The organism is Pontibacter locisalis (assembly GCF_042684605.1).
Lineage (GTDB): Bacteria > Bacteroidota > Bacteroidia > Cytophagales > Hymenobacteraceae > Pontibacter > Pontibacter locisalis.
In genome coordinates this window covers 57,672-115,342 of the sequence record NZ_JBHULU010000037.1, presented here as the reverse complement: position 1 = coordinate 115,342, position 57,671 = coordinate 57,672, and the positions used below count along the sequence as shown (strand labels likewise).

Annotated in this window: 47 protein-coding genes and 1 tRNA gene (2 of these 48 cut by a window edge); 40 read left to right on the top strand and 8 right to left on the bottom strand. The window is 42.2% G+C overall.

The window, feature by feature from the left end; all coding sequences use genetic code 11:
- The 6 genes from ACFSRY_RS19690 to ACFSRY_RS19665 all read left to right on the top strand — a co-directional run.
- Positions 1-1,583 carry the 3' portion of a chemotaxis protein CheA gene (locus ACFSRY_RS19690; protein ID WP_377512263.1) on the top strand. It extends 52 nt beyond the left edge of the window, so only the last 1,583 of its 1,635 coding nucleotides appear in the window; the start codon falls outside the window, past its left edge; the stop codon is at positions 1,581-1,583.
- 34 nt (positions 1,584-1,617) lie between these two features.
- A complete protein-coding gene (locus ACFSRY_RS19685; RefSeq protein ID WP_377512260.1) occupies positions 1,618-2,271 on the top strand; it encodes a chemotaxis protein CheC in 654 nt (217 codons plus the stop codon).
- Positions 2,272-2,319: 48 nt separating this feature from the next.
- The gene (locus tag ACFSRY_RS19680) at positions 2,320-3,135 is read left to right on the top strand and encodes a hypothetical protein (RefSeq protein WP_377512257.1); all 816 of its coding nucleotides are present in this window, start codon (positions 2,320-2,322) and stop codon (positions 3,133-3,135) included.
- A gap of 151 nt (positions 3,136-3,286) precedes the next feature.
- The gene (gene speE, locus ACFSRY_RS19675; RefSeq protein ID WP_377512254.1) at positions 3,287-4,588 is read left to right on the top strand and encodes a polyamine aminopropyltransferase; all 1,302 of its coding nucleotides are present in this window, start codon (positions 3,287-3,289) and stop codon (positions 4,586-4,588) included.
- 21 nt (positions 4,589-4,609) lie between these two features.
- Positions 4,610-5,680 (top strand): agmatinase family protein, encoded by a 1,071-nt coding sequence (locus ACFSRY_RS19670; protein ID WP_377512251.1) that lies wholly within the window; start codon positions 4,610-4,612, stop codon positions 5,678-5,680.
- 219 nt (positions 5,681-5,899) lie between these two features.
- Complete coding sequence (locus ACFSRY_RS19665) at positions 5,900-6,235, top strand: phage holin family protein (protein ID WP_377512248.1); 336 nt, start codon at positions 5,900-5,902, stop codon at positions 6,233-6,235.
- Between the two features lie 60 nt (positions 6,236-6,295).
- Here the strand turns inward: ACFSRY_RS19665 and ACFSRY_RS19660 are convergent, their stop codons facing one another.
- Positions 6,296-6,631, bottom strand: coding sequence for a four-helix bundle copper-binding protein (locus ACFSRY_RS19660; RefSeq protein ID WP_377512244.1), 336 nt, complete (start codon positions 6,629-6,631; stop codon positions 6,296-6,298).
- Positions 6,632-6,860: 229 nt separating this feature from the next.
- On the opposite strand from ACFSRY_RS19660, the gene recQ reads away from it, so the two are divergent.
- A complete protein-coding gene (gene recQ / locus ACFSRY_RS19655; protein WP_377512241.1) occupies positions 6,861-8,996 on the top strand; it encodes a DNA helicase RecQ in 2,136 nt (711 codons plus the stop codon).
- 68 nt (positions 8,997-9,064) lie between these two features.
- On the opposite strand, the gene ACFSRY_RS19650 is transcribed toward recQ, so the two are convergent.
- The gene (locus ACFSRY_RS19650; RefSeq protein WP_377512238.1) at positions 9,065-10,438 is read right to left on the bottom strand and encodes a S8 family serine peptidase; all 1,374 of its coding nucleotides are present in this window, start codon (positions 10,436-10,438) and stop codon (positions 9,065-9,067) included.
- Between the two features lie 536 nt (positions 10,439-10,974).
- Here ACFSRY_RS19650 and ACFSRY_RS19645 point away from each other — a divergent pair.
- Together ACFSRY_RS19645 and ACFSRY_RS19640 are read left to right on the top strand one after the other, a co-directional pair.
- On the top strand, positions 10,975-11,748 hold the full coding sequence (locus tag ACFSRY_RS19645; protein ID WP_377512235.1) for a helix-turn-helix domain-containing protein: 774 nt from the start codon (positions 10,975-10,977) through the stop codon (positions 11,746-11,748).
- A 171-nt stretch (positions 11,749-11,919) separates the two neighbouring features.
- The gene (locus tag ACFSRY_RS19640; RefSeq protein ID WP_377512232.1) at positions 11,920-12,639 is read left to right on the top strand and encodes a pirin family protein; all 720 of its coding nucleotides are present in this window, start codon (positions 11,920-11,922) and stop codon (positions 12,637-12,639) included.
- A gap of 111 nt (positions 12,640-12,750) precedes the next feature.
- Here the strand turns inward: ACFSRY_RS19640 and ACFSRY_RS19635 are convergent.
- Positions 12,751-12,824 (bottom strand) — tRNA-Met (locus tag ACFSRY_RS19635).
- Between the two features lie 135 nt (positions 12,825-12,959).
- Between ACFSRY_RS19635 and ACFSRY_RS19630 the strand changes: the two genes are divergently transcribed.
- From ACFSRY_RS19630 to bshB1, 8 genes are all read left to right on the top strand, one after another.
- Entirely contained in the window at positions 12,960-13,364 is a 405-nt protein-coding gene (locus tag ACFSRY_RS19630) for an START-like domain-containing protein (RefSeq protein ID WP_377512229.1), read from the top strand.
- 104 nt (positions 13,365-13,468) lie between these two features.
- Positions 13,469-14,887: an LptF/LptG family permease gene (locus ACFSRY_RS19625; protein ID WP_377512225.1), complete on the top strand. Its 1,419-nt coding sequence runs from the start codon at positions 13,469-13,471 to the stop codon at positions 14,885-14,887.
- Between the two features lie 116 nt (positions 14,888-15,003).
- Entirely contained in the window at positions 15,004-15,279 is a 276-nt protein-coding gene (gene rpsO / locus ACFSRY_RS19620) for a 30S ribosomal protein S15 (protein ID WP_377512222.1), read from the top strand.
- Positions 15,280-15,408: 129 nt separating this feature from the next.
- The gene (gene pnp, locus ACFSRY_RS19615; protein WP_377512219.1) at positions 15,409-17,547 is read left to right on the top strand and encodes a polyribonucleotide nucleotidyltransferase; all 2,139 of its coding nucleotides are present in this window, start codon (positions 15,409-15,411) and stop codon (positions 17,545-17,547) included.
- A 189-nt stretch (positions 17,548-17,736) separates the two neighbouring features.
- On the top strand, positions 17,737-18,600 hold the full coding sequence (locus tag ACFSRY_RS19610; RefSeq protein ID WP_007656436.1) for a sigma-70 family RNA polymerase sigma factor: 864 nt from the start codon (positions 17,737-17,739) through the stop codon (positions 18,598-18,600).
- 146 nt (positions 18,601-18,746) lie between these two features.
- Positions 18,747-19,685, top strand: a complete 939-nt coding sequence (gene trxB / locus ACFSRY_RS19605) for a thioredoxin-disulfide reductase (RefSeq protein ID WP_377512215.1) — start codon at positions 18,747-18,749, stop codon at positions 19,683-19,685.
- Positions 19,686-19,814: 129 nt separating this feature from the next.
- Positions 19,815-20,864, top strand: a complete 1,050-nt coding sequence (locus ACFSRY_RS19600; RefSeq protein WP_377512212.1) for a peptidoglycan DD-metalloendopeptidase family protein — start codon at positions 19,815-19,817, stop codon at positions 20,862-20,864.
- A gap of 14 nt (positions 20,865-20,878) precedes the next feature.
- On the top strand, positions 20,879-21,598 hold the full coding sequence (gene bshB1, locus ACFSRY_RS19595) for a bacillithiol biosynthesis deacetylase BshB1 (RefSeq protein ID WP_377512209.1): 720 nt from the start codon (positions 20,879-20,881) through the stop codon (positions 21,596-21,598).
- Positions 21,599-21,682: 84 nt separating this feature from the next.
- Here bshB1 and accC read toward each other — a convergent pair whose 3' ends face one another.
- On the bottom strand, positions 21,683-23,182 hold the full coding sequence (accC, locus tag ACFSRY_RS19590; RefSeq protein WP_377512206.1) for an acetyl-CoA carboxylase biotin carboxylase subunit: 1,500 nt from the start codon (positions 23,180-23,182) through the stop codon (positions 21,683-21,685).
- A 209-nt stretch (positions 23,183-23,391) separates the two neighbouring features.
- Here accC and ACFSRY_RS19585 point away from each other — a divergent pair, with 209 nt between their 5' ends.
- Complete coding sequence (locus ACFSRY_RS19585) at positions 23,392-24,630, top strand: aminotransferase class I/II-fold pyridoxal phosphate-dependent enzyme (protein WP_377512203.1); 1,239 nt, start codon at positions 23,392-23,394, stop codon at positions 24,628-24,630.
- 106 nt (positions 24,631-24,736) lie between these two features.
- Positions 24,737-24,928 carry a histone H1 gene (locus ACFSRY_RS19580; protein WP_377512200.1) on the top strand — a complete coding sequence of 64 codons (192 nt, stop codon included), beginning with the start codon at positions 24,737-24,739 and terminating at the stop codon, positions 24,926-24,928.
- Positions 24,929-25,006: 78 nt separating this feature from the next.
- Here ACFSRY_RS19580 and tyrS read toward each other — a convergent pair whose 3' ends face one another.
- Positions 25,007-26,311 carry a tyrosine--tRNA ligase gene (tyrS, locus tag ACFSRY_RS19575; RefSeq protein ID WP_377512197.1) on the bottom strand — a complete coding sequence of 435 codons (1,305 nt, stop codon included), beginning with the start codon at positions 26,309-26,311 and terminating at the stop codon, positions 25,007-25,009.
- A gap of 178 nt (positions 26,312-26,489) precedes the next feature.
- On the opposite strand from tyrS, the gene holA reads away from it, so the two are divergent.
- The 9 genes from holA (at position 26,490) to trmB (ending at position 37,709) form a co-directional block, all read left to right on the top strand.
- Positions 26,490-27,536, top strand: a complete 1,047-nt coding sequence (gene holA, locus ACFSRY_RS19570) for a DNA polymerase III subunit delta (RefSeq protein ID WP_377512194.1) — start codon at positions 26,490-26,492, stop codon at positions 27,534-27,536.
- Positions 27,537-27,773: 237 nt separating this feature from the next.
- Positions 27,774-30,848: a tetratricopeptide repeat protein gene (locus ACFSRY_RS19565; RefSeq protein ID WP_377512191.1), complete on the top strand. Its 3,075-nt coding sequence runs from the start codon at positions 27,774-27,776 to the stop codon at positions 30,846-30,848.
- A 41-nt stretch (positions 30,849-30,889) separates the two neighbouring features.
- Positions 30,890-32,572, top strand: a complete 1,683-nt coding sequence (locus tag ACFSRY_RS19560) for a hypothetical protein (RefSeq protein ID WP_377512188.1) — start codon at positions 30,890-30,892, stop codon at positions 32,570-32,572.
- A 6-nt stretch (positions 32,573-32,578) separates the two neighbouring features.
- Positions 32,579-33,718, top strand: coding sequence for an HU domain-containing protein (locus ACFSRY_RS19555; protein ID WP_377512185.1), 1,140 nt, complete (start codon positions 32,579-32,581; stop codon positions 33,716-33,718).
- Between the two features lies 1 nt (position 33,719).
- Positions 33,720-34,424: a MotA/TolQ/ExbB proton channel family protein gene (locus ACFSRY_RS19550; protein WP_377512182.1), complete on the top strand. Its 705-nt coding sequence runs from the start codon at positions 33,720-33,722 to the stop codon at positions 34,422-34,424.
- A gap of 2 nt (positions 34,425-34,426) precedes the next feature.
- Positions 34,427-34,822, top strand: coding sequence for an ExbD/TolR family protein (locus ACFSRY_RS19545; protein ID WP_377512179.1), 396 nt, complete (start codon positions 34,427-34,429; stop codon positions 34,820-34,822).
- A 12-nt stretch (positions 34,823-34,834) separates the two neighbouring features.
- On the top strand, positions 34,835-35,743 hold the full coding sequence (locus tag ACFSRY_RS19540; protein WP_377512176.1) for a hypothetical protein: 909 nt from the start codon (positions 34,835-34,837) through the stop codon (positions 35,741-35,743).
- Between the two features lie 14 nt (positions 35,744-35,757).
- Positions 35,758-37,050 carry a bifunctional folylpolyglutamate synthase/dihydrofolate synthase gene (locus tag ACFSRY_RS19535; RefSeq protein ID WP_377512172.1) on the top strand — a complete coding sequence of 431 codons (1,293 nt, stop codon included), beginning with the start codon at positions 35,758-35,760 and terminating at the stop codon, positions 37,048-37,050.
- Positions 37,051-37,052: 2 nt separating this feature from the next.
- A complete protein-coding gene (gene trmB, locus ACFSRY_RS19530; RefSeq protein WP_377512168.1) occupies positions 37,053-37,709 on the top strand; it encodes a tRNA (guanosine(46)-N7)-methyltransferase TrmB in 657 nt (218 codons plus the stop codon).
- A gap of 144 nt (positions 37,710-37,853) precedes the next feature.
- Here trmB and trpF read toward each other — a convergent pair whose 3' ends face one another.
- Positions 37,854-38,477, bottom strand: a complete 624-nt coding sequence (gene trpF, locus ACFSRY_RS19525; RefSeq protein ID WP_377512165.1) for a phosphoribosylanthranilate isomerase — start codon at positions 38,475-38,477, stop codon at positions 37,854-37,856.
- A gap of 241 nt (positions 38,478-38,718) precedes the next feature.
- Here trpF and mnmA point away from each other — a divergent pair, with 241 nt between their 5' ends.
- The 5 genes from mnmA to ACFSRY_RS19500 are packed head-to-tail and all read left to right on the top strand — an operon-like array spanning position 38,719 to position 45,393.
- Complete coding sequence (mnmA, locus tag ACFSRY_RS19520; protein ID WP_377512162.1) at positions 38,719-39,846, top strand: tRNA 2-thiouridine(34) synthase MnmA; 1,128 nt, start codon at positions 38,719-38,721, stop codon at positions 39,844-39,846.
- The gene (locus ACFSRY_RS19515) at positions 39,846-40,580 is read left to right on the top strand and encodes a hypothetical protein (RefSeq protein ID WP_377512159.1); all 735 of its coding nucleotides are present in this window, start codon (positions 39,846-39,848) and stop codon (positions 40,578-40,580) included. Before mnmA ends, ACFSRY_RS19515 begins: the two co-directional genes overlap by 1 nt.
- A gap of 6 nt (positions 40,581-40,586) precedes the next feature.
- Positions 40,587-42,251: a S8 family serine peptidase gene (locus ACFSRY_RS19510; RefSeq protein ID WP_377512156.1), complete on the top strand. Its 1,665-nt coding sequence runs from the start codon at positions 40,587-40,589 to the stop codon at positions 42,249-42,251.
- Between the two features lie 40 nt (positions 42,252-42,291).
- Entirely contained in the window at positions 42,292-42,948 is a 657-nt protein-coding gene (gene rpe / locus ACFSRY_RS19505; RefSeq protein ID WP_377512153.1) for a ribulose-phosphate 3-epimerase, read from the top strand.
- A gap of 9 nt (positions 42,949-42,957) precedes the next feature.
- The gene (locus ACFSRY_RS19500; RefSeq protein ID WP_377512407.1) at positions 42,958-45,393 is read left to right on the top strand and encodes a TonB-dependent receptor; all 2,436 of its coding nucleotides are present in this window, start codon (positions 42,958-42,960) and stop codon (positions 45,391-45,393) included.
- A gap of 74 nt (positions 45,394-45,467) precedes the next feature.
- Here ACFSRY_RS19500 and ACFSRY_RS19495 read toward each other — a convergent pair whose 3' ends face one another.
- The gene (locus tag ACFSRY_RS19495) at positions 45,468-46,340 is read right to left on the bottom strand and encodes a DUF2911 domain-containing protein (protein WP_377512149.1); all 873 of its coding nucleotides are present in this window, start codon (positions 46,338-46,340) and stop codon (positions 45,468-45,470) included.
- 415 nt (positions 46,341-46,755) lie between these two features.
- Between ACFSRY_RS19495 and ACFSRY_RS19490 the strand changes: the two genes are divergently transcribed.
- The 5 genes from ACFSRY_RS19490 to hisB all read left to right on the top strand — a co-directional run bounded on the left by ACFSRY_RS19490 (position 46,756) and on the right by hisB (position 54,098).
- Positions 46,756-49,377: an MBG domain-containing protein gene (locus tag ACFSRY_RS19490; RefSeq protein ID WP_377512146.1), complete on the top strand. Its 2,622-nt coding sequence runs from the start codon at positions 46,756-46,758 to the stop codon at positions 49,375-49,377.
- Between the two features lie 352 nt (positions 49,378-49,729).
- Complete coding sequence (hisG, locus tag ACFSRY_RS19485) at positions 49,730-50,581, top strand: ATP phosphoribosyltransferase (RefSeq protein WP_377512143.1); 852 nt, start codon at positions 49,730-49,732, stop codon at positions 50,579-50,581.
- Positions 50,578-51,870, top strand: a complete 1,293-nt coding sequence (gene hisD / locus ACFSRY_RS19480) for a histidinol dehydrogenase (RefSeq protein WP_377512140.1) — start codon at positions 50,578-50,580, stop codon at positions 51,868-51,870. The genes hisG and hisD overlap by 4 nt, the downstream gene beginning before the upstream one ends.
- Complete coding sequence (gene hisC / locus ACFSRY_RS19475) at positions 51,863-52,906, top strand: histidinol-phosphate transaminase (protein WP_377512137.1); 1,044 nt, start codon at positions 51,863-51,865, stop codon at positions 52,904-52,906. The genes hisD and hisC overlap by 8 nt, the downstream gene beginning before the upstream one ends.
- A gap of 88 nt (positions 52,907-52,994) precedes the next feature.
- A complete protein-coding gene (gene hisB / locus ACFSRY_RS19470) occupies positions 52,995-54,098 on the top strand; it encodes a bifunctional histidinol-phosphatase/imidazoleglycerol-phosphate dehydratase HisB (protein ID WP_377512134.1) in 1,104 nt (367 codons plus the stop codon).
- A 55-nt stretch (positions 54,099-54,153) separates the two neighbouring features.
- On the opposite strand, the gene ACFSRY_RS19465 is transcribed toward hisB, so the two are convergent.
- The gene (locus ACFSRY_RS19465) at positions 54,154-54,564 is read right to left on the bottom strand and encodes a hypothetical protein (protein ID WP_377512131.1); all 411 of its coding nucleotides are present in this window, start codon (positions 54,562-54,564) and stop codon (positions 54,154-54,156) included.
- Between the two features lie 290 nt (positions 54,565-54,854).
- On the opposite strand from ACFSRY_RS19465, the gene ACFSRY_RS19460 reads away from it, so the two are divergent.
- Both ACFSRY_RS19460 and ACFSRY_RS19455 read left to right on the top strand, forming a co-directional pair.
- The gene (locus ACFSRY_RS19460; RefSeq protein ID WP_377512128.1) at positions 54,855-56,357 is read left to right on the top strand and encodes a M20/M25/M40 family metallo-hydrolase; all 1,503 of its coding nucleotides are present in this window, start codon (positions 54,855-54,857) and stop codon (positions 56,355-56,357) included.
- A 248-nt stretch (positions 56,358-56,605) separates the two neighbouring features.
- A protein-coding gene (locus ACFSRY_RS19455) for an anthranilate synthase component I family protein (protein ID WP_377512124.1) crosses the window boundary here: on the top strand, positions 56,606-57,671 show its 5' portion. Its footprint extends 344 nt past the window's final position; only the first 1,066 of its 1,410 coding nucleotides appear in the window; the start codon lies at positions 56,606-56,608; its stop codon lies off the right edge, out of view.

Sequence of the window (57,671 nt, the reverse complement as noted above, 5' to 3'; positions counted from 1 at the left end):
AGTATTATGATGCTCTGAACAGGCATATCAGTGATCTGGAAAGGAACCCGCAGGATGAACGTCTGCTTGCGGAGGTTTTTCGTTTATTGCATAACCTTAAAGCTAATGCGAAGGCTATAGGCTATCTGCAAATCTCAGATATATCTCATAAGCTCGAAACTGCTTTCAGCCTGATTAGAAACAAGGAGCTTAGCTTCAGTGATGAAGTGGTAATGGTTCTTTTTGATGGGGTGGATATGCTCGGGGACCTGATCACGAATGTAGATAATCCCTCTGCTTCTGAACCAGATCCTGTACTGCTCCGAAACCTCGACATTATTGTTGACAGCCTTTCTGATAGCGCAATTGAACTTTCAAAAGTTCAGAAGTACAGTTCGTCTAAAAGCCTGACCCTTTCTGATCTGATTTATATACAGATCAAGAAGTTAGATCATTTGCTTAATTTAGTGGGAGAACTCATGATTGACCGGGATCAGATCCTGGCTATCAGCAGGGAAATCAATAATGATGACCTTAAAAATGTAAGCTCTCACCTGTACCGCATTACAGAGGAACTTCAGTATAGTGTAATGGATGCTCGCCTGGTGAACATTGGTACACTATTTAACAAGTTCCCGAGAATTGTGCGCGACATAGCAGTTGCTGAGAAAAAGGAAGTGAACCTGGAGATGGTAGGGCAGAATATTCAGATTGACCGTAACATCCTTCAGATCATTACGGATTCACTGCTCCACCTGGTTCGGAATGCCATTACACATGGAATTGAAACTCCTGCCGTAAGAGAAAAAGCGGGAAAGAGTTCTACAGGCAGCCTTTCTTTGAAAGCCCGTAACGACCGTGATAATGTTGTAATAGAGTTATCCGACGATGGCAAGGGAATAGATTTTAAAAAGGTAAAAAAAGTAGCAGTACAAAAGGAGCTTGTTTCTGCAGATGCGGCAGAGAATCTGCCCGACTCAGAAGTTTTATCTTTCCTTTTTGAACCTGGTTTCTCAATGGCCAAGGAGGTAACGGAGTATTCAGGCAGGGGAGTTGGTTTAGATGTTGTTAAAAATGCCATAGACTCTATTGGAGGGCTATTAAAGATAGACTCTAAAGTAGGGGAGGGCACAACTTTTACAATGCAGCTGCCTACGTCTATTGCGGTTAAGGGAGCATTATTATTTGAAGTAGATCAAATTTTCTATGCCATTCCACTGATTCATACAGAATTGGTTGTGGCCATGAATGTGAATGAACTTCATGAAGTGGGGGACGTGATGGTGGCTGACATCGGTGGTGAAACAACTACTGTCGTTTACCTTAACGAACTTTTGAACGCCCCTGAGGGTGAAATGAAACTCGGTGACAAGACCAAGCTAAAAGGAATTGAACAAAATATCATTGTCGTTTCCTATAACAACAGAAGGCTTGGGTTGATTGTAGATAAGCTTTACAGGCAGCAGGATATTGTTGTTAAGCCTCTTAGCAGGCCACTGGACAAAATTGAACTGTATAGCGGTGTGACTTTACTTGGAACCGGGCGGGTGTGCCTGGTACTGGATGTACCGGCAGTAACCCGGTACTTTATTAATAATAGATGATCGGCTGGCGGCGATGGATATAAAACCCATTAACATGACAAGCAAAATAGAGTCTCAAGTGACGGATCTGGAAAGGGATATCATTAAGGAGATCATTAATATCGGTCTTGCACGTGCAGCCGATTCCTTTGCAGCAATTGCAAGGGACAAGGTTTTTCTTAAGGTTCCTGATATCCAGCTTATTGAGATAAAACAACTGATTGAACTGGTGACAAAGTATGAAAATACCCATAGCATTATTCAATCCGAGATAAAAGGGGACTTTAATGGAGCAACATTAATGCTTTTTTCCGATGATCATATTTCCCGGTTATCTGAAGTTTGCCTTGGTATGCTTGATGTACAGAAGGGGGAGCTTTCCGTGATGCAAGAGTCACTGCTTCTTGAAATTAGTAACATCATTACCGGAGCGCTTGTAACTCAGCTTGCCAATATTCTCAAAACGAACATTTATGGCTCTCCGCCTAAAGCCCCCAAAAACAGTATAGCCGACTCTTTGAAGGATATACTTGTACAACATCCACTCTTTCAACCTCTGGTATTTACAGTAATAACAAGGTTTACCCATGATTCAAGAAGCGTTGAACTGCCATTACTCTTGTTTTTTGACTCTAAAACTCTGCTGAAAATTCTGGAAATTATCAGAACGTTTGAATTAGGTAAAAATAACTTAACAGATACTAATTAATCCTTAAGCAGTAAGAGAAGCTCAATGGTGCAAGATCTTACTATTTAAATGTCGAGACCCGGAAATAAGCTCAGCTTCTACGAGATCACTGGCTATGCACTTATAGTTAGTGGTATAGTAGTGCTTGTTTGGGGTACCGTAAAGTTTGACCTGCTACACGAACTTTACCTTGACCCGGAAGCACGCCGCGGAGGCGTTTTTGGAGAATACGGCGAGTTCATAGGCGGTATAGTCGGTTCTTTATGGGCATTGGCTGGTGTTTTTCTCTTCTTTGCAACCCTTACCTATCAAAAAAGGGAATTCGAGCTGCAGCGTTTTGAGCTACACAAAACACAAAAGATATTTCAGCAGCAGAATTTCTCTACCCTCTACATCAGCTTTGTAAATAAGCACAACGACATAATTGATTCCCTGACAGCTTACGATATAAATCAAAGCACCTGGACGGGCAGCAACTTTTTTGTTTTCTTTCAGGAAAAAGTGCTTACTTCCTTCGTTCAAAAGTCCCGAAACCTAGGGACAGGAGAAAAAACAAAAGAAAATCTACTCAACATCTTCCAGGACTACTTTACTTATCACTTCAGCTTCTATCAGAATAGCTTAGACCCGTACCTGAAGAACCTAAGTGTTTTGTTCCGGCTAATTCAACGCTACCGGGCTGACACGCAGGATCAGGGAGAGTATTACAGCTTTATAACGAAGGCAAGTTTTACCCAATCAGAGCTTTTTCTGATCTATCATGTAGCCCGGTTTAATCTATTAAAGGAATTTAGTGCATTTGATGATGCCTTTGATGTTTTTGAGGACCTGGTGGATGAGTATAAGGTGGATTTTATAGTGCAGCAGGAAGCTGAGATGCTTTAGGTGCTGCTTTATCCTGTCTGGCAAAATTCCTGAATTTTAACTCATTGGAGGCGAACCTAGTATACTTCTATGAGGTAGCTAAACTTTTGATTATAGCTTCATATTTTGTTTTTTTGCCTTGTTATAGATTTTTAACTTTTCATACCCATTGATGAACGCTTTAGGCAGACACATTTTAGTTGAATTTTACGATTGCTCACCAGAGTTGATGAACGATGTTGTTCATATTGAGAACAGCATGGTTGCAGCAGCCGAAACAGCCGGTGCCACTGTAATTAATAGCACGTTTCACCACTTCTCTCCATACGGAGTGTCTGGTGTGGTTGTGATTCAGGAAAGCCACCTGGCTATTCATACCTGGCCTGAATACGGGTATGCTGCAGTAGATCTTTTTACGTGTGGAGATTCTGTTGACCCTTGGGTATCTTACAGTTACCTGAAAGAAGCATTTGAGTCTGGCCATGGTTCCTCAATGGAATTACGCCGGGGGCAATTAAGCCTTTTAAAGCGCAATGACTTTAATCTTGACGCTCTTCGCGATGTAGCACCCAAATCAATAGAGGCGGATGGTACCATTACCCGTGACGTTTGGTTTACCGAAAGAGATGAGAACATTGCCCTTTCCCTAAAGCACTCGGGTAACCAGTTGTATAAAAAGGATTCCCCGTACCAGCGTGTAGAGATTTTTGAAACCCTGGCTTATGGCAATATGCTTACGCTGGATGGTATGGTAATGTGTACCCAAAAAGATGAGTACGTTTACCACGAAATGATTACACATGTGCCAATGTTCAGCCATACCAAGGCAAAGCGTGCTCTTGTGATTGGAGGTGGTGATGGTGGTACTGTTAGAGAACTGCTGCGCCATGAACAATTAGAAGAAGTAACTCTGGTAGAAATTGACGAACTGGTAATAGAAGCCTGTAAACTCCACCTTCCTGAGACAGCTGTTGCCTTCGGTAATCCGCGTCTTAACCTGCTCGTGGAAGATGGTATCAAGTACATCAATGACTGCGAAGACGGAAGGTATGACTTAATTATTATTGATTCAGCAGATCCTGTTGGTCCAGGTGAGGGACTCTTTACTGCAGAGTTCTATAAAGAAGTTTATCGTTGCCTGACACCTGACGGTCTGATGATCACACAATCTGAATCACCTCGTTTCAACACTGGTGTTTTTGTCGAGATATATGAAACATACAAGCAAATTTTTGGTGAAAATAAAGTTCATTGCTATTTAGCTGGTATCCCGACTTATCCAACCGGTACCTGGAGTTTCTCTTACTCTTCTAAAGGTGATGCTCATCCGCTACAGTTTGATAAAGACGCTGCAGCGAAGTTTTCACAGGAGCAGGGCCTGAAGTATTACAATGAAGAAATTCATACTGCAGCCTTTGCCCTTCCTAATTTTGTAAAGGAGCTTTTGGCTAACGGATCAAAGAAAGATATTTAGGCATATTCAGCTGAACCAACCATGGATAGCAAAGAACAAAAAATAGCCAACTTCGACCCAAATGGTGTTGGCGATATAAGTGGTGGCCTCTTTGGTCTGCCGTTCACAATAGAGGAATCTGAGGTAGTTATAATTCCAACTCCCTGGGAAGTCACGGTATCGTACAGTGCAGGTACGGCACAAGGTCCTCTGGCCGTAAAAGATGCCTCTCCTCAACTTGACCTTTTTGAACCAAACATAAAGGATGCGTGGAAGCTAGGTATTGCCATGGAAGAGATTTCAGATGAGTGGTTAGCAACTAGTGACACTCTCCGCCAAAAAGCAGAAGCCTATATAAATTGGCTGGAAGCAGGAAGCCCGGAAGTCGGAAAGGCCGAATATGAAAACCTACCTGCTGAAGTTACTGCAAAAGGAGAAGAGTTCCTGCAGTGGCTTAAGAGTAAATCTCTGGCTTACCTGAAGGAGGGAAAATTAGTGGGGGTGTTAGGTGGTGATCACAGTACGCCACTAGGTTTAATGCATGCTTTAGCTGAGGTACATGATGAGTATGGGATTCTGCAGATTGATGCACATGCAGACTTACGCGAGGCTTATGAGGGCTTTAAGTATTCTCATGCGTCCATCATGTACAATGCCTTAAAGTTACAGCAGGTTAAGAAGCTGGTGCAGGTAGGCATCCGTGACTTGTGCCAGGCGGAGGCAGAGCTTGCGGACCAGTCTAATGGCAGAGTAACTATTTTTTATGATGCTACTCTTAAAGAAAACATGTATGCTGGCGACAGCTGGAAGAAAGAGTGCAAAAAAATTATTGCGCAGCTACCCCAGAAGGTTTATATCAGTTTTGACATTGATGGACTAGATCCTAAGCTTTGCCCTGCAACTGGTACTCCGGTACCTGGTGGTTTGGAGTTTGAGCAGGCAGTATACCTTGTAAAGCAGTTAGTAAAGTCAGGGAGAGAAATAATTGGTTTCGATCTTTGTGAAGTGGCCCCAGGTGAAAGTGAGTGGAATGGTAATGTTGGTGCCCGGGTTTTGCAAAAGCTTTGTAACTGGATGGCCGTTTCACAGAAGCGCCTGGAAGCACAGTTGTAGACCAATAGAAACCTAGTCTCTTTTATTACAGGTTGCTCTAATTCTTTGCATGATTAATAAGTCAAAGTAAAGCCTCTTCGGATAGCATCCGGAGAGGCTTTACTGTTTAAATGTAGTGCCGTTCAAAAAGCAGAAAAAAGATTTTATCTTTAAACCTCTTATACCGTAAGTTTACATTTGATAAATACTTTATTCATAATATCTGATAAAAGAAAACTTATGGGATTTGTTATACGACTACTAATAGTTGGAGCTGCAGCATTATTATCATCTTACATTTTGCCTGGAGTGCATATAGCAGGCTTTCTTGCCGCCATTATTCTAGCATTGGTTCTGGCTATTTTGAATGCAATCGTAAAACCTGTACTGGTTTTTCTGACTATACCGGTTACAATCTTAACACTAGGCCTCTTTTTGCTAGTAATCAATGCCTTGATTATTTTGTTGGCTAGTGCCATAGTACCGGGGTTTACTGTCGATGGTTTTTGGTGGGCTCTTCTCTTCAGCTTAGTTCTTTCTATCATTACTGCTATCATAGACGCAGTAGTAGATTAAGAAATTAAACGGGGACAGCTAATCTTAGCTGTCCCCGTTTAATTATTATAACTTTTTGCCTTATTTTTTGCTCATCCAGTTTTCGCAGGCATCAGCACACTCTTTACAAATATCTGCACAGTGCTGGCAGTGATCTGCCTCATGCTTTCGGCACTCTTCTTCACATAATCTGCAAATCTCAATACATTCCTTCATCACATGCTTGGCATGCTCAGAATTACGCGCAACAAAGCGAGCGGTGGTTATACAAATGTCAGCACAGTCACGGTCTAACATGATACAACGGGCCATCATTTTTACATCATCTTCCTGCAGGCACAGTGTTGCACAGGTTTCGCAGGCAGTCATACATTTTACCAGAACGTGTTCCAGGTTGTTTGTTATTTCGGATTTCATAGCTTTAAATTAAATTTTACTAATCCACTTAGATACGGTCACCTATTGCCATTGTTATTTTTTATCACCTGAATCTGCTGCTTCATGAATTTTTAAGGCACTTTCAATGTCGTTAACTTTTGTAGGCATATTAAGACGGCAGTTCGTTTTTAAGTTGACTAATGGTTAACTTTGAAAGACAGGTTGATGCTGCATAGGCAAATAATGCTTATGAAATGAAGATTAAAGAATGGTAACGATACGTGAGGCCAGGGAGGCTCTTAAATTATATTTCGGTTATGAACAGTTCCGGCCAATGCAGGAGCAAATCATTTCAGATGTACTGCAGCGGAAAGATGTAGTAGTCTTGATGCCTACTGGTGGTGGTAAGTCAGTTTGCTTCCAGGTGCCAGCTGTAGTGATGCCCGGCATTAGCATTGTTGTTTCTCCGCTCATTGCCCTGATGAAAGACCAGGTGGAAGCTTTAATTGTTAATGGTATTCCAGCAGCATATATTAACAGCTCACAGAACGCTGAACAGCAGTATGAAATAGAGAATGAATGTTTAGCAGGGAGGCTAAAGTTATTATATGTATCTCCGGAAAAACTGCTTTCATCAGGATTTATATCCTTTCTGAAGCGATTAAATGTTTCCCTTTTTGCAATTGATGAGGCACATTGTATATCTGCCTGGGGGCATGACTTCCGCCCTGAATACACCCAGCTAAAAGCCCTAAAGCAGCAGTTCCCTTCTGTACCGGTAATAGCACTAACAGCAACTGCCGATAAATTAACTCAGAAAGATATTCAGGAGCAGTTATACCTGAAGAATCCGTCTGTTTTTACTGCTTCCTTCGACAGGCCAAACATCAACCTGATGGTAAAGCCAGGGAAGGACAGGTTTAATAAGATAACAGAATTCCTTGAGCGAAGGCATAAACAACCCGGCATCATTTACTGCCTTAGCCGCAAAGCAACAGAATCACTGGCTAATAAGTTAAAATCAAGCGGATATAGCGCCACCTACTATCATGCGGGAATGTCAGCGAACCAACGGGCAAAGTCGCAGGATGATTTCCTGAAAGACAACGTGCAGATAGTATGCGCTACCATTGCCTTCGGGATGGGTATTGATAAGTCGAATGTGCGTTGGGTGATCCATTACAACCTACCTAAAAACATCGAAGGATATTACCAGGAAATTGGTCGTGCTGGCCGGGATGGAGCTAAATCTGATGCACTGCTTTTTTATAGCTTTGCTGATGTAATGAACATGCGAAACATGCTTCAGGAAAATCAGAGTAGGGAAGAGCAGACGGAACTGCAGCTCGTGAAGCTTGAGCGAATGCAACAGTTCGCGGAGGCAGCAGCTTGCCGCCGCCGGATTCTGCTACAGTATTTTGGTGAAACCATGAGGAAAGACTGTGGCAACTGTGATATTTGCCGCAATCCTCCCACCAGGTTCGATGGAACATTACTAGCACAAAAAGCCTTGTCTGCCATTGCCCGTACAAATGAGAGAGTAAACCTTAGTTTACTTGTGGATGTGCTACGTGGAGCGCGCACAAGTCAGGTAATGCAGGCAGGATATGACAGAGTGAAAACATACGGGGCAGGTCGTGACGTAAGCACTTTGGACTGGAACCGGTACCTCCATCAGCTGCTGAATGAAGGTTTTGTAGAAATGGCCTATGACCAGGGCTATACACTAAAGCTTACGGAGCATAGCAGGCAGGTATTGTTTGAAGGGCGAAAGGTGCAGTTAGTTAAATTTGAAGAAACAAAGCAGGAAGAACCTACTGTTAAAGCCCGTCCTAAGAAAGAATTAATAAAAGATGCATTATTTGAGACCCTCCGCACGCTTCGTAAAAGCTTGGCAGATGAAAATGGTGTACCTCCTTACGTGATCTTCACGGATACAACATTGCAGGAAATGGCTGCTGAACGCCCTACGAATAAAATATCCATGCTTGCTATTTCAGGCGTAGGATCACAAAAGTATGACCGGTATGGCGACATCTTCATTAGTAAAATCATCGACTTTATAAATGAAGAACAGGCAAAAGGTAACAAAATGAAAGGAGCTACTCACCTGGCAACCCTTGAATTGCTTCAGAGTGGGATGAGTATAGAAGAAATTGCTAAAGTGCGCAGCCTTAATCCTGTTACTATTTTCTCACACCTGGCTATTTTGTATGAACAGGGGTACAAGGTGAATCTCTCTCCCTATATTACAAAACAAGAGTATGCTGCCATTTCTAAAGCAATAATAAAGTTAGGTTCTGACGCTAAGTTGAAAGAGCTTTTTGAATATTTAGATGAGAAGTTTGAATACTACAAAATCAGGCTTTCTGTCTCTATCTTCAAGAAAGAGAATAATCAGTAAAGGGAGTATGTTTAAAACAACCGGGGATGTCAACTTATGATAGCCCCGGTTATTTTGGACATACTCTTCTACCTTAAGGATGCAATAGGATCTGGTTTGTCATCTTTGTCCCCGGTTATTGTACCTTGTGAGTTAACTGAACCCCGGAGCAGAAGGATTCCCGCAACATGAGGAGCCGCGAAGGAAGTGCCATTTCCTCCTCCCCCAATGCCTCCACCTTTTGTTGTTACAGTAACATTTACGCCGGGGGCCGCAAAATCTACAGCAGCCCCATAATTAGAGGATATCCATAAACGGTTGAAAGAATCCATAGCGGAGACGGTATAAACTCCCCCTGCTTCTATACGTGCAGGTGAGGTGCCCGCACAATCTATACCTGTGTTACCGGCTGCAACGGCAAACAAAATCCCTTTCCCGGCGGCTGCTTTTACAGCATTGTCTAAAGTAGTAGAAATGCCACTACCTAAACTCATGTTTATCACATCGCCGGGTTTTGCATGAATACTGGCATGATTCACAGCTGATATTACCCGGGAAATGGATCCCTGCCCAACATCATCAAATACACGTAAAGCCACTATTGATGCATTTGAAGCAACTCCTATCATACCAGAACCATTATTTTTAGCCCCTATTATTCCGGCAACGGAAGTACCATGGCCAAATCCGTCTTCTACAGATGAATTACCATGGATGAAGGAAACACTTCGGTTTAAATCAACATTTAAGTCAGGGTGATTTGTATCGATACCAGAATCTATAATCCACACTGTTTTACCAGTACCATCCCCATAGCCGACACGGTCAATATTCCAGGGTATCTGTTCACCTGCCATCGGAGTAATGGTAGTATAAACACCAGGAGGGGTAACAACTGGTTCTGCTGGGATAGTTGCAGGAGGTGTCGGTTCCGTTATAGGTTCAGTAGGAGTAGGAGTAGGAGTAGGAATAGGTTCGGGACTTGGTGTTGCTGCTCCTCCTTTACCCTTCCCGGATTTAAGTCCGTTTAAAAACTCCCTGAGTTTGCCGCTTCTCAGCATGATGTATCTATCCTGCTCAATATAGGCAACATTAGGGTTGCGTATTAGTTGTTCCACCTGTACAGCAGTTAAACGAGCGGCAAAACCATTAACTATTCCATCAAAACGATGTAGTACTTCTTTTTCATTAATCTGCGCAGCTTGCATCGTTTGAGACCTTAAACCAGAAAAAGTCGACCCGGATGATTGTGTTGCCTCCTGATTAGAAAATTCTTGCAAGTTTCCTCTTAAAACTACTATATATTGCCCTTCTATAGCTTGGCCATTTTCAAACATGGTGGAAGAAAATAGATCAGATGGCTCCTTTTCAAATAACTCCTCCTGTTGACAGCTGCTCAGGATGATAACAGAGGCAACAACAAAGCATTTAATTACTTTGCGCAAATGAGTAGAAATAAACATAGATTAGGGTAAGGGTGTAAATCAATAAATATTTATGTAACTATTTTGCTGATTTCTCGTAACTGGTCATTTTTTTAAAAAGTTCACCCCCTGCTAAATTAATTAACTACAAATTTTACAATTTCTAAAACTATAGAATTTGCTCTTCGCTAAATGAAGTTTTATGAAGGGGACCTAAATCTGGAAGCAGATTAAATGGAAAAAAATGCACTGTTTTTTTTCTTAGTGTTTCTGGTTCATTATATGGTTTATTAGCAAGAACTTGTGGTAAAGGTAGGTTTAAAAGGAGGGATGTTACAATAGTCTTAATTGGATAGCATGAGGTATTTTTTGCACTAAATCAACAAGTTTCCACTTATCTAAACCAGTCGTAAAACCATTTTATTTTATGTTATAAAAGTACAATTTATGTCTGGTTTAATATTTTTTGCTAATTAAATTAGTTTTATATAAAAAAATTAGTACATTTACAAATATTGAGGTAAACTCAATCAACAGGTAAAATTATTCGCTAAAAAAGTTGGCATAATAGTTATATGGTAACATCAAATATTAGATATCTGCGCAAGCAGGCAGGGTATACCCAAGCCCAACTTGCAGAGAAACTAGATATTAAAAGATCCCTGGTTGGCGCTTATGAAGAGGGCAGAGCTGAACCGAAACTGTCTACTTTGGTAAATATTGCAAAGCTCTTCGATATCACACTTGATATGTTGATCACTGCAGATATCTCTGTTTCCGGGATACAGACGAAGGCTGATAGAGGTCATACCGGAGGAAAATTGCGTGTGCTTGCTATAACTGTAGATGAAGAGCAGCGTGAGAATATTGAACTTGTACCTCAGAAAGCTAGTGCAGGGTATTTGAATGGCTACGCCGATCCGGAGTTTATAGAAGAGTTGCCTCGCTTCCGGCTTCCTATGCTGGGCAACACCGGTACTTTCCGTGCATTTGAAATCAGCGGGGACTCCATGTTACCTATAACATCAGGTACTGTCATTGTCGGTCAGTTTATAGAGGACTGGGCAACCCTTAAAGACGGCACCCCCTGTATAATTGTCAGTGAGAAAGAAGGAGTCGTTTTCAAACGTGTATACAATAAATTAAAAGACAGCTCTGTATTGCGCCTGCATTCTGACAACCCTGTTTACTCTCCCTATGAAATAGGTGTAGAAGACGTGCTAGAGATATGGGAGGCAAAGTCATACATAAGTAATTCGTTTCCTATCGCTGATTTATCTTTAGATAAGTTATCTTCTATTGTACTTGATCTGCAGAAGGAAGTGCAGAAGCTTAAGAAAGTTGATTAACTTCAATGGTTACTTTAAGCAAAGAAATCCTGCTCTATTAAGCAGGATTTCTTTGCTTATAGGCTTTATTGTTTGCTGTACAGTGGCATTACCTAACTAGAAGTGTGTTTCTTCGTAAAGCATAGCGATAAGCATATTTACTAAAATAGGAGTAATCACATCACTGCAAAAATGATAAAACTTATAACTGCTTCAGAACGTCATGAGGCCAATGTAGGAGATTGGCTGTCTTCTTACTACCTTTTTTCTTTTGCTGATTATTATGATCCGTCCAACATTCAGTTTGGTCCTTTAAGGGTTTTTAATGATGATCGCATGCAGGGTAAATCTGAACTGCCTTCGCATCCTCATGCTGAAATGGAAGTGCTGACAGTAATGCTGGAGGGTGAACTAACGCACAAGGATAGCTTGGGTAACGAGAAGAAGCTTGGTGCCGGACATGTTCAACGTATGTCATCCGGAACAGGTCTTACACACTCTGAGGCTAACGAGGGAGATCAGCCAGCTCATTTTTATCAGCTTTGGTTTTTGCCTAATAAAAAGGGTATCGCTCCATCTTATGAGCAGCTAAAAGTTGATTTTCAGGATAAGAAGGATCAGCTGATACCATTGGCTACAGGTCAGAAGGTGCTGGAGGATGTGGTTTTTATGAATTCTAACTCAACTGTTTATTACGGGCACGTTGGGCAGGGAAACGACATAGAATTTAAAACTTATAAAATAAGAAAGACACTGATATACGTAACAGAAGGAAGCATTCTTGTAAACAATGTAGAGCTCGACAGGCATGACCAGATCCGTTTAGAGGAGCTGGAGGCTGTTGCTGTTCATGGCACTTCGGAGGCGTCGTTTATTCTGATTGATGTTCCGGCGCTGGAGGTTAATTATTAACAGGCACTAAGGAAGATACTCTTGTGTTGCTGATACACAACCTGACTGTGCAGAGGGAAAGAGGACCCAGCTGCTAAAACAAAAAAGCCCCGGAGTGGTTCCGGGGCTTCGTAGCGGGGAGCAGAATCGAACTGCCGACCTCAGGGTTATGAATCCTGCGCTCTAACCATCTGAGCTACCCCGCCGAATTGTGGTGCAAATATAGATGTTTGTTTCCCACTTTTGCAAGTGTCTTGCTCAAAAAAAATATTTTATTTTTGAGATATATAAAGAATCAAAAATAAGTACTATCATTACTAAGACACTTACACATTCGAGTTATGACGAGAGCTACGAAGACTAAATTTGTTCGGGAATATCCGATCAATGCCTCAGCCAAACTGCTTTACCCTTACCTTAGTACTGCAAGCGGACTATCACAGTGGTTTTGCGATGACGTAATCATAGATGAAGATAAAGTTTTTAACTTCATTTGGGATGGCAAAAGCCATTTTGCCGAGATGACAAGTCACCGCGTAAACAGATCTGTCCGGTTCCTTTTTCTGAACGACCAGAAACAACACACACCTGATGCATCTCATATTGATTTCTCTATAGAATCCAGTGAACTGACGCAGGAGCAATTTCTTAAAGTTGTAGACTATACAGACGAGGATGATGTGGAGGAGTTAGAAGAGTTATGGGACAACCTGTTTCATAATCTGAAGGAAATAGTGGGTGGATAGTTTCATTCCGGTAGCAACTGCTTATCTTTGCACGATTTTTGGGTGCCAGGTGTTAACGTTTAAGTAAACCGGCACCCATTGCCCTTATTTGCCTTTACTGGCTCATGAAGAAACTAGATAAGCTGATTTTAAAGGCCTTCATTGGTCCTTTCGTACTTACATTTGCGGTTGTAGAATTTATTCTCCTGACGCAGTATATGCTTAAGTATCTCGACGAACTGGTTGGGAAAGACTTAGGCTTTAATGTGTTTAGCGAGTTGCTTTTTTACTTCAGCCTGAACATGGCTCCTGTCGCTTTGCCACTGGCTGTTCTACTTTCTTCCCTGATGACTTTCGGAACAATGGGAGAGCATCACGAGTTAACCGCTATTAAAACATCTGGCATTAACCTGACAAGGGTTTTAAGACCAGTGTTTCTCTTCGTTGTTGTTCTGACCATCGGAGCTTTCTTTTTCAATAATAATGTGGTCCCTAAGGCCAATTTAAAAGCTTATAGCCTGCTATGGGATATAAGGCAAAAGAAGCCTGCTATGAACTTTAAGGAAGGAGCATTTTACAATGGACTTCCGGGCCTAAGCATCAAGATCAATGAAAAGGTGAATGATGATGGTGCCATGAAGGACATTATGATTTATGACCATTCTAAAGGTGGGTCTAACACAAGAGTTATCCTGGCCGATTCAGGTAGGATGTACACTGATTTTAATGATGCTTACCTTGTGATGGAGCTGTATGATGGCAATACGTATGTAGATGAAAGAGGAAGCGGAGGGGGAATAAGTTACTCTAATGAGCAATTTGTCAGACAAGCTTTTGACGAAAGTAAAATTATTCTCAGTCTTGCGTCTTTTAATCTTGACCGTACCCGGGAGGAGTTGTTCTCAGACAATAAGATGATGAAGAACATATCGCAGCTTAATGTGGTGACAGACTCCTTAAGAAGATATGGACAGCGGGAAAAAATGCTTTACGCTCCGAACGTGGATCCATTCTATATGTACTTTAAGGCTGATACCGGGCAGGTAAAGAACGGGTTAAGGCTTAAGGATAAATCTATTGAACAAGAATTGCCCCCTGTTGATGCAGAGGTGCTTGCATTGGCGACAAATAAAGCGCGTAATATCAAGAGTTTTACAAACAGCTACGTGGAGCGCATAAACTCAACTTTGCGCGATGCCAATAACTATGAAATTGAAATTTGGCGCAAATACACCCAGTCTACAGCGATACTCATTATGTTTCTTATAGGCGCTCCATTGGGTGCCATAATAAAAAAGGGTGGTTTAGGGGTGCCAGTGATTATTTCTATTATTTTCTTTATCCTGTTGTATGTAATGGGAATACTGGGAGAGAAGTGGGCGCGAGAAGGTTTGATTCCGGTAGGAGCCGGGATGTGGGCTGCTAACCTGATCCTGTTACCTATCGGGTTCTTCTTTCTGAACCAGGCGCGCAATGACTCCAGTCTGCTGGAGGTTGACTTCTGGAGGAAGCTTATGGCCCGCCTCCGCCGCAATAAGCTGTAATCCGGCTAAAAGAAGAAGGAGTAATTTGTTTTTTATTCGGATTTATTTCTTTAACTTTGCGGCTTATACAGCAATCGTACGAACGAAAAAACACAGATTGATATTTATTATACGCAATGAAATTAACTACTGAAGCGAAACAAGAAATTTTTGAAAAGCATGGTCTGGCTAAGTCTAAGACTGACACAGGTTCTCCTGAAGCACAGATTGCACTTTTCACTACGCGCATTGCTGACCTTACAGAACACCTGAAGGTTCACAGAAAAGACTTTTCAACTCGTTTAGGTCTTTTAAAGCTGGTAGGTAAAAGAAGAAGACTTCTTAACTACCTTCAGAAAAATAACATTGAAAGATACAGAGCTATTATTGCTGAGCTAGGTATCAGAAAATAAAGCTTTTATCATTAGGGAATTCACAAAGGGAATTCCCTAATGTTTTTATACCCCCTCTTCCTCCTTTTTGCCAGTACCGACAGTGGCCGCAAAGGGCTGCCCTGTTTTAGATGTAAATAATAATTGAAGATGTCTTATAACGCGATTAACAAAACCATTCTTCTTCCTGATGGCAGGGAGATAACAATTGAAACTGGTAAACTAGCTAAACAAGCTGACGGATCTGTAGTAGTTAAAATGGGAAATACCATGCTACTTGCTGCCGTAGTTTCTAATAAAGACGCACGCGAAGGAGTTGACTTCCTTCCTTTGTCTGTAGACTATCAGGAGAAATTTGCCTCTTCAGGTAAAATCCCTGGAGGATTCCTGAAAAGAGAAGCAAGGCTTTCTGATTATGAAGTTCTTGTATCCCGCCTGGTAGACCGTGTTCTGCGCCCTCTTTTCCCGGATGACTATCATTCTGAAACACAAATGACAATACATTTGATCTCTGCTGATACGGAGATCATGCCTGATGCACTTGCCGCTCTTGCTGCTTCAGCTGCGCTTGCTGTGTCTGATATTCCTTTTAATGGTCCTATCTCTGAAGTACGTGTTGCACGTATCGATGGCAAGTTAGTAATTAACCCTACTGTTACGGATCTGCAGCGTGCAGACATCGACATGATGGTTGGTGCTTCTATTGACAGTGTGGTTATGGTGGAAGGTGAAATGAATGAAGTTTCTGAAGCTGAAATGCTGGAAGCCATTCAATTTGCTCACGAAGCCATCAAAGTTCAGTGCCAGGCTCAGCTCGAACTGGCTGAATTAGTTGGCAAAACAGTAAAGCGAGAGTACTCACATGAGACGCATGATGATGCACTTCGTCAGAAGGTTTATGAAGCTACGTATCCTAAGGCTTATGAGGTTGCCAAAAGAGGCAGCGACGTTAAGTCAGATCGCAAAGAAGGCTTTGCCTCTGTTTTAGATGAGTTTGTAGCTTCGTTGGGTGAGGATCATGAGTATGACATGAACCTGATCAAAACTTACTTCCATGATGTAGAAAAGGATGCTGTTCGAAATATGGTGCTAAATGACAGAGTTCGTTTGGATGGCCGGGCTTTAAATCAGATCCGCCCGATTTGGTCTGAAGTTAATTACCTGCCAGCAACCCATGGTTCAGCTGTATTCACTCGTGGGGAAACACAGTCTTTAACAACAGTTACCTTAGGTACTAAGCTTGACGAACAGATGATCGACAGCGCTATGGTATCTGGAACAAATAAATTCTTATTGCACTACAACTTCCCTGCATTCTCCACTGGTGAGGTTAGACCAAACAGAGGACCTGGACGTCGTGAGATCGGACATGGTAACCTTGCGTTACGTGCACTGAAGAAAGTGTTGCCTCCAGAATCTGAGAACCCATATACAATCCGTATTGTATCAGATATTCTGGAATCAAATGGTTCATCTTCTATGGCTACCGTTTGTGCTGGTAGCTTAGCTTTGATGGATGCTGGTGTTCCGGTTCGTGGCGCCGTTTCTGGCATTGCTATGGGACTGATCACTGACCTTAAGACAGGTAAATTTGCCGTGCTTTCTGATATTCTTGGTGATGAGGATCACCTTGGTGATATGGACTTCAAAGTAGCTGGTACTAAAAATGGTATCACTGCCTGCCAGATGGATATTAAAGTACAAGGACTGTCTTATGAGGTATTGAGCCAGGCTCTTGAGCAGGCTCATGAGGGTCGTCTGCACATCCTAAACGAGATGAGCAAAACGCTTTCTGAGCCAAACGCTGATTACAAGCCGCATACTCCACGTTCGTTCAACATAATAATTGATAAGGAATTTATCGGTGCGGTGATCGGGCCAGGCGGTAAAGTTATCCAGCAGATCCAAAAGGATACTGGCGCAACTATAATTATTGAAGAGAAGAACGAGAAAGGACACGTTAATATATTCGCCAGCAATCAGGATGCAATGGATTCTGCGGTCTCTAAGATCAAAGGAATTGTAGCACAGCCAGAAATTGGCGAGGTGTATATTGGAAAAGTTAAGTCTATCCAGCCATACGGTGCCTTTGTTGAGTTCATGGCGGGTAAAGATGGCCTACTTCATATTTCTGAAATTAAGCATGAGCGCCTTGAAACAATGGACGGTGTGCTTGAAATAGGAGAGGAAGTGAAAGTTAAACTTATCGATGTAGATAAAAAGACCGGTAAATTTAAACTTTCCCGTAAAGCTGTATTACCAAAGCCTGAAGCTTCTCAACAACAGTAAGCATTAATTATCAAACTCTTGGTGCCCGCCTGTGAAGGTAAACAAGGCACCAAGAGTTTTTTTATTAACTGCGTGAAAGGTTACTCCTTGTTTTTATTTATAAGAAGTAAGAACTTTGCGCAGTTTTCTGATGTTAAGTCACCGAGCCTATTCAAATTTTAACATTTTTTGCAATAACATAATACTCTGATGAGACAACTCAAGATAAGCAAACAGATTACGAACCGTGAAAGCCAGTCGCTAGATAAATATCTGCAGGAGATTGGTAAAGTAGATCTGCTTACTCCCGATGAAGAGGTGTCGCTGGCACAGAGAATCAAAGAAGGTGATCAGTTTGCTCTTGAGAAGTTGACGAAAGCTAACCTGCGTTTCGTGGTATCGGTGGCGAAACAGTATCAAAATCAAGGACTCTCTCTTGGCGACCTTATTAATGAAGGGAACCTCGGCCTGATAAAGGCAGCTAAGCGTTTTGATGAAACTAGAGGTTTTAAATTTATCTCTTATGCTGTTTGGTGGATCCGTCAGTCAATTCTGCAGGCTTTGGCTGAGCAGTCCCGAATTGTTCGTCTTCCTTTAAACCGTGTTGGTTCTCTTAACAAGATATCCAAATCATTCTCTGAGCTCGAGCAAAAGTTTGAGCGTGAGCCATCACCCGAAGAAATAGCTGAAGTTCTGGAGCTTACAACTGCTGAAGTTGTTGACACTCTAAAAATATCTGGCAGACACGTATCCGTGGATGCACCGTTTGTGCAAGGGGAGGAAAACCGCCTGTTGGATGTACTTGAAAACGAAGATGAAGAGTCTCCAGACACTGGTCTGATGAATGACTCCCTTCGAAAGGAGGTACAGCGTGCACTTTCTACTTTAACAAAACGTGAGGCGGATGTTATCACCTTATATTTTGGGTTAAATGGAGAGCACTCACTTACGCTGGAAGAGATAGGAGAGAAGTTTAACCTTACTCGTGAGCGTGTGAGACAGATTAAGGAGAAAGCGATCAGAAGACTTCGTCATACATCAAGAAGCAAAGCACTGAAGCCTTATTTAGGCTAGTTCTACTGGAACATTTGAAAAGCCCTGGCACAACCTGTCAGGGCTTTTTTTATCATCTCTCTTTATCATTTTGACTGCCTTCATGCAGGCAGAGGCAGAGATTTTTTGTATACTTGCATCCTAGTTTATTTCAGTATATAAATATAATGGAAATAGAAAAAGTAAAATGCCTTATTATCGGTTCTGGACCAGCTGGCTACACTGCCGCTATTTATGCTTCCAGGGCCGGTCTTAATCCTGTTCTTTACCAGGGCCTCCAGCCTGGCGGCCAACTCACTATAACAAACGATGTAGAAAATTATCCTGGTTATCCTGATGGTATTATGGGGCCAGAGATGATGGAAGATTTTAAAAGACAAGCAGAGCGCTTTGGTACAGACGTACGTTATGGTATTGCTACGGCCGTTGATTTCTCATCGCAGCCCCACAAAGTTACTATTGATGATCAAAAAGTAATTGAAGCCCATACCGTTATTATTTCCACAGGTGCCTCTGCTAAATGGCTTGGTCTTGATTCTGAATCCCGCTTGAACGGTAGTGGCGTATCAGCCTGTGCCGTATGCGATGGCTTTTTCTATCGGGGTCAGGATGTGGCTATTGTTGGTGCAGGTGACACTGCGGCTGAAGAAGCCACCTATTTATCTAACCTTTGCAAGAAGGTTTACATGATAGTACGTCGTGATGAAATGCGTGCCTCTACTATTATGCAGGAGCGTGTTAAGAAGACGAAGAACATCGAAATACTTTGGAATACAGTAACCGATGAAATATTAGGTGAGCATGCAGTAGAGGGTGTAAGGTTAAAGAATACGGTAACAAATGAAACGGTTGAAATACCAGTAAGTGGTTTCTTTGTGGCTATTGGACATAAACCAAACTCTGATATTTTCAGAGATTTCCTTAACCTGGATGAGAACGGTTATATCAGGACTATACCGGGTACTTCTAAAACAAATATTGATGGCGTTTTCGCCTGTGGTGATGTTCAGGACTTTACTTATCGCCAGGCTGTAACAGCAGCAGGATCAGGTTGTATGGCTGCACTGGATGCAGAGCGTTATCTTGCATCGCGTGATTTGCACTAAATTTTTGAGCAGCTACTCTTAAAATTGCACTTTATTTTACTTACTCGTGTTGGAGGTCTGACAATAAAATGCCTCTAAGGTAGTTAATCATGCGAATGCACTAATACAACTTAGCCAAAGTTGAAACTAATGTCAAAATTCAGATTGCCCTTATTTCTGGTCTTTTTCCTTTTTTGCCTCATGGGTAGCGCACTTAGTGTGTCTGCACAGGGAAAAGTAAAAGACCTCTTCAAGGTGAAGTCTCCTAAGATACAATATGTTAGGCCAGACACTACCATTCTTATCAAGTATGATGAGTTTCCTGATGAAAACTCAGATGCCGATCAATCTATCTTCTTCAATCCTAAAAAGGAATTAGCTATAGTAAGTGAAGATACATCTGAGCTTGATCTTGGTGAGCAGCATATCGTAGAGATGTCCGAGGAGGTGCTCGTCGATTCTTCCTGGATAAGAATTGCTGGGTATTATGCTATATGGGACACCCGTAACATCAACCCCTACAGGATGGATGGCCGGCAGCTAAAGGATACTGTTGACATTAAACTTTACGATCCTCGGAACAACAGAAATTATAAAATGCCTTTAGTGGAAACGCCTATTACCAGTCACTTTGGTATGAGAGGCTCCCGGTGGCATTATGGAACTGATATTGACCTTAACACAGGAGACTCTATTTTTGCCGCTTTTGATGGTGTAGTCCGTATCAACAAGTGGGATGGAGGCGGCTATGGCAACTACATAGTTGTCAGACATTACAATGGTCTTGAGACGCTATATGGCCATATGAGTAAAGCTATCGCACAGCCCGGCACTTTTGTAAAATCTGGAGATCTGATTGGTCTTGGCGGTAGTACAGGGCGTAGCTCCGGGCCGCACTTACATTATGAAGTACGCTATCAGGGAAATCCCATGGACCCTGAAAACCTATACGATTTCCCTGATTACCTTTTGAAAGGGGAAAGTTTCGTCATCACCTCTGCACTGTTCAACTATTACAATAAGGCGAAATCTGGGGGAACAAGTGGCGGAAGGCGTACTGCTTATCACACAGTGAGAAAAGGTGACACTTTATCCGGAATAGGCAAGAAATTTGGTGTTTCACCATCTCAAATAGCAAAACTTAACAGGATCAGCACGCGTTCCACGCTAAGAGTTGGCCAAAAACTACGAATTCGTTAAAAACTAATTTTGCCATGAAGTTAGATATTCTTGCTTTTGCTTCGCATCCCGATGACATTGAGTTAGGTTGTTCTGGTACGTTGATCGCTCATATAGCTGAAGGAAAGAAAGTTGGAATAATAGACTTAACAAGGGGAGAGCTTGGTACCAGAGGAACACCTGAGGTAAGGCTACAGGAATCTGATGCTGCCTCCGAGGTAATGGGTTTAGTAGCCAGGGAAAATTTAGGTTTTGCAGACGGATTCTTTCAAAACGACCGGGAACACCAACTAAAGGTAATTGAAATGATCAGGAAGTATAAGCCTGATGTAGTTGTTATGAACGCTGTCTATGATCGTCATCCTGATCATAAAAGAGGTTCTGACCTTGTTTCGGAATCATGTTTTAAAGCGGGCTTGAAAATGATCAAAACCTTGAATGAAGAAGGTGAAGAGCAGGAGGCGTGGCGACCAAAAGTAGTTTATCATTACATCCAAGACAGGTTTATCGCTCCTGATGTTGTTGTTGATGTAACTCCCTTCTGGGAAAAGAAAATGGAGACTATACGGGCTTTCAAGTCTCAGTTCCATAATCCAGATGACTCAAGTCCAAATACTTATATCTCCTCTCCTGAATTCCTGAAGTTTATAGAAGCCCGTGCCCAGGAAATGGGACATTCCATCGGTGTTACCTACGGCGAGGGCTTTACCAAGGAAAGAAACATTGGCGTGAAGAGCTTCTTCGATTTGATATAAAACCACTATAAGCGGTAATACAAGAGAGGGGACCAGTTTAATTTCTGGTCCCCTCTCTTGTGTAAAGCGGTAAAGGTATATCTACTATACTCTGTTTTTTCGCCAGTTAGAAGATGAGGTGGACGAATTGTTAGAACCAGTAGCCTCCACAACTGTTTTCTTAGTGTTTAAAAGCAAAGCAGCTAAAGCTACAGCTACTTCTTCGGCTCCATTATCTTCTTTTTCTTTCAGGCTTTCTGGAGTAAAATATCTCTCGATAAATTTCGTGTCGAAGTTACCGCTTACGAAAGCTTCATGCTGTAAAACGAATTTTCCAAAAGGGAGGGTAGTTTCGATACCAGTAATTTGATATTCATCAATGGCACGAAGCATTTTGTCAATTGCCTCCTGACGGTCTTTCCCGAAGGTAACCAGTTTGGCAATCATTGGGTCATAGTAAATGGGAATGCTCATTCCCTGTTCGAAACCATCGTCTACACGCACTCCTAAACCTTGTGGGCGCCTGTAAGTCTCAAGCTTACCAATATCAGGTAAGAAGTTATTAGCAGGGTCCTCTGCGTAAACGCGAAGCTCCAGAGAATGACCTATAATTTCCAGTTCCTCCTGCTTAAAGCTTAACGGTTTTCCCTCTGCAATTAATATTTGCTCTTTTACTAGATCCAACCCTGTAATTTGCTCAGTTACCGGATGCTCTACCTGCAAGCGCGTGTTCATTTCAAGAAAGTAGAAGTTAAGGTTTTCATCAACCAGAAACTCTACTGTGCCAGCTCCAACATAATCGCAGGCCTTGGCAACATTTACAGCGCAAAGGCCCATTTCCTCACGTAGGGCAGGAGTAAGGACAGAGGAAGGAGCTTCTTCAATAACCTTCTGGTGGCGACGTTGAATGGAACACTCACGTTCAAACAGGTGGACGATATTTCCGTGGGTATCGCCTAAAACTTGTATTTCGATGTGCCGTGGAGAGCCAATGTATTTTTCAATGAACACGGAGCCATCTCCAAAAGCAGAAGTTGCTTCACTCACAGCTAATTGCATTTGCTCTTCAAACTGGTGCACGCCTTCTACTATACGCATGCCTTTACCTCCACCACCAGCGCTCGCTTTGATCAGAATGGGGAAACCAACTTGCTTAGCTATTTCTTTAGCTGCTTCAACGTCTGTAATGGCCTCTTCGGTACCAGGCACCATTGGGATGTTGTATTTCGCTACAGCAGCTTTAGCAGCCAGCTTGCTGCCCATCAGGTCTATTGCCTCAGGCGAAGGTCCAACAAAGATTATTCCTGCCTCCTGTACCTTTTTAGCAAAACCGGCATTCTCCGATAGGAAACCATAGCCTGGATGAATGGCATCTACATTTAATTTTTTACAAACATCAATGATTACATCGCCACGAAGATAGGATTCATTTGACTTAGGACCTCCAACACAAACCGCTTCGTCTGCGAAACGAACATGAAGTGCGTTACGGTCTGCTTCGCTGTAAACAGCTACAGTCTTGATGCCCATTTCTTTAGCCGTGCGCATCACACGTAAGGCAATCTCCCCTCGGTTAGCTACAAGTATCTTGTTTATTTTTCTCATGCAGGTGGTTTTGTTATTATACTTCAAATAAACGGGATTGACATCAAAGTTAAAAGCCAGAAGAATAAAAAGGTGCTTTGATATAGTATATCAATTGTATATGAATCACGAAAAGCATAAATTTGCGTTGCTTTAGACCTGAAGTAAGCAAAAGGAATTAAAGCTTGTTATTAATCTGAAATTATCCCGATAACCTAATTATTTCGCAAGTGGATTTATTTGAAAAGTTGTTGACCAACAGAGGTCCTTTAGGAAGCCACTCCCATTATGCGCATGGCTATTTTACATTTCCAAAGCTAGAAGGAGAGATTGCGCCACGCATGAAGTTCAGAGGCAAAGAAGTGCTTACCTGGAGCCTAAACAACTACCTTGGTCTTGCTAACCATCCTGAGGTTCGCAAAGCTGATGCAGAGGCAGCCGCTGATTGGGGTATGGCCTATCCAATGGGTGCCCGTATAATGTCCGGTAATTCCAACCTGCATGAGCAGCTGGAAGCAGAACTTTCTGACTTCGTAAAAAAGCCTGACACGTTGCTTCTTAACTTCGGTTACCAAGGAGTTGTGTCTATCATAGATGCGTTGGTTGACCGCCACGATGTTATTGTTTATGATGCGGAGTCACATGCCTGTATCATAGATGGTCTTCGCCTTCACCAGGGTAAACGCTTTGTATACGCTCATAACGACATGGAGAGCCTTGAGAAGCAGCTGGAGCGTGCTACACGCTGGGCTGAGAATACAGGAGGTGCCATTCTTGTTATTACAGAAGGTGTTTTTGGCATGTCGGGTAATTTAGGCAGCCTTGATAAGGTGGTTGCTCTGAAAGAGAAGTTCAACTTCCGCCTGTTTGTGGATGATGCACACGGATTCGGAACTATGGGTGCCACGGGTGCCGGTACAGGTGAGTACCTGGGCTGCCAGGACGGTATAGATGTATACTTTTCTACTTTTGCCAAGTCTATGGCGAGCATTGGTGCCTTTGTATCTTCTAACGAGCAGGTAGTGGAGTACCTTCGTTACAATATGCGTTCGCAGATCTTTGCCAAGTCGCTGCCTATGCCATTGGTAGTTGGAGCACTTAAGCGCCTGGAACTGCTTCGTTCAAAGCCTGAGCTAAAGGACAAGCTTTGGGAAGTGGTAAATGCACTGCAATCTGGCTTACGTGAGAAAGGCTTCAATATTGGTACAACACAATCTCCTGTAACTCCTGTATTCCTGAATGGCCAGATTCCTGATGCTACTCAGTTAACCCTGGATCTTCGCGAAAACTATAACATATTTTGTTCTATCGTGGTTTACCCGGTAGTGCCAAAAGATGTGATCATGCTGCGCCTGATACCTACGGCTGCTCACACTTTGGAGGATGTAAATGAGACAATTTCTGCTTTCGAAAAAATAGCACAAAAATTGGACAAAGGCTTGTATGCTAGTCCTGCAGTTACCGCTTAATTGGCTCCAAAGGCATATATTAAATTTTCTTAATTTTTGCTTGTTTGTAACAAATGTGTATATTGGAGCAGTAAAAACAATTGTTTCACTATAACAAATAGCTCCAATGAACAACAACTTTAACAAATTGAGAGACCTAGTAATGTCATTAGAATCTGATTTCGAAAAGTTCTATGACAAAGGTAACGCTGCTGCTGGTACTCGTGTACGTAAAGGCATGCAGGATCTGAAAAACATGGCGCAGGACATCCGTAAGGAAGTTCAGGACATGAAAAACAGCACTGCTGAGAAGAAATAAGCATCAGACAGACTGAAAGAAATAAAAAAGGTGACCTGCAAGGGTCACCTTTTTTAATGATATAATATTGTATATCAGTTATTTAACTGATATAAGGTAATAGTTTTTCTTTCCTTTCTGTACCACAAGGTACTTTTGCTGAAGGAGTTCAAAGTTTACCTCTTCGTCCGGCCCCTGCACCTTATGTCTATTGATACTTACCCCACCATTCTTGATCATTCTACGGGCTTCTCCTTTTGAATCGAAGATCTCGCTGTTGGTAATGTCAGACAGCAAGTCAGTCACATTACCTGCTTCCTGATAGCTGTCTTTTGTAATCTCAATCTGCGGTACACCTTCAAAAACGGAAAGTAAAACATCCTCTTTTAGCCCTTTTAGAGTCTCCAGATCACCTTTTCCAAATAAAATTTCAGAAGCATCTACAGCAGAATTATAGTCTTCTTCAGAATGTACACGAATTGTAACATCCTTAGCCAAGGCTTTCTGTAAAATGCGTAAATGAGGTATTTGTTTGTGCTCTTCAGTCAGGCGTTCAATCTCATCTTGAGGAAGTAATGTGAACACCTTAATCAGCTTCTCTGCTTCCTCATCTGAAAGATTAAGCCAGAACTGGTAAAACTTATAAGGCGAGGTGAAGCTAGGATCCAGCCAAACATTACCTCCTTCAGATTTTCCAAATTTAGTACCATCAGATTTAGTAACCAGTTTGCCTACTAAGGCAAAAGCTTTGCCTCCATCTATCCGTCTGATCAATTCGGTACCGGTGGTAATATTCCCCCACTGGTCAGAGGCACCCATCTGAAGTCTTACTCCTTTGTTTTTATATAAGTGGTAAAAGTCGTACCCTTGGATGAGTTGGTATGAAAATTCGGTAAAAGACAACCCTTCAGCCCGATCACCTTCTTCATCGGCACTTATTCTCTTCTTAACCGAATCCTTAGCCATCATGTAATTAACGGTAAGGTGCTTACCCACCTCACGAAGGAAGCCCAGAAAACTGAATTCCTTGAACCAGTCGTAGTTGTTTACTATCTCAGCTGAGTTAGCACCGCAATTGAAATCAAGAAACTTTTCCAGTTGCTTACGAACTCCTTCCTGGTTGGCTCGAAGTGTTTCTTCATCGAGCAGGTTCCTTTCTGCCGATTTACCTGATGGATCACCAACCATACCAGTAGCTCCACCAACCAAAGCTATAGGTTTATGACCTGCACGTTGCAGCTGAACAAGTAACATGATGGTGGCCAGGTTACCTATATGAAGCGAGGAGGCTGTTGGGTCAAAGCCAATATAACCAGCCGTCATCCCGGAGGCCAATTGCTCTTCCGTACCAGGCATGAAGTCGTGGAGCATGCCTCTCCATCTAAGTTCTTCTATCAGATTCATGTAATCAAATTCGTGTATATAGGCAAATATAAAAAAGAGTTAGCAGTTTGAGGCTTTCTTATTCATATTAGAAAGCTAGTTCATTGAGAAGTAGCTGCCAGTAAAGATGATTATCTATGTTTTATATTTAAGTTTCCTCCTTATGGGTTAAATTTGTAAAAGCACCTAAACAATCGTTATGTCTGTTACACCCGAAGGCATTTTAGAACAATTAAAGCAAGGGAAGTTTGCACCCGTATATTTCCTGCAGGGAGAAGAACCTTTCTATATTGACACTATTGCTGATTACATAGAAGATAATGCTCTACAGGAGCACGAAAAAGGTTTTAACCAAGTGGTGCTGTACGGCAAAGATGTAGATGTTTCTATGGTGCTGCTACAGGCTAAGCGATTCCCGATGATGTCTGATCGTTCAGTTGTTATTGTGAAGGAGGCGCAAAGTATTCAGGATATTGAAAAGGAGGAGGGTATGAAGCAGTTAGAGGCATACCTACAGAATCCTTTACCATCCACAATCCTGGTATTTTGTTATAAGCATAAAACGTTGGATGGTCGTAAAGCGTTGGCAAAGGCAGTAAACAAACATGCAGTACTTTTAACAACCAAAAAGCTTTATGAAAACCAGGTTCCTGCCTGGGTTAATAATTACTTAAAGCAAAAGGGTATAAAAGCCACACAACAAGCTGTTCAGCTGTTGAGCGAGTTTATTGGATCAGACCTCTCCCGGTTATCTAATGAAATAGATAAGCTATTGATCAACCAGAAGCCCGGCACCACCATTGACGAGCGCGTGGTGCAGGAGAACGTGGGTATCAGCAAAGAGTACAATATTTTTGAACTTCAGGCTGCATTGATTTCCCGTGATGCACTTAAAGCAAACAGGATCATCCACTACTTCGAGGCGAACCCCAAGAACAACCCTTTGATCCCAAATCTTTCCATGCTCTTTAATTTCTTTACAAAACTGTTAACATTGCACATGCAGCAGGACAAATCTGAGCAGGGGCTGAAGAAGAGCCTTGGAAACCAAGCCTGGAAAGTTAAAGACTATGTGCAGGCTATGAAAGTTTACCCTTTGCAGCGCTGTGCAGATATTATCCATTTTATTCGTGTAGCTGACCTGCAGGTAAAAGGAATATCCGGAGGCGACATGACAGAAGCAGATATTCTTCGGGAGTTAATTTTTAAGATTTTACATCCCGTTCCGAAGGTTATAACTTCTTAATTGCATTTTTTTTCTACTGGTACAATAATTTGATACTTTCTCCCTTAGTATAGATATTAAGCTATATAAGGAGGTTGTTGTAAGAGCAGAAAATTAACTATCTGCATCAGCGCTTCTTAAAATTTAACTAACTTTGAATGAGGTAGGATCAGCTTGAAGTGAGAATTCAAGCCATGATCATGCTATAAGGATACTGAAAGAATAAATTTGTTTCTCCCGATGGGTGATAAAAGACATATGAAATTAGCTTATAAAATAGCCCTTGCTTCGGTATTAGCTGGTGGTTCACATGTAGTGGCTGCACAGCATACTCAGGCATTCACCTCTGATGAGAGGTTTTACCATGAAGGAATAGAATTGTTTGACCGTGCAAAGTACGGTCCGGCGCAAGAGGCTTTCAAAAAGTATATTGAGTTGATTGGTGATAATGCACGCACAGCTGACGCTCAGTTTTACTATGCATTGAGTGGCCTTTATCTTTTGCATCCAGATGCAGAGCAACTCATACTCGATTTTGTACGAAAATACCCCACCCATCCTAAAACAGCCTTAGCGAATTATGAGTTGGGACTGTACTATTTTGAGCGTAAGAATTATAAGAAAGCAGTGGAGTTGTTAAAGTTGGCTCCGACGCATCTGCTTAGTATCAAGCAAAATAAGGAGCTTGAGTTTAAGCTGGGCTACTCTTACTTTGCTACCAAGGATTTTGATAATGCAAAGCTTTATTTCGATAAAAATAAAGCTACAGGCTTTAGAGAGGATGAACATCGCTTTGGCTATGCCTCCAGCTACTATGCAGGTTATATTTCGTATCGTAAGGGAGATTATGCCAGCGCAAAGGCAGATTTAAAAGTCGCTGAAAAGAATGAGGCATATGCCAACATTGTTCCTTATATGATCACAGAGATTCTGTATAAGGAGAATGACATTTATGAGGTAATCCGTTATGGCGAAGCAGCGTTGGCTAAAAAACCTGCTGTGCAGCAGGCAGATGAAATAGCCTTACTTGTAGGAGACGCCTACTACCAGAAGGCAGACTATAAAACAGCAGAAAAGTATTTCAGCCAGTATGCCGAAGGTAAGCGTTCCCTTGACCCTGTAGTGCAGTATAAGATAGCCTTCACAGACTACAAGAACAACAACTATAAAAATGCTATTGCCAATTTTAAGGAAGTAGCTCTTAAAAAAGACGCATTAGGTCAAAATGCCGCGTATTACCTTGGTCTGAGTTATCTTAAAGAGAATAACAAACAGTTTGCTTTAACTGCTTTTGATCAGGCACGCAAAAACGACAAGGACAAAGATGTAACTGAGGCAGCTACACTCAAATATGCGCAGGTAAGCTATGAATTGGGTAATTTCAGAGAGGTAATAAACTCGCTTTCAGAATTTCATAAGAATTACCCGGATTCAGAACAGGCTGAAGAGGTAGATAAACTTTTGAGTGAGGCTTATTTCAGTTCAAACAATTATGCAGAGGCCATTCGCCATATCGAAAGTATGGAGAAGAAAACATGGCGAATCCTTCAGACTTATCAGCGCGTTACCTATCATCATGCAGTGAACCTGTTTAATGACGCCAAGTTTCCGCAGGCAGTGGCTATGCTTGAAAAGTCTTTGCAATACCCTTATGACAAGGAAGTAACTGCAGCTAGCCATTTTGTAAAAGGGGAGGCCTACTCCATTGGCCAGCGTTACGATGATGCTATTAACAGTTACGGAGCCGTTTTCCGTACATCTCCTAACGCGAAAGAAGACTACTATACAAAGTCGCGCTACGGAATCGGATATGCCTATTATAATACTAAAGAGTATGATAAGGCTATGACGCACTTCAAGGCTTACCTGGATGCAATAAAGCCTAGCAATCCTAACTACAACGATGCTACACTACGCTTAGCAGACACTTATTATGTGAACAAACGCTATAATGAGGCACTTAACCTGTATGAACGAGTGGTATCCTCCAGTTCACCAGACAGAGATTATGCCTTGTTCCAGAAAGGAGTAGTAAACAGTATTATCGGACGTAACGATAAAGCTGCACAGGCCTTACAGGAAGTTATTACTAAGTTTCCTAATTCACGTTATGTGGATGACGCGCAGTACCAGCGTGCCCTAGTTGATTTTGAGTCGGGAAATTACCAGGCAGCAGTAACTGGTTTCTCCACGCTTATTAATGGTATGCCAGACAGTAAATTAGTGCCGCACGCCTTACAGAAAAGAGGTATTGCTTACTCTAACCTGCAGCAGAATGATAAAGCAATTGCGGACCAGCAGCGTGTACTGAATGAGTATCCTGATTCGAAGGTAGCAAGTGGAGCACTTTATAGTTTACAGGAGGTATTAGGTTCAGAAAATCGTACAAATGAATTTGATGTTTACCTGAACAAGTATAAGTCTGCCAACCCAGACGACAGTGCTCTTGAAACCATTGAATTCAATGCTGCTAAAAACCTGTATTTCAGCCAGAAATACGATCAGGCAATTCCTAAATTTGAGTCTTATATTCAGTCGTACCCGAAAAGCAAGTTTGTGCCTGACGCTAAGTATTTTCTTGCAGATTCCTATCTCCGTCAGGATCAGACGAAGGGATTAGAAAGGATGAAGGCCGTTATAGCAGAGAACAAATCAGAATTTGTTAACCGTGGTATTCAACGTGTAGCGGATATTGAGTTTGAAGCTAAAAACTATCCTGAAGCTATTAAGTACTATAGTCGTCTTCGAGATCTGGCTACTAATCGTAAAGAGCAGCAAACTGCACTTACGGGTTTAATGCAAAGCTATTACCGCACCAATGATTATGAAGCTACAAAACGGGTAGCCAATGAACTGATCAGCCAAGGAAATGCCGCCTTAAATGCTTATAACTCAGCCCTATTGTTCCGTGCAAAAGCATCTTATGCACAAGGTAACCTGGATCAGGCATTGAAAGAATTACGTGAGACAGCTCAAACAGCTTCCGATGTTAACGGAGCTGAAGCCCATTACCTGGTTTCAGAAATACTTCACAAGCAGAAGAAATACAAAGAGTCACTGGACCAAGCTTTTGATTTCAATACCAAATTCGGGAACTATGATTATTGGCTGGGTAAGTCGTTTTTGATTATTGCAGATAACTATGCTGCTCAGAATGAAATGTTCCAGGCGAAGGCTACGCTTAATTCCATTATACAAAATGCCCCGAACAAGGAAATTGTGGCTGAAGCAAAACAAAAACTAGCGAAGCTGGATGGTAAAAGCGGACAGAATGAAACCCAACAACTGCAGGATTCAATTCCTGCCAATGATAGCACCAATCAGCAAAACTAGGAGCTTTAACTCTGCATTTATTTTTGAACAGAATCATCACCATGAAAAATAAATTAAAATTTGCCACACTAGCAATTGTGCTTTCTGTTGGATACAGCTACATGAACCAAGCACAGGCGCAGGGTTGGGGAGAAGGTACTAAGTTGGAGGATGCTGAGATCGTGGTTGAAAAGAACCGTGTGATTGAGCTTCCACAGGCAGCACGTAACTTTGAAAAATTCAGAATTCCCCCCCCAGAGTCCGGAGACCGTAATGTGCGGTACAGATTTGTAGATTACCGCTTACCATCACAGGACATAAACCTGCAGATGAAGGTTTTAACTATCAAGCAGGATGAACTCACAAAACTCTATGGGAACTACCTGAAAGGAGGTATAGGAAACTATGGATCACTTTACCTGAAGGGGTACTTCCATAATAAAAGAAGTGATGTTGCGGACTACGGTGCTGAGGTTAGCCATATTTCTTCTGCACGTGGCCCTGTAGACAAAGGAAATTCAGCTGTTGCCAACAGCTCGATCAGTGCACATGGAGAGCGATATCTAAAAGGTGCTACAGTTGGCGGTAGATTAACATATGGCCGTGATAAGTACTTTTTTTATGGCTATGCACCTTCCCTAGAACAGGAGGTTGAAAAAGACTCTATCAAACAAGTATTCAATAGGATTGCTGCGGATGCTTTTTTACATAACCATACTTCAGGGCTTCCTTTCCTGTATAAAACAGATCTTAAGTTCAGGTACCTGAATAACCGGTACAATATGAGCGAGGCAAACTTCGCTGTCGACTTCAACAGTGAGTATGCCATAGATGATATTTCTGCTTTCAGGGTTAATGCGGATGTTTCCATTCTTTCATACCAAGATTCCGCAAGCACCAGCCGCAACTTTGTTAAAGTACAGCCTTCTTACCAGCGACAGCTAAATGCCCTTCGCCTTACAATTGGTGCTACAGTGGCTTATACCGGCGATGAAGTTAATGATGCCCGTAAATTCAATATCTATCCGGATATTCGTTTGGGAGTGGAGCCAATAAAGGATAACCTATTGATATATGCTGGTTTAGGTGGTGATCTGGAAAGGGTTACTTTATTTGAACTTACCCGGGAGAACCCTTGGCTGGCACCTGATGTACAGGTAGCTGATATTAACAAGGGATTGGAGGTTTATGGTGGCTTTCAGGCCAACATTGCTAATTATGTTCACCTAACTGGGCGGGTAGCTTACCAGAACTTCCGTAACATGTATTTTTATACCAACTCTGTTACCGATTCAACTAAGTTTGACCTGATATATGATGACGGTGTAACAAATGTTTTAAATTTTTATGCGGAAGCCTCCTTCAACTATTCGGATGAGATACGGTTGGGTTTAAAGGCTGATTATAACAGCTATGACATGGCTAGCCTCGAGCATCCGTTTCATCGTCCGGAGCTGATGGCTAGTGTTTATGGCACCTACAACTTCTATGATAAGATTCTCTTTAATTCAGAACTTTATTATATTGGTAGCTCATTTGGCCGAATCACCAGACCAGATGGTACAACGGTACTCAGTGAAACCGATACTATTGTTGACCTGAACCTAAAAGGTGACTACAGATTCACAAATAATTTTACCATTTTTGTGATGGCCAACAACCTGCTAGGGCAGAAGTACGAAAGGTTCGTTAACTACCCTAGTAAAAGCATTAACCTGTTAGGTGGTGTTACCTATTCATTCTAAATGCCTATGGTAGAAAAGCACATTAAGTCTCTTCTCTATGACCATGACTGTGTCATCATCCCTGAATTTGGAGGGTTGATCACCCGTTATGTGCCCGCACGAATCAACCCGGTTAAGCATGCTATTACCCCACCGTCAAAGAAAATAGCTTTCAATGAAAAGCTTGTGCTGAATGATGGTCTGCTAATTAGCACCATAGCTTTCAGGAATAATGTTTCTAAAGAAGTGGCGCAGCGAATGGTGTTGGATTTCGTGCATCAGGCAAAGGCATCTTTGCATTCCGACAACAGGTTTGTGCTGCAGGACATTGGTGTATTTAAATACAACCCGGAACGCAAGCTTGAATTTGAATATGTAGAGTCTGATAATTTGTTAGAAGCTAGTTTCGGTCTTCCTGATTTAGTGGCCAGACCATTAAGGGTAGAGGAGCCAGCAGTTTTACGCACTTTACTTAAGGAGCGCCAACAGGCTCCTGCAAATGTTAAACAACCCTTGCGGAAGCGTTTAAAACGTGCTTATAATGTTGCTGCGGGATTAGCACTAACGGGATTAACGGTGTCTGCTCTGTATTTCCTGTCGCTACAGACAGATTATAACTTAAGCAGTCTTAATCCTATTACATTGGTTAATTCCGGCTTTAACACTGCTGCTATTACACCAGCACGTTATACCAGCGATTATGTGCCTTACACAGAAGACGAGCGCTATACTACCTATGAAATAATTCTACCTTCAGATACTCCCCCTGCAGTAGCAGAAGAGGATATTACTCTGGAAGATGAGTTCACTTCATATGATAGCGTAGCTTCTGATCAGCCTGTTCAAGTGGTTGAAGAAGAGATAGCTATAAAAGAGAAAACAGGAGCAGAAATGAATTCTGGTCCTGCTAAGGTTGATCTTACAATTAAAGATAAGACCAATCGTTTTTATATTATTACAGGCGGTTTTTCAACGCTTGAAAATGCAGAGGTAAGCCGTGCTGCTATTCGTAAAGGAGGGCATGATGCAAAGGTGCTTTTGCCAGGACCGGGAAGCCGGTTATTCCGTGTATCAGTGGCAGATTTTGATACAGAGCAAGAAGCAAAATCTGCGCTGACCAACTATAAACAATCTTTCGGAGAAACTATTTGGGTATTTAACTATTAAAATGACTTCACTCTTATTACAAATCACAACTACCCCTGCTGATACTACAGCTGCATTGGCTGAGGGAGCCGAGGCTGCTGATACTTCTGTATCACTTTTAGACCTGGCTATAAACGGCGGTTGGGCTATGTACCCGCTGGCGCTATTATCATTGGCTGCCATTTATATTTTTGTGGAGCGTTATCTTACTCTCAAAAAAGCTGCCCAAAACCCAGAAGGCTTCAATGATAGAATTAAGAACATGGTTTTAGCTGGTGACATTAACGGGGCCAAAATGCTTTGCGCCCAAGCCAACACACCAATTTCAAGAATGATTTCCAAAGGTGTTTCCAGAATAGGAAGCCCTCTGAAGAACATAGAGACCTCTATTGAAAATGTAGGAAAAATTGAGATCAGCCGCCTGGAAAGAAATCTTTCTGCTCTTGCCACCATTGCAGGTGCTGCCCCGATGCTAGGTTTCCTTGGGACTGTAACTGGTATGATTGGAGCCTTTATTGCTATAGCACAGGCAGAGGGTTCTGTTAGCCCTAAGTTACTTTCAAGTGGTATTTATGAAGCCATGGTAACTACAGCTACTGGCTTGATTATTGGTTTGCCAGCCTATGTAGGGTATAACTACCTTGTTTCAAAAATTGATAGCATTGTGCATTCAATGGAATATTCTTCTATTGAATTCCTTGATCTGTTACAAGAACCACAACTGTAAGAATGAATCTTCGCTCTAAAAACAGGATCAATCCAGAGTTTAGTATGTCGTCTATGACTGACATCATATTCCTGTTGCTTATATTTTTCATGCTTACCTCTAATTTCGTAACACCTTCCGGTTTGCCTGTAAGTTTACCGACCAGCAAATCATCTGATATCACCATGCAGAAGATTAGCGTTACAATTACCGAGGATTTAAAGTATTACTTGAACGACAAACCTATTGCTTTAGAGGAAATTGAGCCACAGCTAACAGCCTTACTTCAAGGAACAGAAGAAGGTGCAGTGGTGTTGCATGTAGATAAAACTGTACCTGTAGAGCATCTTGTGAAAGTTGCCGGTATAGCTAAGAGCCTTAACGCAAGTGTAACGTTGGCCACAGTGCCAACGGAATAGAATACTTAAACTATGTCCATAGCTTTAACACCTCAGGAAGAAAAAAATAAGCGGATTGCAGCTGGTGTCAGTATCGGTGTGCACGTGCTTATATTATTGTTCCTGATTTATATGCTGGCATGGCAGGCACCAGATCCACCGGCACCAGAATACGGGATTGAATTAAACTTTGGTATGGATGCCGTAGGTAGTGGTGATGTTCAAACGAAAGCTGTGGCTAATGATTCAAAGAATACACAGGACAGTAAGCCCGCTCCAACTCAGCCTGACCCGTTGCCTGAACCGCAGCCCGTTGTTCAGGCAACACCTCCGTCCCAGCCTGTAGAAACACCAAAAGTTGTTACAACAACTGCTGATGCTCCTGTTTCTGTAAAAGAAGTAGTAAAGCCCCAGCCTAAACCAGAACCTACCAAGGAGGTAAAGAAAGAACCCGTTAAAGAGACTCCAAAAGAGGAAGTTGTCAAAAAGGAGCCTGAGAAACCACGCTCTCTATATCCTGGTAACCCGACGAACAGTGCCGGGACGGGTAAGAGTGGAACATCAGACACACCAACAGGAAATAACAACGGTGATGATAAAGGTAAGGTAGGCGATAAGGGTGATCCGGAAGGAAAAGTCGATGCTAAAGCCCTTTATGGCAAAGCTGGTGGTGGAAGCGATGGATTAGATATGCCAGGCTGGCGCTTTGACATTAAGCCTCAGAAAGACCCTTATACCAATGAATCGGGTCTTGTAAGATTCAGAATTAAGGTTGATGCTGATGGTACTGTTGTCAGTGCAGATGTGATCGAATCTACTGTATCGCCGCATGTAGTGAATTGGTATAAAGATCAGCTTTTCACGAAAGCATCACTGGTTAGGACAGGTTCCGGCTCAGCAGGAGCTTCTGGTGTGGTTACTTTCGTTATCCGTTCACGTTAAATTCCCTGACTTTCATGACATATCAAGAGTGTCTTGATTATCTATACCAGCAATTGCCGATGTATCAACGCATCGGCAATGCTGCTTTTAAGAAGAGCCTTGACAATATCATTGCCCTTTGTGATGCCTTAGGGCAACCACAGCATAGGTTTAAATCGATACATGTTGCCGGAACTAATGGCAAAGGAAGCAGCTCCCATATGCTGGCTGCCGTTTTGCAGAAATCCGGTTACATAACCGGACTTTATACTTCTCCTCACCTAAAATCATTTACTGAACGTGTTCGGATAAATGGTGAAGAACTGCCTCAGGAATACCTGGTTAATTTTGTGGAGGAGCATAAAAGTCTTTTTGAAAGAGTACAACCTTCTTTCTTCGAAATGACTGTGGCATTAGCCTTCAAATACTTTGCTGATGAACAGGTAGATGTTGCTGTTATTGAGGTAGGGCTTGGAGGCAGGCTGGATTCTACTAATATCATCACACCCGAAGTATCCCTTATCACCAACATTGGGTATGACCATCAAAGTATGTTAGGAGATACAATAGGAGCTATTGCTTCAGAAAAAGCAGGCATCATTAAGCCTGGTGTTTCTGCAGTAATCAGTACAAGGCAGGAAGAGGCGCAGGAAGTTTTTGAAGCGAAAGCCTCAGAGGCAGGTGCCCCTTTAACCTTTGCTCCTGACCATTTCAGATTGGAACTGGTAGAGGGAGGGCTTGACCGGCAGGTGTTTCAGGTATATAGGGATGAGGTTTTGTATTTGACAGGTCTGGAGATCGATTTGCCTGGTCAGTATCAGAAGTATAATTTACCTGGTGTTTTACAGGTTTTGGACCTAATGCGTGTGAAAGGATACAGTATACCTGAGGCAGCTCTTAGAGAAGGACTTGCTGGAGCTAAAAGGATCACTGGTCTTAAGGGGCGTTGGCAGGTGCTAAACAGGGAGCCACTAACAATTTGTGACACCGGTCATAATGTGGATGGGATCAAGCAAATTGTGGAGCAACTTGAGGCACTTGAGCCTAAGCAGGTGCATGTGGTATTCGGGGTGGTAAATGATAAAGATATTTCACCTGTGTTGGACCTGCTGCCTAAAAGGTATGAATATTATTTTTGCCAGGCGGCGATTCCCCGTGCTTTAGATGTAAATGAGCTATATGACAAAGCAGTAGCTGCTGGCTTGTCAGGTAAGGCTTATTCAACAGTTTCTGAAGCCATACAAGCTGCTAAAGCTAATGCAGCTAAAGATGAGGTAATATTCATTGGAGGTAGTACCTTTGTGGTTGCTGAGATTGATGAATTATAATAATGGGAAGATCTAAACTAGCAAAATTTGCAGCTGTCGCTGAGCGAGATAATGTGGTTCAGGAGGGTGATGAATTGTATGGCCATATGGCCGGTAAGTGGAATGAACTTCAATTCGCCAATGAAAATCCGATTGTGTTGGAAGTAGGCTGTGGCCGTGGCGAATACACAATCGGAATGGCCAGGCTACATCCGGAGAAGAACTTTATTGGTACCGATATAAAAGGAGCCCGAATTTGGAAGGGTAGTACCATGGCAATAGAGGAGGAACTGGACAATGTAGCTTTTCTGAGAACTTACATTGAGGGAATTGAGGAGCATTTCGAGGAGAATGAGATAGATGAAGTTTGGATTACTTTCCCGGACCCCCGGCCAAAGGACCGGGACATTAAGAAAAGACTTACTTCGCCTGGCTTTCTTGATAAATATTCCCGTATCCTGAAGCCAGGGGGTATTATTCATCTTAAGACCGATAACCTTGGATTGTATGAGTATACTTTGGAAGTGTTGCAGGGGAAAAAGGTTAATAACCTGCTTTTTACTGCTGATCTCTATAACTCAGATTTACAAGAGCACACAATGGGTATTTACACAACCTATGAAAAGCGCTACCTAGCCGAAGGTGTTCCTATAAAATATCTTCAGTTCAAAGTTAGCTAAGAAGAAAACAAAGAAAACTGAAAAGGCTTAAGCTAAATTCCGTTTGGTTTAAAAGAAAGCGGCCTGCAATACTAAACTTGCAGGCCGCTTTCTTTTAAACCCGAGAGGTTATAAACCTTTGTACTTCACTTATAGTGCCCGCAATCAGGCTTCTTCTATTTCCTCAAAAATCTCCTGCAGTTCATCAAAGTCCTTTAAGCCTGGTTTTATTTCATGACCACCCTGCAAACCTATTCCCGCTGGCTTAATTTTCTTAAGGGTAGAGTTTATGTTGTTCTTATCCAAACCAAAGCCAATGTATACTTTAAATTGCTTCGCTAAAGCAGACAAGAACTTCGTATTTGTTTCATCAATAGTGTCAAAATCATCTGAGTACACAATAAAAGCGTGTACTACTGAACTATATAACTCCATCATCTCCAGTAGTTCACTCTCAACAGTATCTTTATTTATAAAGATCTTTTGAATAACTGGCCTCGAAATTTCTTCAATCTCATCAATCAGATATGGGGTGTCTAATTGGATATAGTCCAGTCCAAACTCTTCCGCCATATCATTTATTATTTCTGGCTTTGCCCGCTCAAACTCGCCAGCCAGTTGAACGCCAGCGACCCAACCTGTTATTTCTTTTAGCGTTTCTGGCTTAACACGTTGCTTGTCATCCAACTTTAAGTTAAAGCCGATGATATCTACGCCCATTCCGGCACAGTAACGTGCATCACTTAAATTATTTATTCCATTAACTATTACTGAGGTACGTAGCGACATTTTAAGTTATTCTTTAATTAATTTTATCTATCTATAGCTTTTATTCTGCAGTTCAAAGTAAAACCCATTTCTAAAACTATGCTACCTTTTTTGCATTTTTTTTGATACGTACTTAACGAAATTATAGCCATAAACCTTATTTGTACCTACAATATTTGGAGGCCTGAATCTTTATTACTCTGTTCTTGTTGCTATATTTGTGAAAATTTGATATTTAGTCGCATTTTAGCTTTTTATATAAATGAGTACAAAAGGAAGGGTGCTGGTAGCTATGAGCGGTGGTATTGATAGCTCCGTTGCTGCGGTATTGCTACATGAGCAGGGATACGAAGTAATAGGTATGACCATGAAAACATGGGACTACGCTTCTAGCGGTGCCAGCAAGAAAGAAACAGGGTGCTGCAGTTTAGATTCTATTAACGATGCCCGTAATATTGCTGTAAATCTTGGCTTTCCACACTATATTATTGATATCAGGGATGAATTTGGTGATTTTGTAATCAATCATTTCACAGATGAATATCTAGCAGGCCGCACGCCTAATCCATGCGTTTTGTGTAACACGCATATAAAGTGGGATGCACTTTTGCGCCGTGCGGATCAGTTGGGCTGTGAATTTATTGCCACAGGACATTATGCCAATATTCGTGAAGAGAATGGAAGGTATGTGATTTCAAAAGGTCTGGATGAAAACAAAGATCAATCCTATGCTCTTTGGGGTATTTCTCAGCAGAGTCTGAGCCGTACCATATTTCCACTTGGAAATCTTCATAAGACTGAAATACGCCAGATGGCACTTGATAGGGGCTTTACGGAATTAGTGAATAAGCCTGAGTCTTACGAGATATGTTTTATACCAGATAACGATTACAGGGGCTTCCTGAAGCGAAGAGTAGAGGGATTAGAGCAGAAAGTTGCCGGAGGGGAGTTTGTGCTGGAAGACGGTACAGTGGTGGGTACCCATGAAGGTTATCCGTTCTATACCATTGGTCAACGTAAAGGTTTGGGTATAGCTTTGGGTTTTCCAGCCTATGTAACACGCATTGAAAAAGAAGCAAACCGTGTTGTGCTTGGTAACTATGAAGAGTTGGCCAAAAATGCCATGACAGTTGGTAAATTAATCATGGGAAAGTATGATAACCTGATTGACCAGCCAATACCAACTATTACAAAGGTTCGTTATAACGATCCGGGTACAGAAGCCATCATTGAACAAGTTGGTGATAAAATGAAAGTGCATTTCCTGAGCGGTGTACACGCGATTGCCCCTGGTCAGGCAGCTGTTTTCTATGAAGGAAATGATGTGATTGGCGGCGGCTGGATTGAATCTAATTATAACCTTGACTTTAAGCTCGACGTGCTACAATAATGCTAAAAAAAGGACTGATTTTTTGTCTGCTACTCATCGGTGCAATTACCGGTTGTAAGGAAAACTATGTAGAACCAGACCCGGAGGCTTTAGGACTCGATTACTATCCTTTGGCTATTGGAGATTACCGGATCTATAATGTTACAGACATAAAATTTCAGTTTAATAAAGGTGATACCACACGTTTTCAGATGAGAGAACGTGTGGACACAACTTTTTCAGATCAGACCAATACCCTTACCTATAAAATTGTTCGTTCTGTTAGACCAAATGGAAACAGCCAATGGGTGGATGATTCTGTCTTGGTTGTTAGCAAGTCTAACAGTATGGTAGTTTTAACAAAGAACAATACCAAATATGTTAAGCTGGTATTCCCTGTAAAGGAGGGTGCTGTTTGGGCAGGAGATGCCTATAATGACAAACTAGCAGCTGGTTGGGCAGGAAATAATATAAATGGTAAGATAGTTTATACCTATGATGGCGTAGGAGAACCCTATCAGCTTAATGGGGAAAGCTTTGCTAATACAGTAGCGGTTAAACAAGGAGACCGAGTAGATAATGGAGCTGTCTTGAGTGATCGCAAAGAGGTTTACGCAAAAGGGATAGGTCTCATTTATCGCTTGTATAACAGGATTGACTATTGTTCGTCTTCAGATGGCTGTACTTTCGGGGAGGGTTATAAACTACAAGGCCACGAACGGCACGAGGTTTTGATAGCTCACGGTAGCCGGTAAAAGTTCATGCGTCAGTGTTTCCTCCATATTATCATTTTAGTAGTTGTATCGCTGCAAGGGGTACTGGGGCAAACAAACGCTGAAAATGAAAACCAGAAAAGGCTGGTATATTTTACAGACAAATCTAACTCCCCATATTCTCTTCAAAAGCCGCTTCAGTTTCTTTCACAAAAAGCTCTTGAGCGCAGGCAGCGTCAGAAAATAAGCCTCATTTCCCGTGATCTTCCTGTTAACCCCTCTTATGTAGCTGGTATTAAAGAGCAGGGTGTAGAGGTGTGGTATACCTCCCGATGGTTTAACGCTGCTGTTGTGCAGTGTAATAATGAGCAGCTAGTAGCTTTACAGGCTCTTCCTTATGTCAGTGCCACCACTACTTTAAACCGCTCTGCTGTTACTCCTCCCGAAGTCTTAACAGTTCCACAGAAGCTTGAATTGTTGACCACTTCTTCCTCCATGTTGTCAACCGTACCAGAGGCTGATTATGGGAGAGCTTTTCATCAGGCAAACATGTTAGGCGCTGTTGACCTGCATAAAGCGGGTTACAAAGGGGCAGGCATGCTTATAGCTGTTCTGGATGCAGGTTTTCCGGGAGTGCAAAGTATTGAAGCATTTTCACACTTATTTCAAAGGAACAAAATCAAAGGCACATATGATTTTGTGCAAAGGCAAGAGGATGTTTTTGGTGCCAATTCCCATGGTACCGCTGTTCTCTCAACCATGGCAGCCTATGAACCAGGTAAAATGATTGGTACCGCTTATGAGGCTGATTACCTCTTATTGCGTACTGAAGATGCAGCAACAGAGCATAACATTGAAGAAATAAACTGGCTGCTGGCTGCTGAATATGCAGATAGTGCAGGTGCAGATGTGATAAATACATCTCTCGGTTACACCACTTTTGATAGCCCCTCAAAAAGCTATACATATAATGATCTGGATGGTAATACTACCCTTGTAGCCAAAGCTGCAGACTATGCTGCCGCTTCTGGCATGCTGCTGGTGGTAAGTGCGGGTAACGAAGGCAATAATAGCTGGAGATATGTTGGCTCCCCGGCAGATGCCGATTCGGTTTTAGCTGTAGGAGCTGTGGATTCATTAGGTATAAAAGCATCTTTTAGCTCTTTTGGTCCAAGTGCAGATGGACAGATTAAGCCCGATGTAGTAGCTATGGGGCAGCGGGTATATGTGCTCAGTACATCAGGTACTGTTGCCAAGACCAATGGCACATCGTTCTCCGGACCAATTGTGGCTGGTTTTGCCGCCAGTCTGTGGCAGGCCAACAGACATAAAACTAATTTTGAAATGATTAAACTGCTGCGACAGATAGGAAACAATGCTGCTGCACCAGACAACAATATAGGCTATGGTATACCTAACTATAGCCGTTACCTGGTATTAGCCGGCCCTCTTCCTAAGGAAGAAGATGTATATATTACCAATCCGGTATATCATAGTCCTATTATACTTACTTTGGGTTTAAAATGGGTGCAACAACCTGTTGAAGTTCAAGTATTTGATGCTACAGGCAAGGTGGTATATCAGCAGGTTTTACAAAATGCTCAACAGGAGCAGGAGCTAAAGCTTACAGCAGGATCGTTGAAGAATGGGCTGTACCTTTGCCGGGTAAGAGCGGGTAAGATGCTATCCACTGTTCGTTTTGTTAAGATTTAATATACTTTTCATTCATAATTAATCAGCTACCTTTGCAGGCATGAATCCAATAATTGCACCTTCTATACTAGCTTCTGACTTTGCTAACCTGCAATCAGAAGTTGAAATGCTCGAAAAGAGCCAAGCTGACTGGCTTCACATTGATATAATGGATGGCCGGTTTGTTCCGAATATTTCTTTTGGTTTTCCAGTTATGGAGGCAATAAAACGCCATGCCACAAAGCCGATGGATGTACACCTGATGATTGTGGAGCCGGAGCTGTATATTGAGCGCTTCCGTGCTGCAGGTGCAGATACTATTTCCGTGCACATCGAAGCCTGCAATCATTTGCATCGCACTATTCAGCAAATTAAAGCAACTGGAGCAAAAGCAGGTGTGGCGGTAAATCCCCATACTTCAGTTCAGCTGTTAGATGATGTTATCGCTGACCTTGACCTGGTGTGCCTAATGTCGGTAAATCCCGGGTTTGGCGGACAGAAATTCATTGAGAACACTTACCGTAAGATAGAAGCTCTTAAGAATTTGATAGAGGCTCGTAACTCCAAGGCTCTGATTGAGGTTGACGGTGGTGTAAATGAAAATAACGCTTCTTTGTTGTTAGATAAAGGGGCTAATGTTTTGGTAGCCGGAAACTTCGTTTTCTCTTCTGCAGATCCTATTCAAACCATTGCTGATCTTAAGAAGTCCTCTAATTAATTTCCTGTGATGCTGAAATATCTGTCGGTATTGTTATTTATACTTTTGCCGTTGGGTGTTTCAGCACAGCAAGCTGTTGTTAAAGGAAGGGTTTTATCTACCACTAATGAATCCCTTGAGCTAGCGACAGTTGGAATAAGAGGCACAACCATAGCCTCTAAGACTGATAAGCTGGGAAATTTTAGAATGCAGGTGCCAGCAAACAGAACCCTTGTTTTGCAGGTACGGTACCTGGGCTATAAAGAACTGGAAAGATCACTTCAGTTAAAGCCCGGTGAATCGCTAGATCTGGAGCTAATTCTTGAGCCTGATCCGCAGCGATTAAGGACCATTGATATCAGGGGTAAGAATCAGTATGACACCAGGGAGCAGGTTAGCGTTACAAAATTAGACCCAACGCTAACCAGAAATTTGCCTTCGGCTTTCGGCGACTTCAACAAAATTCTGGTAACACTACCTGGTGTATCCAGTAATAATGAACTTTCCAGCACTTATTCCGTTCGTGGTGGTAACTATGATGAGAACCTGGTTTACGTTAACAATATTGAAATCTATCGTCCTTTCCTGATCACCGCGGCACAACAGGAGGGATTAAGTTTTGTTAACCCTGACCTGGTAGAATACATTGAATTCTCTTCTGGTGGGTGGCAGCCAAAATACGGAGATAAACTATCATCGGTACTTAATATTAAATATAAGACACCCGAAAAATTTGCCGCTTCTGTTACGGGTGGTTTAACAGGGGGCACTATACACCTGGAGTCTTCCTCTAAGAATAAAAAAGTTTCTTACCTGCTGGGAGCCAGACACAAAAACGGGCAATACCTGTTACAAGGCCTACAGGTTGATGGAGAATACAGGCCAAGCTTTTCTGATGCACAAGCCTTTGTAACTTATGACCTCAGCAAGAAATATGCTGAGCCTGGTAGAACTACACTGGGTGTATTGGTTAGCTATGCACAAAACAAATTCCTGGTAGTACCCGAGAACCGTGTTACAACCTTTGGAACACGGAACGCTCCATTACGCCTCTACGTCGGCTTTGATGGGCAGGAACTGATGGAGTACAGAACCTTTCAAACTGGTTTAAACCTCAATCATAAATTTAATAAAGACTTTAGCAGTGAGTTTATAGTATCAGGAGTTCATTCCAGGGAGCGCGAGTTTCGTGATATTGAGGCTGGATACAGGCTTAGTGAAGTCAGTATCAATTCAAATAATTTAGGAGAGGACCAGCGAACCAGGGGAGTAGGCAGCCAATTTGATCACGCACGCAATACACTTCTGACTCGTTTTGCCACAGCCGAAACGCGTAATACATGGCAGTTGAACCAACGTAGTGTGGTATTATTCGGGCTAAAGGCAGGACGAGAAAATATTGAAGATGAAATATCGGAATATGGATTTGTTGATTCTGCGGATTTTGTAACCGATTCATACCTGCTTCATTCAAGCCTCCAGCTGAATAGCATGCGCTATAACGGCTATGTGCAACACACGTATGAGCTTGATTCACTAAAGACAATCACCTACGGCATCAGGGCCAGCTACTGGGGCTTTAACAAAGAGGCTACTATAACTCCGCGTGTGCAGTATTCTTTTATTACCCGTCAGAACCCAGACCTTTCTTTTAAAGCCGCCGTTGGTCTTTACTATCAGCCCCCTTTCTACAGAGAGTTACGAAATTTTGAGGGCCAGTTGAATGAAGAGATTGAAGCGCAGCGTTCCCTTCATGCTATAGTTGGTACTGATTACCTGTTCAAAGCCTGGGGCCGTGATTTTAAATTTACTGCTGAGGCTTATTACAAGCATATGAGCAATGTAATACCCTATGACGTGGATAATGTGCGCTTAAGGTATTATGCTAAAAACAATGCGAAGGCCTATGCAGCAGGTGTGGATCTTCGGGTAAATGGTGAGTTTATAGAAGGAGCGGAGTCCTGGCTGAGTTTAGGCTTGTTACAAACGAAAGAGGATGTTGCAGGAGACTCTACCTTTGCTTATTCTCCTTCTGGCGAGATAACCGGCAGAAAGGAGTTGGGTTATTTGCGGAGGCCAACAGATCAACTTTTAAATATTGGAGTATTCTTCCAAGATCACCTGCCGGATAACCCTACTGTCCGTATGTACCTGAACCTGGTATATGGGAGCGGACTGCCCTTTGGCCCGCCTAGGCAACCGGAGTATAGAAATGCTTTTGATGGTAAATCCTACAAACGCCTGGACCTTGGTTTTTCTAAAGTTATTGTGCTGGAGAGCGAGATGGTTGAGCGAAGGAAGGTAGCACTCCAGAGTCTGTGGGTTGGGCTGGAAGTGTTGAATTTGATTGATGCCAATAATCGTGTTTCTTATACTTATGTACAGGATGTAAACGGGCTAACCTATGCTGTTCCTAATTTCCTGACAGGTCGTCGTTTGAACCTTCGTTTTGTTGCTAAGTTTTAGCGCATCAAAGCTTTTGCCCTGAGTGCAAATAAAAGAGACCTGCCAACAGACAGGTCTCTTTTATGTCATTTTCCTTAATTCCTTTTTATCTTTTTCCAGCTATTGTAGGCAGACTCTATTTCCTTTGCATAGGTGTTGTACGACTCCGGTTCTACGGATCCGAGTTTAATAGCCTGGGCTGACAGTTTTGCTGCCATTTCATATTCCTTATTCAAGGCGTACAGTTTTGCTTTAATCCAGCTGTTAAAGAAGTTCTCTTTTATCGCGATAGATTTATTAATCCATTCCAGGGCTTTCTGGTGGTGCTCACGACGAGGTAGCATGTATTCTGCGCTCTGTGCCCAGATATACCAGTCATCAGGTTCAGCTTTTGCCAGAGCAGCCTGAATGTTAGACAATGCTTTTTTCTCTATCTCTGTTTCAATGTTGAGCGTAATAATATTGTTCTCCCATTCAAGATTCAGTTTTCCTGTATTTGTTCCTATATCTGAGAAGTTAAACTGCATCGTTTCCTGGAAAGGAGCTTTTTGTGGCTTCACTTCCAGGTAAGCCACATCATTTAATTCGCTGTAGCCTTCCAGTCCCCAGAGAGTTGTATCCTTATTTAGCACTACATGCCACAGCGAATCATTTTCCGGAAGCAAAAAGAAAGAATAGGTACCGGCAGGCACTCGCTCATTATTCAAAAACAGTTCATCTTCAAAATGTATCAACGTTGCCTCGTTTGCACCAGCCCGCCAGAGTTTACCATAAGGAACTAACCCTCCAAACACCTTACGTCCTTTTACGCCCGGTGCGTGGTAGCTCACTGAAATATCTGTTAAACCAATGGTCTGCTTCACAAATGCTTCCGGGCTTGCTTGGGGAAGCTTTAGCTGAGCATGGGCTTGCGTTGCAGAAAAATAGAACACCAGAAGGAATAAAAAGACAGAAATATAATGCTTCATAAAGGTTATAAACGAGGTATTTATATTGTACAGGAGAAATACTGTAAAAATTATGCCAAGTCCTGATACTGCTTCAACAATTGCAAAATTAATAATATTCCATCAGTGAAATATTTATTTAGAAAAATATGCAAAATACAAATATGGTAGAATAGTTAAATTTAAGGGTTAAATAATACAAACATATTTATTATTTATGGTATATCATATCTGTATCAGTGAATTAATTGCCCTAATCCAATAATTTATTTTGTTTTTGATTGATATTGATGCCTCTAATCTTTAGCCTCAATAGTAAAGTTACGTGTGCTTGTACTATAATGTATTTCAAGCCTTAGCCAACGGTGTGCTGTAACATGGTCTACAGAGTTTATGCTTAAAAACACAAATACTAACCATTAATAATTTATGATGTATGAATTTTAAACTTTTACTAAATCGAAGATTCACGGAGCACATTGTGTACCAGCGGGCATTGCTGGTTACAATTTTGTTTCTGTATACTGCTCTGGGGGTGCAGGCACAGAATGCTTACACAGATGCGGGTAAATCATTGCCTACGGTTACATCTGATAAGGATGATTATGCTCCAGGGGAGGTAGCTATTATTACTGGTAGTGGCTGGGTGCTGGATAGCTTAGTTGACATCCATCTGGAAGAGAACCCCACCCACGAGCATCATCATGGATATCATGATACAAAAGTAAATTCTGATGGTACTTGGCGGATAGAGTATCCGATTGAGGAACGGCATTTAGGTGTTGCTTTCACTGTTATTGTAGAAGGTAAACAGTCAGTCTATAAGGGTTTGGCTTATTTTACGGATGGAAATTCTAAATTAGCTGTTGATGAAGCATCTGGACTTTCAGGAGGTCCTATAACACTTAGAGCAAGACTTACACAACAAGGAGGTTCTGGTCCAGCAGGTAATGGTAATGGTATACCTTCTAAAGCTATAAAATTTACTTTAAATGGTGTTTTAGTAGGGACAGCAGAAACTGATGCAAACGGAATAGCTAGCCTCAATACTTCTGTTCCTTCTTCCATATTTGTTGGTACATATAATTATAATAAGGCACAAAGTACAGGAGTAGAGGCTATTTTTGATGGTGATATCAATGCTACTTCATCTTCACCAATTGGTTATATAGCTTCTAATGGAGGTGCTAAATTGACAGTAACCTATCCTTCACAAGCTACAACGCTTTTGGTCTCTTCATCAATAGGAACATACGGAGGTACGACTACATTATCTGCTACTTTAACATCAAATAACGCGGGAGTATCAGGAAAAGTTATCTCTTTTACTCTTAATGGATCAACTGTAGGCACTGCGTTAACTGATAATTCAGGCATTGCTACAATAAGTGCAGTAAATTTAGACGGAATCAATGCAGGAAATTATTTAAATGGTATAACCGCTACTTTTCTGGGTGATGCTACTTATACAGGAAATAGTGGCACTTCAGCTCTGACGATCAGCAAGAAAGCTGCTTCCGTAGTTGTGGCTGCGAAGACCAAAGAGTACGGTTCGGCTGATCCAGTTTTGACAGGTACCTTAGAAGGCTTCCTGGCTGGCGATAATGTAACTGCTTCTTATGCTCGTGTAGCTGGCGAAACGGTTGCCGGTGGCCCTTATGCCATCAGCGCCACGCTTAGCCCAGCTGCCGTTCTGGACAACTACGAGATCACCAACACAGCTTCAGCTCTGACGATCAACCAAAAGCCAATAACTGTAACTGCAAATAATGCTAGCAAATATTGTGGTCAAACAATTGTGTTTACTGGAACAGAATTTACTGTTCCTGCAGGCGCACTTGTAAATGGGGATAATATTTCTACTGTTACTTTAACAAGCGCCGGGGCAATATATTCAGCAACAGCAATCGGTTCACCTTATCCTATCGTAGCAAGTAGCGCAGTAGGTACTGGTTTATCAAATTATAGCATAAGCTATGTTGATGGTGCTTTAAGTATCTCTGCTACGGCTGTAGATGCAAGTGCAAGTAGTAAAGCTGTAAGAGCTGGCTTGTCTACTGAGTTAATTGCTAGTATATCTCCTAAAGTAGCAGGTGTGACAGTAAGGTTCTTTATAAATGGAAATAGTGTAGGCTCGAGTTTAACCAATGCAAATGGAGATGCAACCTTAACTGTGTCTAATCTTGTGAAAGATGTTTACATGGTTGAAGCTGTAGCAGGAGGAAACTGTTCAAGTTCTATAGCCTACTTAACAGTTTATGATCCTGACGGAAGTTTCGTGACTGGTGGTGGCTGGATAAACTCTCCGGTTTATGACTTACCTTACATGAAAACAGCTGGTAAAGCTAACTTTGGTTTCAACGCTAAGTATAAAACAGGTAAAAATGAGGTTGACCAAGTGGACGGTAATACCACATTCCACTTACAAGCAGGAGATATGAACTTTAAAAGTTCTTCGCATGCCGCCATGTCCTTAGTTATCTCTAACTATAAAGCTACATATACTGGTGAGGGAACAATAAACGGTATTGGAGCTTACGAATTTAGAGTGATAGCCATAGACGGTGATATTAAAGGTGCTGGTAATCCGGATCATTTTAGAATCAGGATCTGGGAAAAAGGAAAACCTTCGGCTGTTGTTTATGATAACCTTTATGGTACAGCTGAAAACGTAGACCCTTCAGGTGCTAATACTATCCTCGGAGGTGGCTCTGTAATGATTCATAGTGTCATCAAGGGCAACAGTACCTCTAAATCTGTTGCAGCCGAAAGCCCAGTTACAAATAATTTATTGCAGGAGAGCAAATTCTACAACTATCCAAATGCATTCTCTGACAGAACTACGATAGCTTTCTCTGTAGACCAAGAGCAGAGCTATTTACTGGAAGTGTATGACGTTAAAGGGGCGTTGGTGAAGAAAGTAAGTATGGGTGTGGCAGAGGCTAACAAGCATTATGAGTTTGAAGTGGATGGTAGAAATCTGGCAGAAGGGATCTACATTGCCCGCCTGGTTACTGGCACTAAAGCTCAGAGTATAAAAATGATACTAAAGAAGTAAGTTGTAGGTTTATTGCCTGACTTGAAAAGAGAAGCACCGGTTCCTGTAAAGGGGCCGGTGCTTCTCTTTTCAAGTCAGGCAAATTTGGAAAGGAAAACTTTTACAGAAAAATTCGGTTTACAAGGAAATCCTTTTACATTTGCATCACAGAATGAACAAAATTAAGAGCCATATCATCCTTTTCACTTCTGCAGCGCCTGCTGTTTGTGGCTCAACTGTGCATTTCCATCACATCCATCATTCCTCGTAAGAGGAAGAATAGCACCATATAGCCCCCATAGGGTTTAGCCCTACTTGTACTTTGCTTAGCAGCAAAGCTTTCATACTTTTGTTATAACTCAAAAAGAATAATATGCTCCGTATTGCCATTCAAAAATCAGGCAGATTAAGCGAAGACTCTCTGAAACTGATCAAGGAATGTGGTATTTCCTTCATTAACAGCAGCCTTAAACTTAAAACCGAATCAACTAACTTTCCATTAGAGATCCTGTATCTCCGCGACGATGATATTCCTGGCTATGTAGCAGACGGTGTTGCTGATATTGGTATAGTGGGTGAAAACGTTTTGGTGGAAGAGGGGATGCAGCACCTGGCCGTAGAACAATTAGGCTTCTCAAAGTGCAGACTCTCACTAGCTGTTCCTAAAGGAGACAATTACCAGGACATCTCTGACCTCAATGGTAAAAACATCGCGACGTCTTATCCTAAGCTGCTTCAGGCTTACCTTTCAGAAAAAGGCGTAGAGGCTCATATTCATACCATCAGTGGTTCTGTTGAAATCGCACCAAGTATTGGCCTTGCTGATGCCATCTGTGACATCGTAAGCTCTGGTAGTACCTTGATCAGCAACGGCTTAAAAGAAGTAGAGCGGGTATTTAAATCGCAGGCAGTTCTTATTGCCAATAAAGAACTAAGTGAGGAAAAGCGCCAGATATTAGAGAAGCTGCTATTCAGAATTCACGCCGTTCAGCGTGCTCAAAGAGCCAAATACATTCTGCTTAATGCGCCGAATGAGAAAATAGAAGAAATCAGTGCACTGTTACCTGGTGCCAAATCACCTTCTATTCTTCCGCTAGCCGAAGAAGGCTGGAGTTCCCTGCACTCTGTGGTGAATGAAGATGATTTCTGGGAAATCATTGAGAAGCTGAAAGATGCCGGTGCTCAGGGAATCCTTGTTGTTCCGATTGAGAAGATGATCATATGATAAAGAAAATTTATAACCCGGAAGTATCTACCTGGGCAGACCTTGCTAAGCGTCCGGTAATGGATCTGGAGGAACTGGAGGCAGGAATCAAGGAAACATTTTCTTTTGTTAAAGAGCAAGGGGATGAGGCACTTCTTCAATTAGCTGAAAAGTTCGATAAAGTTCGTCCCTCGCAGTTACTGGTGACTCAGGAAGAGTTAGCTGCTGCAGAAGGGGCTATAGCATCGGAACTAAAGGAAGCAATACTGCAGGCATACAGCAATATCCAGCTTTTCCATGCGCAGCAAGCCGAACAAATGCAGCCTGTTGAAACGATGCCTGGCGTAGTTTGCTGGCGGAAGAGTGTTGCTATAGAAAAAGTTGGTCTTTACATTCCGGGTGGTACTGCGCCTTTGTTTTCAACCCTCCTGATGTTAGGAGTGCCAGCTCGTTTGGCTGGTTGTAGTGAAATTGTGCTTTGTACTCCTCCGAATAAAGAGGGGGCCATACATCCAGCCATACTATATACAGCATTATTGCTAGGTATAACAAAAATTGTAAAGGCAGGTGGAGCGCAGGCCGTGGCAGCCATGGCTTTCGGAACTGAAAGTGTTCCCGCTGTGAGCAAGATCTTCGGACCAGGTAACCAATATGTAACAGTTGCCAAGCAATTAGTTGGCAGGGCAGGAGTGGCCATAGATATGCCTGCAGGTCCTTCGGAGGTGCTGGTTATGGCAGATGAGGCTGCTAATCCTGCTTTTGTGGCAGCAGACCTGCTATCGCAGGCCGAACATGGCGCAGATTCACAAGTGGTACTATTAACAACATCTGAAATTCTTCTGGAAAGAGTTGAGCAGGAACTTGAAAAGCAATTAGCTGAGCTACCACGCGAAGCTTTTGCTGCCAAGGCACTGGATAATAGCTTAGCCATTGTTATGAACTCTACACAGCAGATGTTGGCCTTCTCAAATCTGTATGCTCCGGAGCACCTGATACTTGCAGTTGAAGATTTTGAAAGAGTAGCCGAAGGGGTTATCAATGCCGGTTCTGTTTTTCTTGGGAACTTTACCCCGGAATCTGCCGGTGATTATGCATCCGGTACAAACCATACACTACCAACCAATGGTTACGCACGTGCTTACAGTGGCGTCTCATTAGACAGTTTCATTAAAAAGATAACATTCCAGCAGATAACCCCGCAGGGTTTACATAATATTGGCCGTACAGTGGAGGTAATGGCTGAGGCAGAAGGGTTACAGGCTCACAAAAATGCTGTTTCAATAAGATTAAAGGAGATCCAAAATGTTTAACCTGGAGAGTATCGTACGCCCGAACGTACTAAAGATGAAGCCTTATTCATCCGCCCGGGATGAGTTTAAAGGGGAAGCAAGTATTTTCCTGGATGCTAACGAGAACAATCTCGGAAGTCTGGCAGGTGAGAACTATAACCGTTACCCTGACCCGCACCAAAAAAAGCTGAAAACATTAATTGCTGAGATCAAAGATGTACGATCTGAGCAGGTTTTTTTAGGCAACGGTAGTGACGAAGCAATTGACTTGTTGTTAAGGGCTTTCTGCCGTCCAGGCAAGGATGCTTTGCTTTGCCTTCCACCAACTTATGGCATGTATGAAGTATCTGCAAACCTGAATGAGGTGCGAATAGATACCGTGCAGTTAACTGCTGATTTTCAAATCCCGGTTCAGGAGGTGTTGCAAACTTTGAAGCCTGAAACGAAGCTGCTCTTTATCTGCTCGCCGAACAATCCGACCGGCAACAGCATCCGGACAGAGGATATTGAAACACTCCTTAATAAGTTTAGTGGCTTAGTAGTAATCGATGAAGCTTACATTGACTTTGCCGATACACCAAGCTGGACTACCAGGTTAAACGATTTTCCTAACCTGGTCATTTTGCAAACTTTTTCAAAAGCCTGGGGAATGGCAGGTCTACGTTTAGGGATGGCATTTGCTTCAGCGGAGATCATAGCTTTATTAGATAAAATAAAGCCTCCTTACAACATCAACGAAGCTACGCAAGAGCTGGTCCTTCAGGCAATTGATAAAACAGAGGTCCTGAAAGACATGGTGGAAGAGATTGTGCAGGAAAGAGAACTGCTTATGCAGGCCCTTCCTTCTATTCAGGCTGTTGAAACAGTGTATCCTTCAGATGCCAACTTTTTACTAGTTAAAGTAACAGATGCAGGTGCTATGTATAAATTCCTTTTAAGCAAAGGTATAGTAGTTAGAAACAGGTCCGGATTGCCTGGGTGTGAAGGCTGTATTCGTATTTCTGTCGGTACGCTGGAGGAGAACCAGACGCTGTTAAAAGCAATGGCTGCTTTCTAGATTTTGCCACACTTCGTTAGAGGATACAGAAAGTGACAGCTGGTGCTGGAGCTGTGCACCTACATCATTAAGGAAAATAAAAATTGAGATGAAAAAAGCATTATTCATAGATCGTGACGGCACTATACTTATTGAGCCGAAAACTGATTTTCAAGTGGACTCTTTCGAAAAGTTCGCCTTTCTACCTAAATCTATCAGCAACCTGGCTAAAATTTACCAGGAACTGGATTATGAGTTCGTGATGGTAACCAACCAGGATGGTCTAGGTACGGACTCTTACCCCGAAGATACTTTCTGGCCATACCAGAATAAAATGCTGGAAATACTGGAGACGGAAGGAATTAAGTTTGATGATATCCTGATAGATCGCAGTTTTGAGCATGAGGGCCTGGAGTCGAGGAAACCTGGAATAGGAATGATGAAGCGTTACCTGGCCGGTGAGTATGACCTGGCAAACAGCTTTGTGATCGGGGACAGACTGACGGATGTGAAGCTGGCGCAGAACTTAGGTGCAAAAGCAATCTTTATAGGCAGCAGCAAAGCAGAGGGAGCCGCACTGACAACAGAAGACTGGGATGAGATCTATACTTTCTTGAAACAGCAGAAGACAAGCAGGCGGGCCAGCATTCGCCGCGCTACATCTGAAACCGATATCTCCATAGATCTGGACCTCGATGGAACCGGTAAGATGAACATTAATACAGGTCTTGGCTTTTTCGATCATATGCTGGAACAGGTTGCTAAACATGGAAAACTTGATTTAACTATCCAAGTTAAAGGCGATTTGCATATTGATGAGCATCATACAATTGAAGACACAGGTTTGGCTTTAGGCGAAGCTTTTCTGCAGGCGCTTGGTGATAAGCGTGGGATTAGCCGGTATGGTTTCTTTTTATTACCTATGGATGAAGTGCTTGCTCAGGTTGCCATTGACTTTAGCGGTCGTCCCTGGACAGTATGGAATGCAGACTTCCGACGCGAGAAAGTAGGAGATATGCCTACAGAGATGTTTTTCCACTTCTTCAAGTCTTTCTCCGACACCGCCAAAGCAAATCTAAACGTAAGAGTAGAGGGCGATAACGAGCACCATAAGATTGAAGCTGTCTTTAAAGGTTTTGCGCGTGCTATAAGAATGGCTGTAGAAAGAAACAAGGGTGATAACACTATCCCAAGCACAAAAGGAATATTATAGGCTTTAAAATATTCAAATAAAAAAGGCGCTGAACTTTTCAGCGCCTTTTTTATTTCTAAACCATTGATCTGAGCCAATCTTTAGCCAGGTCCATATCATCAAATACCTGCACAAAGTCAGGGTTTTCAGTAAGACTTATCATTTTGTCAGTTGATAGTCGGCTAAAAGCGCTGGGAGAGTAAACCCATGCAAACCATTCTAAGCCGGCATCACGCATTGCCGGAAACCAAACTTCTGCTCCCCATTTAGCTGCTGTAGACCACTGCCCCTCAACATGTGTGTTATTGTTTAAAATTCTAAAACAGGCACGCTCTTTCATCAGCTCAAGCATTTTCTCACAGCCTGATACCACAGACTCGTAATTCTGATACCCACGCCAGTTCACATACAGCCAGTCCTCAACAGTATTATAAGAAATAGCGAGGTGCTGATTGCGGTAAAGAAGTTCAGTTCTGACAGTTCTCATAGAAACCACACTGTTGTATAGAAAGGATTAAACTACTGCCTTAGGAGATAAGAATAAGCCTATTATAAATAATATAATTTGACTCCTTTATCAGATAACTAAAAGACTAAAGGAGAAACTATTGCTATTTTTCAAGCAAGAATTGCACCAGAACGAGCATTTCATACTGTCGTAATACAAAAGAACAGTAATTCAGTTGCTTATCATCAACTATAAAAGCATGCTATTTCTTTAACTTTCCAAATACAGGAACACAAGTACCTGATTTTTCCGTTGTATGGATGAAGCGTATGGTAAATCTCAAAAAATTAGTTTTCTCTTTCCCTCTGTTGTATCTGCTGTCCGTAGCCGTAGTTGCTCAAAGCACCATTTTTCCTGTGTCCTTAAAAACACGAAAAACAGCAGTAAATAAACTTGCAGATGTAATCCAGTTCCAAACTGTTTCCTCCTTAAATCAGGAACAGTTCCGTTATAAAGAGTTTAAGGCTCTCCATGCCTATTTACAGGATGCTTTCCCACTTATTGAAGAAAACCTGACCCGGAATGTGGTGAATCAATACAGTCTTTTGTATACCTGGAAAGGAAGCAATTCAGACCTAAAGCCTGTGTTGCTCAGCGCGCATATGGATGTAGTGCCTGTAGAGGCAGCTAGCGAAGGTGGCTGGCAGGAGGAACCTTTTGCCGGAGTTGTTAAAGAAGGCTTTATATGGGGCAGGGGGACTATGGATGACAAGTATAGGGTAATGGCAATCATGGAAGCCGTAGAAAATCTGCTGGAGAAAGGCTACCAGCTAGAGCGGACCGTATACCTTGCTTTCGGACACGATGAAGAAGTTGGAGGATATGAGGGAGCCGGGAAAATCAGTGCTTACCTTGCTGAACAGGGGGTAGAGCTGGAAGCCGTTTTTGATGAAGGGCTGGCCATCGCAGAAGATGTTCTGCCGAGCATTAGTGAGCCTTTGGCACTTGTTGGAACAGCTGCTAAAGGGAATATCAACCTTAAGCTGACAGTAGAGGGAACCGGAGGGCATTCATCCGTACCACCCAAAGATTCCCCTATTTACATTCTTGGCAATGCCATTTCAAATTTACATGCCAAACCTTTTAAAGCACGAATGACACCCACCACCAAAGAAACAGTAGCTGTGCTCGCTAATAACCTAGGAGGGAAGTACCAATTCGCCATGCGTCATTATTACCTGTTTAAAGGAAAAATATTAAAGATGCTGGCAAAAGACAGGGCTACTGATGCCCTGATACGCACGAAAATGGTACCTACTATCCTGGAGGCTGGAGACAAATATAACGTTTTACCACGTATAGCTACAGCCGTAATAAACGTTCGTATTTTAAATGGGGAAACAGATGAAACTGTACTGCGGCATATCCAAAAAGCTATAGACGACGATCGCGTTAAAATTGAGGTACATGGCGTATACACACCACCCTCGCCGGTAACTGCTACAAATACGCAAGTATTTGAATCTTTAAGAAAGGCTATAGTTGATAATTTTGAAAATGTTCTTGTTGTGCCTGCGCTCTTTCCTGGATCAACTGATTCAAAACATTATACAAATCTTACAGATAACATCTTCAGATTTGCTCCACAAGTGGTAAACCGCAAAAATGCACAGTTAATACATAATGTGGATGAACGGCTTGCAATAGATGTATATGAAAGGAGCATCACCTTTTATGATTCCCTGATCAGAAACACCTGTGGAAAGAATGCGGAAATGAATATGGTTTCAGATGATGATCTTAATGAATCTGTTGGTGTACTAGGCAATTAATATATAAAAAGCTTTTTATTTTTAGATTAAGCTCATACATTTGCAACACAAGCGAAATTATTACGCTTTCTTAAAAAGAACAAATGACTAAGAATCTTCATATGGCATGGTGGTGGCACGTTACAGAAAGTTTCGTGAACAGCACAGCTATAGCTAATATGAAGTAAGAGTATAGCATCATAAAAGGTTTAAAGGCCCGCTGTTCATTAGAGCAGCGGGCCTTTTTATTAATTTCCTTTACCAGGTATATGAAAAAATATAAAATCAGTACTTCTTACAAGCGGCTCCTTGCAGATACGCTTACTCCGGTGAGCGTATACCTCAGGCTACGTGATCGTTTTCCGAACAGTATATTGCTGGAGAGCTCAGATTATCATGGCGCAGAGAACAGCTTTTCCTATATATGCTGTAGCCCTATGGCCAGTATCAAAGCTGAAAATGAAGTGCTGACGGAGACTTACCCTGATGGCAGCAAAAGCTCGGTGCCTATATCAAAAGGTGTTGACGTACCAGGCGCCCTGGCTGCCTTTGCCAAAAGTTTTGAGGTGGAACAAAATGGCTTTGCCTTTATTAACAATGGCCTGTTTGGATACATGAACTATGACGCAGTCAGGTATTTTGAAGACATTGATTTAAATCTGCGGGAAGATCGCCAACAGATACCAGACCTTTACTATGCTGTTTACCGCTACATCATTGCCATTAACCACTTTACCAACGAAGCCTATATTTTCTCGCATAGCTATAATCAGGATGATGAAAATGGGATTCAGCAGATTGAGGTTCTTTTAAACAGCCGTAATATCCCCAGCTACACTTTCAGCACCAGTGGCGAAGAAGCCTTTAACATTGGCAGCGATGAGTTCTTGAAAAATATAGAGAAAGCAAAACAGCATTGCTACAGGGGAGATGTTTTCCAATTGGTATTATCCAGAAGGTTTGAGCAGGCTTTTCAGGGTGATGAGTTTAATGTATATAGGGCATTACGGTCAGTTAACCCATCTCCCTACCTTTTTTATTTTGACTATGGCAACTTCAAGATATTCGGGTCATCACCCGAGGCTCAATTAGTAATCAAAGACAAAAAAGCGAGCATTTTCCCTATAGCGGGTACTTTCAAAAGAACAGGAGATGATGCCGCAGATGCAGCCTTGGCTGAGAAATTATTAGCAGACCCAAAGGAGAACGCTGAACATGTGATGCTGGTTGATTTAGCACGAAACGACATTAGCCGCAACGGCCACAGTGTGGAAGTAGAAACCTTCAGGGAGATACAGTTTTACTCGCATGTTATTCACCTGGTCTCCAAAGTTT

Bases quoted from the DNA above. Each gene is read 5' to 3' on its own strand.
- ACFSRY_RS19685 (WP_377512260.1), top strand. From the start codon at position 1,618: ATGACAAGCAAAATAGAGTCTCAAGTGACGGATCTGGAAAGGGATATC.
- ACFSRY_RS19680 (WP_377512257.1), top strand. From the start codon at position 2,320: ATGTCGAGACCCGGAAATAAGCTCAGCTTCTACGAGATCACTGGCTAT.
- speE (WP_377512254.1), top strand. From the start codon at position 3,287: ATGAACGCTTTAGGCAGACACATTTTAGTTGAATTTTACGATTGCTCA.
- ACFSRY_RS19670 (WP_377512251.1), top strand. From the start codon at position 4,610: ATGGATAGCAAAGAACAAAAAATAGCCAACTTCGACCCAAATGGTGTT.
- ACFSRY_RS19665 (WP_377512248.1), top strand. From the start codon at position 5,900: ATGGGATTTGTTATACGACTACTAATAGTTGGAGCTGCAGCATTATTA.
- ACFSRY_RS19660 (WP_377512244.1), bottom strand. From the start codon at position 6,631: ATGAAATCCGAAATAACAAACAACCTGGAACACGTTCTGGTAAAATGT.
- recQ (WP_377512241.1), top strand. From the start codon at position 6,861: ATGGTAACGATACGTGAGGCCAGGGAGGCTCTTAAATTATATTTCGGT.
- ACFSRY_RS19650 (WP_377512238.1), bottom strand. From the start codon at position 10,438: ATGTTTATTTCTACTCATTTGCGCAAAGTAATTAAATGCTTTGTTGTT.
- ACFSRY_RS19645 (WP_377512235.1), top strand. From the start codon at position 10,975: ATGGTAACATCAAATATTAGATATCTGCGCAAGCAGGCAGGGTATACC.
- ACFSRY_RS19640 (WP_377512232.1), top strand. From the start codon at position 11,920: ATGATAAAACTTATAACTGCTTCAGAACGTCATGAGGCCAATGTAGGA.
- ACFSRY_RS19630 (WP_377512229.1), top strand. From the start codon at position 12,960: ATGACGAGAGCTACGAAGACTAAATTTGTTCGGGAATATCCGATCAAT.
- ACFSRY_RS19625 (WP_377512225.1), top strand. From the start codon at position 13,469: ATGAAGAAACTAGATAAGCTGATTTTAAAGGCCTTCATTGGTCCTTTC.
- rpsO (WP_377512222.1), top strand. From the start codon at position 15,004: ATGAAATTAACTACTGAAGCGAAACAAGAAATTTTTGAAAAGCATGGT.
- pnp (WP_377512219.1), top strand. From the start codon at position 15,409: ATGTCTTATAACGCGATTAACAAAACCATTCTTCTTCCTGATGGCAGG.
- ACFSRY_RS19610 (WP_007656436.1), top strand. From the start codon at position 17,737: ATGAGACAACTCAAGATAAGCAAACAGATTACGAACCGTGAAAGCCAG.
- trxB (WP_377512215.1), top strand. From the start codon at position 18,747: ATGGAAATAGAAAAAGTAAAATGCCTTATTATCGGTTCTGGACCAGCT.
- ACFSRY_RS19600 (WP_377512212.1), top strand. From the start codon at position 19,815: ATGTCAAAATTCAGATTGCCCTTATTTCTGGTCTTTTTCCTTTTTTGC.
- bshB1 (WP_377512209.1), top strand. From the start codon at position 20,879: ATGAAGTTAGATATTCTTGCTTTTGCTTCGCATCCCGATGACATTGAG.
- accC (WP_377512206.1), bottom strand. From the start codon at position 23,182: ATGAGAAAAATAAACAAGATACTTGTAGCTAACCGAGGGGAGATTGCC.
- ACFSRY_RS19580 (WP_377512200.1), top strand. From the start codon at position 24,737: ATGAACAACAACTTTAACAAATTGAGAGACCTAGTAATGTCATTAGAA.
- tyrS (WP_377512197.1), bottom strand. From the start codon at position 26,311: ATGAATCTGATAGAAGAACTTAGATGGAGAGGCATGCTCCACGACTTC.
- holA (WP_377512194.1), top strand. From the start codon at position 26,490: ATGTCTGTTACACCCGAAGGCATTTTAGAACAATTAAAGCAAGGGAAG.
- ACFSRY_RS19565 (WP_377512191.1), top strand. From the start codon at position 27,774: ATGAAATTAGCTTATAAAATAGCCCTTGCTTCGGTATTAGCTGGTGGT.
- ACFSRY_RS19560 (WP_377512188.1), top strand. From the start codon at position 30,890: ATGAAAAATAAATTAAAATTTGCCACACTAGCAATTGTGCTTTCTGTT.
- ACFSRY_RS19555 (WP_377512185.1), top strand. From the start codon at position 32,579: ATGGTAGAAAAGCACATTAAGTCTCTTCTCTATGACCATGACTGTGTC.
- ACFSRY_RS19550 (WP_377512182.1), top strand. From the start codon at position 33,720: ATGACTTCACTCTTATTACAAATCACAACTACCCCTGCTGATACTACA.
- ACFSRY_RS19545 (WP_377512179.1), top strand. From the start codon at position 34,427: ATGAATCTTCGCTCTAAAAACAGGATCAATCCAGAGTTTAGTATGTCG.
- ACFSRY_RS19540 (WP_377512176.1), top strand. From the start codon at position 34,835: ATGTCCATAGCTTTAACACCTCAGGAAGAAAAAAATAAGCGGATTGCA.
- ACFSRY_RS19535 (WP_377512172.1), top strand. From the start codon at position 35,758: ATGACATATCAAGAGTGTCTTGATTATCTATACCAGCAATTGCCGATG.
- trmB (WP_377512168.1), top strand. From the start codon at position 37,053: ATGGGAAGATCTAAACTAGCAAAATTTGCAGCTGTCGCTGAGCGAGAT.
- trpF (WP_377512165.1), bottom strand. From the start codon at position 38,477: ATGTCGCTACGTACCTCAGTAATAGTTAATGGAATAAATAATTTAAGT.
- mnmA (WP_377512162.1), top strand. From the start codon at position 38,719: ATGAGTACAAAAGGAAGGGTGCTGGTAGCTATGAGCGGTGGTATTGAT.
- ACFSRY_RS19515 (WP_377512159.1), top strand. From the start codon at position 39,846: ATGCTAAAAAAAGGACTGATTTTTTGTCTGCTACTCATCGGTGCAATT.
- ACFSRY_RS19510 (WP_377512156.1), top strand. From the start codon at position 40,587: ATGCGTCAGTGTTTCCTCCATATTATCATTTTAGTAGTTGTATCGCTG.
- rpe (WP_377512153.1), top strand. From the start codon at position 42,292: ATGAATCCAATAATTGCACCTTCTATACTAGCTTCTGACTTTGCTAAC.
- ACFSRY_RS19500 (WP_377512407.1), top strand. From the start codon at position 42,958: ATGCTGAAATATCTGTCGGTATTGTTATTTATACTTTTGCCGTTGGGT.
- ACFSRY_RS19495 (WP_377512149.1), bottom strand. From the start codon at position 46,340: ATGAAGCATTATATTTCTGTCTTTTTATTCCTTCTGGTGTTCTATTTT.
- ACFSRY_RS19490 (WP_377512146.1), top strand. From the start codon at position 46,756: ATGAATTTTAAACTTTTACTAAATCGAAGATTCACGGAGCACATTGTG.
- hisG (WP_377512143.1), top strand. From the start codon at position 49,730: ATGCTCCGTATTGCCATTCAAAAATCAGGCAGATTAAGCGAAGACTCT.
- hisD (WP_377512140.1), top strand. From the start codon at position 50,578: ATGATAAAGAAAATTTATAACCCGGAAGTATCTACCTGGGCAGACCTT.
- hisC (WP_377512137.1), top strand. From the start codon at position 51,863: ATGTTTAACCTGGAGAGTATCGTACGCCCGAACGTACTAAAGATGAAG.
- hisB (WP_377512134.1), top strand. From the start codon at position 52,995: ATGAAAAAAGCATTATTCATAGATCGTGACGGCACTATACTTATTGAG.
- ACFSRY_RS19465 (WP_377512131.1), bottom strand. From the start codon at position 54,564: ATGAGAACTGTCAGAACTGAACTTCTTTACCGCAATCAGCACCTCGCT.
- ACFSRY_RS19460 (WP_377512128.1), top strand. From the start codon at position 54,855: ATGGTAAATCTCAAAAAATTAGTTTTCTCTTTCCCTCTGTTGTATCTG.